The organism is Moraxella sp. CTOTU47915 (assembly GCF_031986685.1).
GTDB lineage: Bacteria > Pseudomonadota > Gammaproteobacteria > Pseudomonadales > Moraxellaceae > Faucicola > Faucicola tetraodonis.
In genome coordinates, this window is sequence record NZ_DAMAAE010000005.1 from 57672 (window position 1) to 115342 (window position 57671).

Genomic DNA, 57671 nt, shown 5'->3' on the forward strand with positions numbered 1-57671 from the left:
TCACCCCAGCCAATTTTTTTGCCCCGCAGCGATTGAGCGAAGACGAAATTCTCACCACACATACACAAACGTACTGGCAGCATCTAAAACACCAAACATTGCCCGCCAAAGACGCGCGTGCCATCGGCTTTGAGATGACGCCAAGGCTCGTTGAGCGGGAACGTGTGATTGCCCACGGCACTTATGAATGTGCCCTATTCGCCAAACAATTCGGTGTCGCGCTCAATATCGCAGGCGGTACCCATCATGCGTTTGCCGATCATGGGGAAGGATTTTGCGTGTTTAACGATGTGGCGGTGGCGAGTAATTTATTGTTGGCACGTGGACAGGCGACCCAGATTCTGACGGTAGATTTGGACGTCCATCAAGGCAACGGTACAGCGCATTTGATGGCAAATGAACCCCGAGTATTTACCTTTAGTATGCATGGCGCAAAAAAACTATCCGTTTCGCAAGCAAGCATCTGATTTGGATATTGATTTGCCAAACGAGACAGGCGATGAGGCGTATTTAGCCATATTAATGGATACGCTGCCTAGACTTATTGCAAAAGTGAAACCCGATATGCTGTTTTACCAGTCCGCTGTGGATGTGCTCGCCACCGATAAGCTCGGTAAACTTGCGCTCACCCGTGACGGCTGTGCCAAGCGTGATGCGTTTGTATTTAGCCAAGCCAAAGCCCATGGAATTCCAGTGGCGGTGGTGATGGGTGGCGGCTACTCAGAAAACATCGACGATGTGGTGGAAGCCCATTGCAATACCTTTCGCATCGCAAAAACGCTATATGAGTAATTTTAAAGCAATAAAAAAGCCCTGTTACAAAGAGCTTTTAAATTGACAGAGCTTTTAAAATAGACCGTTGTTATGCTAGTCAATGCGCTAATGCATACGCTGATAATTAAGCTAATACTTTCTCAAGCGCTTGCTTAAAACGGCTGACTGTGCCGTCGACATCTGTTAATTTATCTAATCCAAATAGCCCTAAACGGAATGTTTTAAAGCTGTCGGGTTCGCCAACTTTCAGTGGCACACCACCTGCAATTTGTAAGCCTTGGGCTGCAAATGCTGCACCTTTGTGCATATCATCACGCTCAGTATAGACCACAATCACACCCGGCGCTTGGTAGCCTTCAGCTGCGACGCTGATAATATGATGTTGATTGAGGACAGAGAGTACTTTTTGACCCAATTCAAATTGGGCGCTTTTGAGTTTATCAAGTCCAATCGCTTCGGCTTCTTTGACGGTATCGCGGAATTTGGTCAGCCCATCGGTTGGCATCGTCGCATGATACGCATGACCGCCATTTTCATAAGCGCGCATGATAGTGAGCCACTGTTTGAGATCCAGTCCAAAACTGGTCGATTCGGTGGCTTCCACTTTGGCAACGGCTTGTTCATTCATCATCACTAGCCCCGCACATGGCGTGCTTGACCAGCCTTTTTGTGGGGCAGAGATGAGTACATCAATGCCCAGCGCTTTCATATCAAGCCATGCACAGCCTGAGGCGATACAGTCAATGACCAGTAAACCACCGACACTATGCACCGCATCGGCAAGTTGTTTGATATAGTCATCAGGGAGCATCAAGCCTGCCGCGGTTTCGACATGCGGGGCAAATACTACCGCAGGTTTTTTAGATTGAATCTCAGCGACAGCCGCCTCGATTGCCACTGGCTCAAACTGCTGTTGTTGCCCAATTGAATCGCTGTTGTCACCGATGTGTGCGGTCAGGACAGTCACATCATCCGTGATACGACCTTTTTCAAGGATTTGCGTCCAGCGAAAACTAAAAAAACCGTTACGGATGATGAGCACTGTTTGGTCAGTGGCAAGCTGGCGCGCAACCGCTTCCATACCGTAAGTCCCTGTACCGGGCACGATTGCCACCGCATCGGCGTTGTACACGTTTTTTAAGCTTGTGGACAAATCATTCATCACGGTTTGGAATTTTTTGGACATGTGATTGAGCGAGCGGTCGGTGTAGACCACAGAGTATTCTAATAAACCGTCTGGATCAATATCTTGGCGTAGCGCTGGCATGGGACTCTCCTTTAATATCGTTGTCTTTATCGCAAAATCGCAAATAAAATTAGTCTAGCAAAAAAGCCCTTTTAAAAAACAAAAAAATTGTAGAGCGGTTGTTAAAGTTTTTGTTATCAATGGCGCAGCGATTAAGCCAAAAACTGTCCGCAGCAGCGTTTGTATTTCTCACCACTACCACAGGGGCAAGGTTGTTTTTGGGTGATAGGCATGACCACTGTCGGATCCAAAAAATACCAACGGCTGGTGCCATGGGTGGGAATATTCACAAAGGTGGATAGCTCATGATGGACGCCTTTGCTGTCTAAACCTTTCTTGTCTAAAGCAGCTAAATCCAAACTCGGGGAATGCACAGCCGATGCATTAGGCAAGTGAAAGTAGGCTTTAAACTCCACTTGTGCATGACGTTTGCCAAGTTTTGCTAGATGGTTGATGACTTCAAGTCCTGCCCAATCGGTCTGCTGCGCCCAGTCGCTAATCGCTTGGGTGTCCAGCAGCGGCTGCTGAAAAGGCGCGGTGGTGGCAACGATATATTTGACATGTTGAAGCACAAATGCCGCGTACCGAGCGCGCATTAGCTGTGCGGCGGTATCGGCGAATTTTTGCCCCGAATGCAGGGGCGCACAGCAATCAGCATAAGACAGTGTAGAGCCGCACGGGCAAGGTGATGTATGTATCATGTTAATGAATGTTCGGTAGGTTGATGGCAGTAGGCAAGATATTTTTCTTTAAAATAAGCCAACTAATCGGGTCTTGTAGCGTCTGCCAAAATAGTTTAAACGGCGGAGCAAATACAATTAGGGCAGCCAACACGGCATATAAGCCCAAATACCAGCCTACTTGATCGAATTTAAACACTTTAAACGCGGTACCAAAAGATTTTTTGACGCTCAGCCCTAACAGGTTGACGCTAAACATCTCATCTAACAGCAGATGAACAATGGCGCCAAACATCAAAAACAGCCCTAAAAACCAACTGATAACAGCGCCTTGCTTAAAGCCATAAAAGCTGGCGTACACGAGGGTCATCGCCATAATCCCTAGATAGGGAATCGAGTGCACGATGCCACGATGCACCGTCAATTTGCTATATAAATTAAACACACCGTAGCGCATCAACAAATAAGATACTAACCACAATACAGCCAATGCAACCAACGAAAACTGCCCGACACACAAGATAACAATAAAAAATGCGCTCAACAGCGATATGACATTAAATCCTACGGTCGCGGGTACCGAGTGATCCAAATCAATATCGGGCAGCAAGCCACCAATGGTACCAGCCACCACACACATCAAATATTCAGGCGCGGTCAGCATCCCTGCCTTATAAATCACCAAGCCAGTGACGCCACTTGCGACAAAAGCCACGCTTATGTGGGTGTTAAAATTTGCCATAGTCTTCGCCCAGTTTCCCAATAGCTTAAAATCAGCGAGTCAATACTCGAGTGGTAAAATCCCGAGTGGTAAAATTTAGTAGCTTAAATCAAGTAGCTTAAATCAAGTAGCTAAAGGCAGATAGCCAAAAAATCATTTATCACATACGCAATTGCGCGCTCAATTATATGCTAATTTTGATGACAAAGCGTCAACTGAGCGCAAGGAAAATTGATTTTGTGGGGTGGGGCATGGAGAAAAGCAAAATGCTGTAACCTATGTAACCTAGGATGTGGCAAGGCAACACTATATACCACAAAAGCCTACGACAAACAGACAGCAAAAACAAAAAAGCCATCGTCCGTCAGACAATGGCTTTTTTAAAATTAGTGGCGTCCCCACGGGGATTCGAACCCCGGTTACCGCCGTGAAAGGGCGATGTCCTAGGCCTCTAGACGATGGGGACGCAATCGCACGAGGTGCTCTAAGCAGACTTAATAGTGGTGGAGCTAAGCGGAGTCGAACCGCTGACCCCTTGCATGCCATGCAAGTGCTCTACCAACTGAGCTATAGCCCCATTTTGGGAATTATTTAGACTGCTTTGCCTAAGAGTGCGCGTATTTTATTGAAAACTGATTTTGCTGTCAAGATGATTTTTGCCTAAAAACACAAAATTTTTACCCATTCTTGCTATAATGATGCGTTCTTTATGTTACCTTCATATAACGACTGTAGATTAGTTATATTTTGTTGTTTTGTCTAAAATTATAAGGATAGCCCATGTGGTTGGTTGATTTTATTTTGCATATCGGTGACCATTTACAAGAATTGGTCAAAAATTATGGCAATTGGATTTATGCGATTTTGTTTGCTATTGTGTTTTGCGAGACGGGTCTGGTGGTGTTGCCATTTTTGCCAGGGGATTCGATGTTGTTTGCCGCAGGCACCATTGCTGCAGTGGGCGATATGAATATCTTTGTGCTGATGGGTTTATTGATTGTGGCGGCAATATTGGGTGATTTTGTCAATTTTGAGATTGGCAAACACTTTGGGCAAAAGTTATTTTCCAATCCCAATTCCAAGATTTTTAAGCAAAGCTATTTGCAAAAAACCCACGATTATTATGAAAAATACGGCGGACGCACCATTATTATTGCCCGTTTTATTCCCATTGTGCGCACTTTCGCGCCGTTTGTAGGCGGGATGGGTAACATGAATTATGCCCAGTTTGCTCGCTATAATATCGTTGGCGCGGTATTATGGGTGGTATCTTTTACCACGCTAGGCTATTTTTTTGGTCAATTACCTTTTGTCAAAGAACATTTTTCGTGGATTATGATTGCCATTATTGTGTTTTCGGTGGTACCAATGATTGTCGAAATCATTCGCCATCGCAAGGATAAATAAATCACTTTGATGAAACGGGATTAGGTCGTTGCGTCATATTTTTTCATTAGTTGTTGAATATGCTTAATTTGAATATCTTTAAGCTTTTCTGAGAGGTGCTGATTTTTCTTTAAAATACTTTGCCCTTTTGGTGTTTTATAAAAGTTGATTAAAAGCTCCAATTCTTGCGAAGTGTAAGTATGCTGATAGACGATTGCCATTTCTTGTTCGACATCGACGGCTTTTAAGTCATTTTTAATGCTATTGATTGTTACTAATTCTTCAGTAGCAGCGTTCTGAGTAGATGTTTTAAAGGTTTCATCAATCAAAGCTAACCATTGACCCTTGATATCATTGAGTTTTACCCATTCTTGGGCTAAATCTCGTTGTTTTTCATAGGCATATATAGATGCTGTATGTTGAGAAGCAGGGATGGTTTGAGCAAAAGCGTCGGTGCTACCTAATAACATTGCCAATAAAATGATTTTTAGCTTCATTATTTCTCCTTTTGTTTTTTCTAGTTAGTTTATCATAACATTTCGATAAAACTCGCTTTGAACATTGATTTATAAATCAATGCCAATCGGCTATAATAACTCCCAATTTTCAAATTTAGCATTAGATAACCCCATGTCACAAGTTAAACTACAAACACAAAAAGTCCGCACCCGCATTGCCCCAAGCCCCACAGGCTTTCCTCACGTTGGCACCGCCTATATCGCGCTATTTAACCTTGCCTTTGCCAAAGCGCATGGCGGCGATTTTATCCTACGCATTGAAGACACCGACCAAACGCGCTCCACAGCGCAATCTGAACAAATGATTTTGGACGCCCTGCGCTGGGTCGGTTTGGACTGGGCAGAAGGTCCAGACGTGGGCGGTCCACATGCACCGTATCGCCAAAGCGAGCGTAAAGACATCTACAAACAATACGCTGAAGAACTGTTGGACAAAGGTCATGCGTTTCGCTGTTTTGCCACCAGTGATGAACTCGACCAAATGCGAGCCGAACAAATGGCGCGGGGTGAAACGCCAAAATATGACGGTCGCTATGCGAACCTTTCCCGTCAACAATCGGATAAGCTCGCCGCCGAAGGCAAGCCATTTGTCATTCGTATGCGTGTGCCAGATGAGGGTGTATGTAAGTTTGACGATATGCTACGTGGGGAGGTCGAGATTCCTTGGTCACAAGTGGATATGCAAGTGCTACTTAAAACCGACGGTCTACCAACCTACCATTTGGCAAACGTAGTCGATGACCATTTGATGCAGATTACCCACGTCATCCGTGGCGAAGAGTGGATTAACTCTGCCCCAAAACATCAACTGTTGTATAAATATTTTGGTTGGGATATGCCCGTACTCTGTCATATGCCGCTGCTCAGAAACCCCGACAAATCCAAACTATCCAAACGCAAAAACCCAACGTCTATCACTTATTACCGTGATGCAGGCGTGTTGCCAGAAGCCTTGCTTAATTATTTGGGACGTATGGGCTACTCCATGCCCAATGAAGCCGAAAAATTCACGTTGGATGAAATGATTGCCAGTTTTGACATCAAACGGGTGTCATTGGGCGGTCCGATTTTTGACGTGGAAAAACTCACTTGGCTCAATGGCGAATGGTTGCGTTCTCTGTCACCCGAAGCCTTAAAAACCAAAATTCTTGATTGGGCCAATGACAGCGACAAACTTACCGCGATTGCCAAAGCCATTCAGCCACGCATTAACTTGTTGTCGGATGCGGTGAATTGGTCGGGCTTTTATTTCCAAAACTTGCCAACCATTAGTGAGGTGGACTTTGAGCATAAAGTGTTATCCACTGAGCAAACCGTGGAGATTCTACAACTTGCGCAATGGCAGTTAGAAACCCTGCCTGTATGGACGGAGGAGAATATCCAAGCGGTATTGTCTGGCTTGGCAGGCGAGATGGGCATTAAGTTGCGTGATTTTATGTCACCATTTTTTATTGCCATCGCAGGTAGCAAGTCCAGCACGCCTGTGATGAATTCAATGTATTTGATTGGGGCGGATATGACATTGCAGCGCCTGCGTCATGCCATTGAGGTATTGGGCGGTGTCAGCAAGAAAAAAGCGAAAGAATTGGAAAAACGTCATAAAGCATTACCAAGCTTTTTCACCCAATAAGCTTAATTGTTTTGTATAAAAGTCCGTCGCTGTGGCGGATTTTTTATTTTAATGGAAGTAACCTAGGGTCATGCTAAATAACATGAATAAACCTAACAAAAATGGTATCATACCTAGCAAAATCAGATTCTAATTTTTACAATTTAAAGGTAATCATCATGGCAAATATTCAAAACGAACTCGCCCAAGTACAGCATATCAGCGGTGAATTACACACCAATGCCCACGCCAAAATCGGTATGGTGGTAGGACGTTTTAACAGCTTTGTGGTAGAAAGTTTGGTCAGCGGCGCGATTGATACCTTACTGCGTCATGGTATCGCAGGTAGCAATATTACTGTCGTGCGTGTGCCGGGTGCTTGGGAAATTCCGCTGGCAGTTGCCCGTATGGCACAAACCGATAAATTTGACGCTATCATCGGTTTAGGCGCGGTGATTCGTGGTAGCACGCCGCACTTTGATTTTGTCGCTGGTGAATCTGCCAAAGGCTTGGGTGCGATTGGTTTGGATTATGACGTGCCTGTTATTAATGCGATTTTGACCACAGACAGCATCGAACAAGCCATTGAGCGCTCTGGCACCAAAGCAGGTAACAAAGGCTCAGAAGCAGCCATGGTCGCGCTTGAGATGATTAACGTGTTGGGTCAAATTGACGCACAAATGGCGGGTGAATAAGGTAGCAATATGACTGACAATTCAACCAACACCACACCAGAACAGGCGAGTCAAGACAACGCCGTCAATTATAAAACCAGCCTGACCGCGATTCGTAAAGCACGCCGTTTTGTGGTACAAGGGTTATATGAGTGGCTGTTGACAGGCAACCCATCGCACGAAATCGAAGCGCATACCCGCAGTGAGAATGCCATGCACACGGTGCATTTGGGCTATTATCACGAGCTACTGAGTAAAATCATTGAGCAAAGCGATGACTTAATCGCCTATATCGACAGCCTACTTGATCGCCCTTGGACACGTCTAGATAAAGTTGAGCAAGCGGTATTGCTTGTCGGTGCCTATGAGATGAAGCAGCACTTAGAAGTGCCTTACAAAGTAGTGATTGATGAAGCCATTCAGCTCAACACCCATTTTGGCTCATCAGATGGTTATAAAATGATTCATGTGGTGATGGATAAAATCGCCAAAGACGCGCGTATGCCTGAAGTAGAAGCAGATGCCAAAAAAGCCAAAACAGAGGATGCGCCGCAGCCGCCATCGCAAGCGACCACTGAAGAAGAAAAATAATACCGTAAAGGGCGTAGCCAATATGCCCTTTTATGCTCGATACGGATGGCTAAGATGTCCGAATTTTCTTTGATTTATCAACATTTTCAACACTGTACACGCAAAAATCCCTTGACCCAAGTGGGTATTGGGGATGATTGCGCAATAAGCAGCATGCCGAGTGATTGCGAACTGGTGAGCTGTATTGACACGCTGGTTGCAGGTCGGCATTTTCCCTTATCAACATCCGCTTATGCCATCGGCTATAAATCGGTCGCGGTCAATTTATCCGATTTGGCAGCGATGGGAGCGATACCCTATGCGATATTGCTGGGTATTAGCTTGCCTGTTAAGCTTGCACATGATGACTGGCTCAAACCATTTACCCAAGGTATCGCGGATATTTGCAACCGATTTGATGTCGAGCTCATCGGTGGCGATACCACCCAATCAAACACTTTAACCATCTCTGTCACTGCACTGGGCTTTGTGCCAGCTGGGCAAGCTATTACCAGAAGGGGCGCGAAAGTCGGTGATATCATCTGTGTGAGCGGTGAAATTGGCTCAGCAAGTTTTGCGTTACAGCAAATTTTAGACGCTGAAGAATCTGAGCAGCACAATACTGCTTTACAATCAATCGCTTTACAGCCGGCACTCGATTTACCTGTTCCGCAAGTTGAGCTCGGGCAAAAATTACGTGGGTTTGCCCATAGCATGATTGATATTTCAGACGGGCTAGGGCAGGATTTGGGTCATATTCTAACCGCATCACAGTTGGGCGCGGTGGTCGATTTGGCCAATATTCCAACGCACCCACGATTACAGGCTTTGCCAAATGCTGATAAGTGGCAACATCAGCTCAATGGCGGTGATGATTATCAGCTGTGTTTTACTATGAGTGAGCAAAGTTTTGTCAAATTTAATCAACAGTTTTCGGATAAAATTTTTGCCATTGGCAAAATTGTCACAGAAAACGGCTTGAGGCTAATTTATAATAACCAACCAATTGAATTTTCGATCACTGGCTATCAGCATTTTTAGCCAAAGAACTTCCTATGACTCAACTGCATAAACCCGACGTCCGTAAAGCCAATGTTTGCCCGCCTTGTCCGCCAACCGCGAACGTTTGGGAAAAACTGATTTATTGGCTCGGTATCGGCTTAGGCTCAGGATTGCCAAAGCGCGCTGCTGGGACGTGGGGCACAGTGGGCGGACTGGTGGTTGCCATTCCGATGTTGTGGCTAGGGTTTTGGGGGTTTTTGGCAGTTACAATAATCGGCTGTCTGGTCGGTAGTTATATCTGTGGCAAAACATCGGATTTGATGGGTGTACATGATGACCCGCATATCGTCTGGGATGAATGGGTCGGGATGTGGATTTCGTTGTTGCCTTTAAAGTATTGTTATCAATTTAATCCATTTGGTGTTATGGATTATTATCAAATGGATACATGGTTAGGCTTATGGCAATGGTTTCATTTATTGATCGCTTTTGTTTTATTTCGTTTTTTTGATATTCTAAAACCCTTTCCGATTAAATGGGTGGATAAAAATGTGAGCGGCGGTTTTGGTATTTTGATTGATGACATTTTGGCGGGGCTGATGGCAGGGGTTGTGCTAATAGTCTTTGTCAGTGTGCTCGTTACTTATGTTTAACCTGTTGTATCATTAAAATTAGTTTAAAAAAGAATAAGGGATTCCCATGACCAACTTAACCACCATCATCATGGCAGCGGGCAAAGGCACTCGCATGAAATCGAGCAAGCCAAAAGTGCTACAACCGCTGGCAGGCAAGCCTTTGCTACATCACGTACTCACCACTGCCAAACAATTGGGTAGCCAAAAAAATATTATTATCTATGGTTTTGAAGGTCAGCAAGTCAAAGATGCCTTTGCCGATGAACAAATTGATTGGGTCGAGCAAGCTGAGCAATTGGGCACGGGTCACGCGGTGCAGATGACTTTGCCAGTGTTGCCTACGGATGGGAAAAGCTTGATTTTATCAGGGGATGTGCCACTCATTGGCGTCGATACCTTAGAGAAATTGGCAAATACAGACAGCCGTTTTGCCATGCTAACCCTAAACTTAGCCAACCCATTTGGCTTGGGTCGTATTGTGCGTGACAACGACCAAGTAATCGCCATTGTCGAAGAAAAAGATGCCAGCGATGAGCAAAGACAAATCACTGAAATCAATAGCGGTGTGTACTGTGTCGCCAATGATATTTTGCATCGATATCTCAATAACTTGACCAATAACAATGCCCAAGGCGAATATTACCTGACCGATATCGTCAAAATGGCGGTAGATGACGGCATCGAAATCGCCACCGTATCGCCGACCCATCAGTTTGAAATAGAAGGCGTGAATGACCGTCTGCAGTTGGCAAATCTAGAGCGTACTTGGCAAACACATCAAGCTAAAGCGCTGATGCAACAAGGGGTACATTTGATTGACCCAAGCCGTTTTGATTTACGCGGTTCGCTCAAAGTTGGCAAAGATGTGCAAATTGATATTAATGTCATCATTGAAGGTGATTGTGAGATAGGTGATAACGTCAAAATCGGCGCAGGTTGTATTATCAAAAACAGCAAAATCGCCAGTGGCACTGTGGTGCAACCTTATAGTCTATTTGACAATGCGGTAGTAGGCGCAGACAACCAAATCGGACCATTTGCCCGTCTGCGCCCCAATGCGGTCACTGACAAAGAGGTGCATATCGGTAACTTTGTGGAGCTTAAAAACACCCAAATGGCAAGCGGCGCCAAAGCCAATCATTTGGCGTATTTGGGTGATGCCACCATTGGACAAAAGACCAATATCGGCGCAGGCACGATCACTGCCAATTATGATGGCGTCAATAAGTTTAAAACCGAAATCGGTGATGAAGTTAGAATTGGCTCAAATGCGGTGCTGATTGCCCCTGTGACCATTGGTGACCGCGCCACCATTGGCGCTGGTAGTGCCATCAGTAAAGCCTGCCCTGCTGAAAAACTGTCCATCGCCCGTGGCAAACAAGTCACGATTGAGGGTTGGCAACGTCCTGAAAAAAAATCTTGATATTTGAATTTTTGCCTAAATTTAACAGATTCTTGCTTGATACCATAAACTTGCTTTATACGATAAAGCTGTTTGGTTAAGCAACAATAAAACAATCTAACGACTGTGTAAACGGGGGGATTGTTTTTCACAGCAGTCAAAGTTGATTGCTCACACCAAAAACTGGATACTAAGGAACAGTTATGTGCGGTATCGTTGGCGCCATTCGTGCGCAAGACAATGTGGTAGATTTTTTAACCGATGGCTTAAAACGCCTAGAATATCGGGGTTATGACTCATCGGGTATTGCAGTGCAAACCGATGAAGGACTCAAACGCGTGCGCCGAGTGGGGCGTGTTGCCTTGATGGAAGCCGCTGCCAAAGAGCGCGGCGTCTACGGTCACACGGGCATCGGTCACACACGCTGGGCCACCCACGGCGGCGTCACTGAGCCAAATGCCCATCCGCATATCTCGGGTGATTTGATTTCGGTGGTACATAACGGCATCATCGAAAACTTTGAAGCCGAGCGCGCTCGCCTTCAGCAAAATGGCTATCATTTTGAGTCACAAACCGACACTGAGGTCATCGCCCATGCGGTGCACCAACACTATGTACAAAACGGCGGTGATTTATTCAATGCAGTACAAGCGGCGACTCAGCAATTTCATGGTGCGTATGCGATTGCTGTGATTGCCAACGATATGCCACAAAACATGGTGGTGGCGCGTATGGGCTGTCCATTACTCATTGGCTTAGGTGAGCATGAAACCTTTATCGCATCGGATGTCTCAGCAGTTGTCGCCTTTACCCGTCAAATCATGTATCTTGAAGATGGTGATATTGCCCAGTTGACCGCAGATGGCGTGGCACAAATGATTGACAAACAAGGCAATCCAGCGACCCGCAAAGCCACTACTTCGCAAGTGTCCTTAGCGTCTCTTGAACTAGGGGCTTATAGCCACTTTATGCAAAAAGAAATCTACGAGCAGCCAAAAGCGGTGTCAGATACCGCCGAAATCTTTTTGGATGCCGGGTTTATTGCTGAAAACTTTGGTGAAAATGCTGAAGCCGTTTTCAATGATATCGACAGCATTAAGATTCTTGCCTGTGGCACGTCGTATTATGCTGCATCGACCGCCAAATATTGGTTGGAAAGTATTGCCAAAATTGCCACCGATGTCGAAATCGCTAGCGAATACCGTTATCGTGAGGTGATTGCCAATCCAAAACGATTGATTATCACCATCTCGCAATCAGGGGAGACGCTAGATACCATGGAGGCGCTAAAATACGCACAAGCCTTGGGTCACAAACATAGTCTATCCATCTGTAATGTGATGGAATCTGCCTTGCCTCGCGCCAGTGAGCTAGTAGTCTACACCCGAGCCGGTGCGGAGATTGGGGTCGCCTCAACCAAAGCCTTTACTACCCAGTTAGTGGCTTTATTTGGTTTGGCGGTGACACTCGGTCGTGTGCGTGGCTATGTGGATGACACTAAACTGGTCGAATACACCAATGCGCTGCGCAGCTTACCCAATGATATTCAATATGCGCTCAATCTTGAGCCACAGATTAGCAGCTGGTCAAGCAAATTTGCTGATAAGCCAAGCGCGCTGTTTTTGGGACGTGGTATTCATTACCCGATTGCATTAGAAGGCGCATTGAAGCTCAAAGAAATCACCTATATCCATGCAGAAGCCTATCCCGCTGGCGAGTTAAAACACGGTCCACTGGCATTGGTTGATGAAAATATGCCTGTGGTGGTGATAGCGCCAAATGACAGCCTACTCGATAAAGTCAAAGCCAATATGCAAGAAGTCTCGGCGCGTGGCGGTGAGTTGTTTGTATTTACCGATCTTGACAGTGATTTTTCCGATAGTGAAGGCGTACACGTGATTCGCACCCCACGTCATATTGGCGTGTTATCGCCCATTGTACACACCATTCCTGTACAGTTGTTGTCTTACCATGTTGCGCTTGCCAAAGGCACAGACGTTGATAAACCCCGTAATTTGGCCAAAAGCGTCACGGTGGAATAAACTAAGCTGACACAAAAAAACTGCTAATCGTTAGCGGTTTTTTTTGGAAAAAGTATTAAGAAGGGTCATCATCGTAGGTATAATAGCTATTTGCGGTTTCATCAAAGCTGTCGATACGTTCAGGATAATTGCCTTCATTAAAGCGCTTTTCGTTATGGTCATGGGCGTGACGCACATCGTGATTGTAAGCAATTAACGCCTCGTTATTTGCCAAAAAACTATCAGGATTTGCCATGACCCACATTTGGTTAAAAACATCTGAGCGCGCCGATAAATTCAGTAACACGCCAGGTTCCGTAAAATAATAAAACTTGGATAATAGCTTAATCTGCCCATTTTCCAGTCGTCTGGCGATATGATACGCTTGTAAATCTTTTGGGTGTTTTAAACCCACCGCACCGACAATCGCTGCCAATGATTTAAGCGTGTTTTTATGAAAATTATAGACTCGCTGTGCCTTATCAGGAATATGTAATGCCCGCTGACGATAGGGGTCTTGGGTGGCAACTCCAGTTGGGCATTTGTTGGTATGGCACGCGCGCGATTGGATACAGCCTACCGCAAACATAAAGCCACGCGCGGAGTTACACCAATCTGCACCCAGCGCTAGCATGCGAGCGATATCAAAGGCAGAGATGATTTTACCACTGACACCGATTTTGATTTTGTTACGCACCCCCGCACCCACCAGTGTATTGTGCACAAGCAAAAAGCCATCGAGTAGGGGCATGCCAACATTATCCATAAACTCAACAGGCGCAGCCCCTGTACCGCCTTCTGCACCATCAACCACGATAAAATCAGGGTAATTATCTGCTTCAATCATGGCTTTGACAATCGCCATAAACTGCCAAGGCTGTCCGACACACAGCTTAAAACCAACCGGCTTGCCCCCTGACAATTCACGCAGCTGTTGCCAAAACTGCACCATCTCACGCGGGGTAGTAAAGGCTGAGTGGCTCGCTGGGGAAATGCAGTCTGCATCCATCGGCACATCACGGGTTTCGGCAATTTCCGGGGTGATTTTTTCTTTGGGCAACACCCCGCCTTTACCAGGCTTTGCCCCTTGCGACAGCTTGATTTCAATCATTTTGACTTGCTCAATGCGCGAGCGTTCAGCGAATTTTTCGGCGCTAAACGTGCCATCGTGATTACGGCATCCAAAATACCCGGTACCCAGCTCCCAAATCAAATCGCCGCCGTGTTCTTTATGGTACGGACTAATCGCACCTTCACCTGTATCATGAGCAAATCCACCGAGTTTTGCGCCCTGATTGAGCGCTTCGATTGCCGCGGCTGAAAGACTGCCAAAACTCATGGCAGAGATATTAAACACCGACATCGAGTAGGGCTGCAGGCATCGTTCACCGCCCACCATAATACGAAAATTGGTTTCTTTGAGGGGGTAGCTAAGGGTGGATTGTAAAAACCATTCTTTGCCAGACTGGTATAGATTTTCTAAGGTACCAAAGGCATTGGTATCACTGACGTTTTTGGCACGTTGATAAGCAAGCGCACGCTGCTGGCGCGAAAACGGCACGGCGGCTTGGTCATCTTCAATCAAATACTGGCGCAGTTCAGGTCGAAACTCTTCCAATAGATAACGAATATGTCCCGAAATTGGGTAGTTACGTAAGACGGCATGGTGGACTTGTATCAAATCATAAATGCCCACCACAAAGCCCACCAGACCAATCACTATCAGCCACCATTTAAGTAGCACAATCCCCAACGCAAGGATAGCAAAGGCAATGACAAACACGCTGTAGCGAAACACAACGCCTTGCAAATAGGGCTCTTTATGGGTAGGGGTTACCGTGATATCAGTGCGCTTGTCAACCATGACAATCTTCCTTATCAGATAGGATCGCGGACAAAATAATCATCGCAAATTTGTGGTTATTTTAAATGTCGGAGAGGGGAATGCGATTACAAAATGGTCAATCACTTGTCAGCCGTGTGCGCCGACAAGTGATTGTGTGATTAAGCTTGAAGGGCAGCGGCGTGGTGAGCAAAATGGTCAGCGATAAAACTACTGATAAAATAGTAGCTATGGTCATAACCGTCGTGCATACGCAGCGTCATCGGATAATTGGCATCCTTGGCAGCTTGCGCAAAAAGCTCAGGTTTGAGCTGCTCAGCCAAAAACTCATCCCCACTACCTTGGTCAATCAATAGCGGTAATTTTTTGCTATGCGCAGACTGTTTCATCCACGCTAAGCTATCGTAGTTTGCCCAGGTGCTTTGGTCATCGCCTAAGTAAGCGCTAAAGGCTTTTTGTCCCCAAGGCACTTGTGACGGTGCGACGATGGGTGAAAAAGCCGACACGCTGGCATAGCGCTGCGGATTGCGTAGGGCAATCATCAGCGCGCCATGTCCACCCATACTATGACCAAAAATACTGCGCTGGTCACTGGCTGGGAAATGCTGTTCAATTAGATTAGGCAACTCATCGACGATATAATCATACATCTGAAAATGCGTTGCCCAAGGCGCTTGGGTGGCATTCACATAAAAGCCTGCCCCTTGCCCCAAATCATAAGCGCTGTCATCAGGCACATCATTACCGCTAATATCAATACCCCTAGGACTGGTATCGGGTGCTACCACAATCACGTTGTGACGACTGGCATACTCAGCAAACCCAGATTTTTGAATAAAGTTTTGCTCAGTACACGTCAGCCCTGATAGCCAATACAGCACCGCACATTTTTGAACTGTTGTTTCAGTGGTTTTGGCTGCTTCATGGGCGATGGCTTTGGGTGGCAAATAGATGGCAAATTTCATCTCCGTGTGTGTGGTAGCACTGGTATGCTGCCACACTTGTAGGTCACCACCGTGCAATTTATGCGATTCAATTTTTTTCATGGTGAATTTCCCATTCTTTATAATGCCAAGTTTGGTAATGGTTTAGTAATGCAACACTGAACGAATGGACTCACCTTTATGCATCAACTCAAATGCGGTATTAACATCTTCAAGACCCATGGTATGGGTGACAAAACGTGCCAGTTGGATATCACCGTGCATGGCTTGCTCCACCATACCTGGCAGTTGTGAGCGACCTTTCACCCCACCGAATGCAGAGCCTAACCAGCGGCGACCTGTCACTAGTTGGAACGGACGAGTGGCAATCTCTTGACCTGCAGCCGCGACACCAATAATCACGCTTTGACCCCAGCCACGATGCGCGCATTCAAGTGCCGAGCGCATGACATTGACGTTACCGATACATTCAAAACTGTGATCCACACCCCAACCTGTCATCTCAACAATCACTTGTTGAATGGGTTGGTCATAATCTTTTGGATTGACAAAATCGGTCGCGCCAAACTCACGGGCTAACTCAAATTTGTCGGGGTTGGTATCAACCGCAATAATGCGGCCTGCTTTGGCAAGTTTGGCGCCTTGAATAACAGCAAGCCCAATACCGCCAAGCCCAAACACCGCGACGCTATCGCCTTCTTGTACTTTAGCGGTATTTTTTACCGCACCTAGTCCTGTGGTCACGCCACAACCTAATAGACAGACTTGCTCAGGATTGGCTTTAGGATTGATTTTGGCAAGCGATACGTCAGCAACGACAGTATATTCACTAAACGTTGAGCAGCCCATGTAATGATAAATTGGCTGACCCTGATAGCTAAAACGGGTAGTACCATCAGGCATCACGCCTTTACCTTGGGTGGCACGCACCGCGACGCATAGATTGGTTTTGTCACTTTTACAAAATAAACATTCACCACATTCAGCCGTATACAGCGGAATGACATGATCACCAGGTTGTACACTGGTTACCCCTTCACCGACTGCCATCACAATACCTGCGCCTTCATGACCTAAAACCGCTGGAAAAACCCCCTCAGGGTCATCGCCACTCAAGGTGAATGCGTCCGTATGGCAAACGCCCGTATGAGTAATTTTGACGAGTACTTCACCTTTACGCGGTGGTTCAACGTCGATTTCGACGATTTGTAATGGTTCTCCCGCAGCAAAAGCTACCGCAGCACGCGATTTGATAGGTTTGCTAAAATCTAATGGCGCTGTGGCCGCAGTCATATCAGTCATCGGTTTATCCTTGTTATATTGGTTTTATTAAAAATGCCTTTGGTCGGCATTATAACATAACCAATTATCGCATGATTAAGCTTGAAATTGTAAGCAATTGGGTTTAATTAAATCATCATTAAAATTAAAAATTTGAATTGGATTTTTAAAAATATTTAACAATTAAAAAACGCCTGTAGCTACAGACGTTTTCTAAATTTGGTAAGCCACTAAGCAGGTTGTTTATCGGCTTTAACCACATTGATAAGGTTATCAACCACCTCTGGTTCTGCCAAGGTTGAAGTATCGCCTAAACCTTCAAATTCATGCGCGGCAAGTTTACGCAGAATACGGCGCATGATTTTACCGGAGCGCGTTTTTGGTAAGGCTTCGACCAAATATAGCGAGTCTAAGTTGGCGATTGGACCAATCTCACCACGGACATGACGGTTGATTTCACCTTTGAGCATCTCGCTTGGCTCTTCGCCTGACTTTAAGATGACATAAGCGGCAACGCCTTGGCCTTTAAGCTCATGCGGCATACCCACAATAGCTGCTTCAGCGACGGAAGGATGCGATACTAACGCACTTTCAATCTCTGCCGTACCTAGGCGGTGACCAGATACGTTTAAGACATCATCCACACGACCTGTGATCCAATAATGACCGTCTTCATCGCGCAGGGCACCATCACCTGTGAAGTAAGCGCCTGGATAGGTGCTAAAGTAAGTTTCTAAGAAGCGTTTATGGTCTCCCCAAATGGTACGCATTTGACCTGGCCAACTGTCTTTGATGATTAAGTTGCCTTCAGCAGCACCCGTTAATTCAGCACCTTCGGCATCGACAATCGCTGGCTTGACGCCATACAGCGGATTCATCGCGGAGCCTGGTTTGAGATCAACCGTATTGGGGATTGGCGTCATCAAAATACCCCCTGTTTCAGTTTGCCACCAAGTATCGACAATCGGACAACGACCTTCGCCCACCACGTTATAGTACCAGTTCCAGGCTTCAGGATTGATAGGTTCACCCACTGAGCCCAACAGACGTAAGCTAGAACGGTTTGATTTACGGACGTAATCATCGCCTTCTTTCATCATCGCGCGAATGGCGGTTGGTGCAGTATACAAGATGGTAACGTCATGCTTATCAACGATATGACCGATACGCGCCCAATCTGGGTACTGCGGCACCCCTTCAAACATCACGGTTGTTGTGCCGTTGGCAAGCGGTCCATACACCACATAGGTGTGACCGGTGACCCAGCCCACATCCGCGGTACACCAAAATACGTCATTGTCTTTGATATCAAACACGTCACGGAAGGTGGATAACGAATAGGTCAAATAACCACCGGTGGTGTGTACCACGCCTTTGGGCTTGCCAGTTGAGCCTGAAGTGTAAAGCAAAAATAACGGGTCTTCGGCATTCATTGGTTCTGGTGGACAGTCTTCCGACGCATTGTCGATTAAGTTGTGATACCAAATGTCGCGGCGACCGCTCATTGGGATGGATTCACCGGTACGGTACACCACAATGACCTTTTCAACACATTCGGTGCCGTCATGGTCTAGCGCACGATCCACATTTTGTTTAAGCGGCGTATGTTTACCGCCACGCACAGATTCATCAGCGGTGATGACAATTTTTGATTGGCTATCGATGATACGGCTGGCTAGACTGTCTGCTGAAAACCCGCCAAATACCAATGAGTGAACCGCACCAATCCGCGCACAAGCCAGCATCGCAACCGCCGCTTCAGGAATCATCGGTAAATAAATGGTGACACGGTCGCCTTTTTTGACGCCTTTACGACGCAGTGCACTACCAAGGCGGCATACTTCTGAATGTAGCTCTTTGTATGAGATGATTTTGTGAAGTGAGGGATGATCGCCTTCCCAAATAATCGCAGGTTTGTAAGGGTTTTCAGCGACATGACGGTCAAGACAGTTGACGGAGAGATTAAGCTCACCATCTTCAAACCATTTAATGCTAAAATTGTTTAGATCATAATTGACGTTTTTGATTTTGGTGGGTTTTTTTATCCAATCAACCCATTCAGCGCGTTTTGCCCAAAACGCTTCGTTGTTTTCGATAGATTCTTGATAGGTCTCGGCGTATTTTTGGGGAGTGGTGTTGGCTTTAGCGGCAAATTCAGCGCTATGAGGGTAGCTCTTCATAAAACATTCCTTGTTATGACAGGTTGGAGGGGTAATACTCTAACTGGCTACGAACTGACAAACGGCTCAAATAGGTAGCGGGCTTAACTTCAAAAACAACATTTTCACGTTGATAAACTAACATTGACAAGTTGGCAGTAACACGGGCTAGCAACAGAGCGATAAAACGAGCCATCAATAAACGTCCGCTCACTATGAAAATGCAATACAATCTAATCCTTGATTCTAGAGTGCCTTTTCCTTAGTTTGGCAAAAAATCACAAATTTTGCAATGTTACTCAGGATATTTTTAAGGATATTTTTTCAGATCTTGGACAAATATCTTTATTGTAAGCGGATTCCACTTTCGTCTTTTACTTGATAAATAGCAGTCATCATGCAGCAACAACATACTTCACCAAATACTTCACCAAAGATTGACACGGCTCAAAATCATGCTGGGTCAACAAACGCACAATCCACGTTTGCGTATGATGTCATCATCATCGGGGCAGGGGCATCAGGGCTATTTTGTGCGATGACGGCGGGCAAGCGCGGACGGCGGGTACTGGTGGTAGATCATGCCAATAAAGCGGGCAAGAAAATTCTTATGAGTGGCGGTGGGCGCTGTAATTTTACCAACTATGACATTGAGCCCAAACATTATTTAAGTAGCAATCCGCACTTTTGCAAATCAGCATTGTCACGCTATTTAAATTGGGATTTTATTGGCATGGTTAGCCAGTATCAGATTCCCTATCATGAGCGTGAGCATGGGCAACTGTTTTGTGATACCTCTGCCAATGATATTTTGCAAATGCTGTTGAATGAATGCCGTGCCAACCAAGTAACTATTCAACTAAAAACCACCATCCAGCAAATCCAAGCGTTACCCGACAATACGGGGTTTGTGTTAACTGTCAATCAACCAGCTAACCAACAGCCTCATCAACCAGCGCATCAAAAAAGTAGCGAGCAAACCTTAACTTGTCACTCGTTGGTAGTCGCCACAGGCGGACTGTCAATTCCGACCATGGGTGCGACAGGATTTGGTTACCAAGTAGCGCAGCAATTTGGGCATACCATTGTGCCAACATCGGCAGGACTAGTACCCTTTACCTTTACCGATAAAATTGGCGATGCGATTAAATCGTTATCGGGGGTTAGTTTTGAGGTCATTGCGTTTAACGAGCGCATCAGTTTTAGGTTGCCCGTGCTATTTACCCATCGAGGTTTATCCGGGCCTGCGATGTTACAGCTATCGAATTATTGGCACGTGGGCGAGCCGATTTTTATCAATTTATTCCCAAGCCTTGATATGGCAGCATTTTTAGCTGAGCAAAAAAAACAGCACCCAAAACAGCTGATCAGAATCGTGCTAAATGACCAGATAGGCGGGGCGGCGCTACCTAAAAAAGTGATGGCTACTTTGCAAAATTTATTGTGGCAAGACATGGCTGAGACTGAGCTTGCCAATATCAAAGACGAGAAGTTAGCGCAGCTTGGTGCGCAGCTCAATGCTTGGCGTTTGACGCCATCAGGCACTGAAGGCTATCGTACGGCTGAGGTCACACGCGGCGGCGTTGCGACCGATAAAGTCTCCTCAAAAACCATGCAAAGTCAGTTACAACCGAATTTGTATTTTATCGGCGAGGTGCTCGATGTTACTGGTTGGCTAGGTGGCTACAATTTCCAGTGGGCTTGGGCAAGTGGGTTTGTAGCTGGCGAAGTGGTTTAAGTATAAAGTGGTTTAGCTATAAAATGGTTTAGGTTTGAAGTGGGTTAGGCATTGATAAACCTAAAAAAATGGTTAAAAAAGGCATCAGCGAAATGCCTTTTTTATTTTAACCGATTTATTTTAACGCATTTACGTTAATCAAGTTTGGTGGGTGTTTAATGTTGGCGCGCAACCGGTTGTTGCAGTGCTTGAGGTAACTCAAGAATGATCAGGTTACTGGCGGCAATATCATCGGGACGCCCGACGACCAAGGCTTCAAAACCTGTGTCAGTGGCAATGCTATTGACCACATCGACACTGCCAATTTTTTCACCTGGGTTAGGTATATCACCGGTACCTGCTACGCGGTGGAGCCAAGCTTTTGGGCTGGCTTTAAAATATAACCGGGCAATGATTTCTTGACCTAAATAACAGCCTTTATCGTAGTCAACCCCGCCGTGTTGGTGTAGACGTAACTCTTGGGGTTGCCATAAGCCTTGGGTGGCTGTGACAATCCAGTAATTACCTGTAGCGATACTCGCTTTTTGCCATGCTTTGCGGTTAGCGTCGGTGTCAGAGCCATTCTCTGATTCACTAAAACTAGGTACCCCATTGTCAACAACCGCAAAAATATCACGTGGGGCTGATAAGGTAAGTTTTGAGAACGCCGCGTATTTTTTGATATGCTTGGCAAACTCATCGGCACAGTCTTGGCTGATGACGATTTGGTAAGCGTCATCCGCTATTTTCCTAATCCAAATACCCAACGCAACGCGCCCTTTGAGATTACTAATTGCGGTCGCTTGGTACTGCTCGCTGAGTTTGGTGACGTTGCAGGTCAGTTGTCCTTGCAAGAATTTTTGGGCATCGGCACCGGTTATATCAAAGACGACGAAATCTGTCATGGTGGCTCTCTTTTTATTTGCTAAAAAAATTATAATCAAAGTTTTGCACAATTGGGCTCGGACTGCAATCATGCTTTATTAGGTTATGCTTGACTAAATGCTGGTTTAAGTCCTGCTTGAATAAGTTCTGATTTAATGCTGTTACTAGGTCATCTGTCAGAGGGTTTGTCTGTACTAGCTGATTACTATTATTGGGGTGACTTATCGCGTACAATACACTATCTTAAGACCATTAAATTTTTCTAAGATAATTGAGCGTGTGCTATGAGTTTACCTGCCTGTCCCCCATGCCCCAAGTGTAAAGAAAATTATACCTACCAAGATGGCGATTTATTGATTTGCCCGATGTGTGGCTTTGAAGCAGCGCAGCAGGCATGGCAAGCGGGCGAAACCGAAGCAGACAGCGAGCAAGTTATTAAAGATGCTGTCGGCAATGTGCTACAAGATGGGGATAGTGTGACGGTTATTAAAGACTTAAAAGTCAAAGGCGCAAGCACGCCCATTAAAGTTGGCACCAAAGTCAAATCCATTCGCCTGCTCCATGATGCTACCGATGATCATGATATTGATTGTAAAATTGACGGTTTTGGCGCGATGAAACTCAAATCCAGCGTCGTCAAAAAAGCCTAGCTTGGGGAGGGTTTGGGCTTTGTTTGGGGCTTTGCGTTTGCAATGGATATTGACACCCAAAGCTTATCTTTTTTTATGATCTCCCAAAAGCTGTCACAATAAATTCAGTAGGTGATTGTAGAAAAATACGTTACAATAAGGCTATTTTTCTACAAATTTAATCATATACTTTTTTGTTAGTAGGTAATTGTGACCGCCTTATCTCATATTCGTAATTTTTCTATTATTGCCCATATCGACCACGGTAAATCCACGCTTGCCGACCGCATTATCCAAATGTGTGGTGGTCTACAAGCACGTGAAATGCAGGCGCAAGTACTTGACTCGATGGATATTGAGCGCGAGCGCGGTATTACCATTAAAGCCCAATCTGTCACACTGTATTATAACCACCCAAACGGTGACAAATACCAATTTAACTTTATTGATACCCCAGGGCACGTTGATTTTTCGTATGAAGTGTCGCGTTCACTGGCGGCTTGTGAAGGCGCTTTGCTGGTGGTTGATGCCGCGCAAGGCGTAGAAGCGCAGTCGGTTGCCAACTGTTATACCGCAATTGAGCAGGGGCTTGAAGTATTACCGGTACTCAACAAGATTGACTTACCGCAAGTGGATCCCGAGCGCGTGATTCAAGAAATCGAAGACATTATCGGGATTGAAGCGATGGATGCACCGCGCGTGTCTGCCAAGACAGGCGTGGGCGTGGATGATTTGCTACAAGCGATTGTTGAGCGTATTCCCGCGCCCGAAGGCGACCGTGATGCCCCTTTGCAAGCGTTAATTATTGACTCATGGTTTGACAATTATCTTGGCGTTGTGTCATTGGTACGTGTGCGTCAAGGCACGCTCAAAAAAGACGATAAAATCCATATCAAATCTACCAAAGGCACGCATATTGTGACATCGATTGGGGTATTTACCCCAAAATCGTTTGAGACCAATATCTTAGAAGCCGGTGAAGTAGGCTTTGTGATTGCCGGTATCAAAGACATTGGCGGGGCGCCTGTGGGTGATACCATTACCCTTGCCAAAACCCCAGATGTAGATAGCATACCAGGGTTTAAAAAGGTCAAGCCGCAAGTCTATGCCGGTATGTTCCCTGTTGATTCGAGTGACTTTGAGGCGTTTCGTGAAGCGCTACAAAAACTGCAAGTCAATGACGCTGCGTTGTTTTTTGAGCCTGATACCTCTGATGCCCTTGGGTTTGGTTTTCGCTGTGGTTTCTTGGGGATGCTCCATATGGAAATCATCCAAGAGCGTCTTGAGCGTGAATACGATTTAGATTTGATTACTACCGCCCCGACCGTTATTTACGAAATCAAAAAACGCAATGGCGAGATTATCCAAATCGATAACCCATCAAAAATGCCTGACCCAGGTCTGATTGATGAGTTTCGTGAGCCGATTGCGCGCTGTCATATTCTGGTGCCACCCGATTATTTGGGTAACGTGATGACATTATGTATCGAGCGTCGTGGTATCCAAGTTGATATGAAGTTTATGGGACAGCAAGTCCAATTGACCTTTGATATTCCGATGGGCGAAGTGGTCATGGACTTTTTTGACCGTCTAAAATCAGTGTCACGTGGCTTTGCGTCACTTGATTACGGTTTTGAGCGCTTTGAAACAGATAAACTGGTACGGGTAGATGTACTCATTAATGGCGAAAAAGTTGATGCATTGGCGATGATTTGCCATGCTGAGCAAGCGCGCTATCGCGGTAATCAGTTGGTTGAAAAAATGAAAGAATTGATTCCGCGTCAAATGTTTGATGTGGCTATTCAAGCGGCAATTGGTAGCCAAATCATCGCCCGTAGTACCGTCAAAGCCATGCGTAAAGACGTACTTGCCAAATGTTATGGTGGTGACGTGTCGCGTAAGAAAAAACTACTGTCAAAGCAAAAAGAAGGTAAAAAACGCATGAAGCAAGTGGGACGTGTTGAGATTCCACAAGAAGCGTTTTTGGCGGTATTAAAAGTGGATAATCAGTCGTAGAGGCAAGTATGGATTTTGATTTTAATTTGATTCTTGTCCCTGCGACCTTGATTTTGGGCGCTATTTGGCTACTGGATAAATTGGTACTAAAGCAAAAGCAAAGCAAAGGATTGGAGAAATCGACTGCGCCGGTGCGATGGGCGTATGATTTTTTCCCGATTTTAGCGATTGTGCTCGTAGTGCGCTCGTTTTTGATTGAGCCGTTTAATATCCCCTCATCGTCGATGGTGCCCACCCTTTATACGGGTGACTTTATTGCGGTCAACAAATACGCGTATGGTATACGCTTGCCACTGGTGAATACCAAGGTGCTTGATTTGGGCGCGCCACAGCATGGTGATGTGGTGGTATTTCGCTATCCTGAAAACCCAAAAATTTATTATATCAAGCGGGTGATTGGCGTGGGTGGGGATACGGTGAGCTTTAACAACGGGCAGTTAAGCGTCAATGGCAAAGCGATTGCGACCACGCCAGCAAACTTTACTCCCGACCCTAAGATGACAGCGCAGCTATATCCGCCAGGTAAAACCGAGACCGGTGAGCTTGTGACAGCTGAGCAAGCAGCACAACTGGGCAATCAAGAAGAATTGTCTGCCAAATACGTGCAAGAATCACCCAGTAGCAATCATCAACATTTGGTGCGCTATTTGGGTGACAAAAATTGGTTTCAATATGCCAGCTTTTTGCAGCAAGCCTCACCTCAATTGATGGCGAGCCAAGGTCAACAATGGCAACTAACAGTGCCTGAAGGACACTATTTTGTGATGGGCGATAACCGTGATCGCAGTGCTGATGGTCGTTTTTGGGGGTTTGTACCTGATGAGAACCTAGCGGGTAAAGCCGTGTATGTGTGGACGCACAAAGCCAGTGGATTAAGTTTACCCACTTTTAATCGCAATGGCGCAATACACTAACCGCTTACTTTAAAAAATTGGATATCAAAGCCTTTGTTGTTGAGAATATTTAATTAACTAAAGCTTACATTAACCTATCTTGAGCGATGATAAAAGGAGAATACGGCATGAACCTACCAAGTCATCAGCGCGGCGCCAGCGTTACGGGTATCGTGATTATGATTGTACTCATCGTCGTGTGTGCCAAAATCGGTTTAGCTATTATCCCTGCCCAAGTCGGTCACTACCAACTCAAAAAATCGTTGGCATTTGAACTCAAAAAGTCCAATGACAATAAAGAAAGTGTCAAAGAGTTTTTAGGTAATGTCAATTCCCAATGGCATATCAATGGTCTCAGCCAAAAGGCAGAGGACGTCGTGGAAGTGGTGGATAATACGCCAGGTGCGATGTCAGTGAAATTGAAATACGATGAAGCAAACAACTTTTTTGGTAACGTCGATATCGTCAATCGCTTTGAAGATACCATTAGCGCAGAAGATGCCAAAGTCGCCAAGCAATAGTTATTAGTTATTAGTTATTGAGCTTGTAGCCCCAATCTTAAGTAAGTGATAGTCATGTGATGATTTCACTGGCTAATACATTTTCTAACAATTTGAAGCAGATGAATTTACCAATCACTATCCCTACCTTTAATCTCAAAAAACTACCGCCACAAGTGCGTCAATTAACCGCGCTGTTTTATCAAATGGGTTATCAGTTTGATAATGTGAATTTACCCATTATGGCACTCATGCATCGCTCATTTGATAGCGAACACAATTACGAGCGATTAGAGTTCTTGGGAGATGCATTGCTCGGTGTTATCATCGCAGAAGCCTTATTTTTGCGCTATCCCGACTATAATGAAGGTCGGCTCAGTCGCTTACGTGCATCGCTTGTGCGCGAAGAAACTTTGGTGATTATTGCAAAGCAGCTCAATCTGTCAGATTATTTGATTTTAGGGGTGGGCGAGCGTAAAGGCGGTGGTCGTCAGCGCGCCTCAATCTTGGCAGATAGCGTTGAAGCCTTGATTGGCGCTATTTATCTTGATAGTCAAAATTTTGATACGGTTAAGGCTTGTGTGCTGGCGTGGTTTGAAGATTTGTTCGAAAAAGTGAAAGAACAAAAAGTGCTAAAAGATGCCAAAAGCCGTTTACAAGAGCTGTTGCAAGCACACCAACTTGCGCTGCCCCGCTATGAAGTGACCGAAACCATTGGCAATGCCCCCAATCAAATTTTTGTGGTCAGCTGCCAAGTCGAAATTATTTTTGACAATAAAACCGCCAAACCCATAGCACCGACCCAAGCTTTAGTCACAGCCCAAGGTGAAAGTCGCCGTATTGCCGAGCAGCGCTGCGCCGAAGCCATGCTGGCTAAAATCAGTGATTTGTTACCCCCGCTGCGCTAATTTGCCGACCTGCCATACCGTCAACACCCAAATTTGCTGAAATGCTTACTGAAATTTGCTCAAAACTATTCTACAATAATTTGTACCCTTTAAACCAATGTTGAGATCCCACTTTATGTCTAACCAAGCAGACGCTACCCAACAAACAACCACTGACCCAGCTGTCGACAATCCATCAGCGGACAACAACCAGGATGTTATCAGTCAATTCTTCAGTGGGCAAAGTGAAGCAGCGCCCGTGCGCGCAGTGGATTTTCGCACGGGTTATGTAGCCATTGTCGGACGTCCAAACGTGGGTAAATCAACGTTAATGAATCATGTGTTGGGTCAAAAATTGTCGATTACCTCGCGAAAACCCCAAACCACCCGCCATCGTATTATGGGAATTTTGACCAACGAGCAACTACAAGCGATTTTTGTTGACACCCCAGGTATCCATAGCCGCGAAGTGCGCGCTATCAATGAGCGTATGAATAAAGCAGCAACTTCGGCTTTGGCAGACGTTGATGCGGTATTGTTTGTGATTGATAGCCTAAAATGGGTGGAAGATGATGAGCTGGTGTTTGCCAAAGTCCAAAATTTGAGTGTCCCTGTGATTGCAGTGATTAATAAGAGCGACACCATTAAGGACGAAGCTCAGCTGTTCGCGCTACTACAAAAACTGCATGACACCCAAGTATTTAGCGATATCGTGCCCGTATCTGCGTTACGTGCGCATAACTTAGATGAGCTAGTACGAGTCATCGGTAAGCATTTACCGATTGCAGCGCCAATCTATGATGCAGAACAAGTTACTGACCGTTCGGAACGTTTTTTAGCCAGTGAAATCATTCGTGAAAAAGTGATGCGCGCATCGGGCGATGAGATTCCTTACGATTTAACCGTACAAATCGACACCTTCAAGGATGAGCCCGCGCATCAAGACCCAAAAACAGGCAAATGGCGTAAAGCTGTGACCTTTATCGATGCCACGATTTTTGTCGAGCGTCAAGGTCAAAAGGTGATTGTCATCGGTGATAAAGGCGAAAAAATCAAACAAATCGGCATCGAAGCGCGCCAAGACATGGAAAAAATGTTTGATAAAAAAGTGATGCTAACGCTGTGGGTCAAAGTCAAAAAAGGCTGGTCAGATGATGAGCGTGCGCTAACGAGCTTGGGCTACTAAGCAATAAGGCAAATAAGCTACTATGCGCAATCAACTGCTAACAGGTTATATTCTGCACCAGAAGCCGTATGGTGAAAGCCGTAGTTTAATTTACCTGTTTAGTGAAGAATGGGGCGTAGTACATGGTATCGGTAAAAAAAACTTACCGCTATTTGTCCCTATACAATTTTTTGGCAATGGTAAAAACAGCCTAAAAACTTTTAGTCAAAGCCAAATTTTGCAAAATCACATTACCCTTACAGGACAAAGCCTGTATGCAGGCATGTATCTCAATGAGATTTTGCAAAAACTATTGCCTGTTGAAGAGCCGTTTGCTGAGATATGGCAAGCATATCAGCAGTGCGTTGCCAACATGGCAACGCTGTTTGTCGACCCAGCGCAATCGCCATATGATATGACCCGTCTAAAGTGGTATTTAAGACGCTTTGAAAATGTATTGTTTGAACAATTAGGCTATGGGTTCGATTTTGCTAAAGATGCGTTAGGGGATTTAATAGTCTCATCGCAGCGTTATCAATACCAACTACAGCAAGGATTTATGCCAGTTTTACCCTTGGATAAACCCGACATATCATTAACAGGTGAGCAGGTGCTAACTTGGTATCAATGTTTGCAAGACGAAACGCGCTTTAACCAAATGATGCAACAAGATTTTGATTTAGCCAAACAATTGGTCAATAGTATCAGTGCCATGCACCGCCATTTGATGGATAATTTACTCAATTATCAAACCCTGCAAAGCCGAGAACTTTGGCAGCAGCTTACCCAATATCAATAAGCTTACCCACTATCAATCATAGACAAAATAGGGCATATCATGACCAGCAATCAACCCTTACTCGGTGTGAATATCGACCATATTGCAACGTTGCGTCAAGCGCGCGGCGTGGCTTATCCCGATCCTGTGGCAGGTGCGTTAATTTGTGAGCAGGCAGGGGCGGATGGTATTACGCTGCATTTGCGTGAAGATCGTCGTCACATTCAAGATGATGATGTTTATCGGCTTGCCAAAGTCATAACCACTCGTATGAACCTTGAAATGGCAGTCACTGACGAGATGGTAGCGATAGCCTGTGATGTTAAGCCAGCTTGGGTGTGCTTTGTCCCTGAAAAACGCCAAGAACTGACCACCGAAGGCGGACTTGATGTGATTGGTAATCAGCACAAAATAGCCAGTGCGATTCAACAGTTACATCAAGTCGGCACTCAAGTGTCACTATTCATTGATCCAGAGTTGGCACAAATTGATAAAAGCATTGCGCTCGGGGCAGATGCCATTGAACTACACACGGGCGCCTATGCTGACTATTGTTTGCAACACGATCAAGTTAAAATTAGCCAGGAAATTACCCGTATCAAAACAGCCGTGACTCATGCCCACCAGGCAAAAGCAAGTTTACTGGTCAATGCGGGGCACGGTCTTACCCGTGACAACGTTGCACCCATTGCTGATATTGGTGGCATCCATGAACTAAACATTGGTCATGCTATTATTGCAGACAGTGTGTTTATGGGGCTTAGCCAAGCGGTGAGCGCAATGAGAAAAGCATTTACGGTAAAAGCCTAGCTGTTAGGGGCAATTAAATTGTTCAACTGAGTAGGGCTTATATTTAATAATGCCTGTTTTGCTAAAACTTATCTTTAGTCGATTATCGACCTTACCATCTAAAGGGCAGTATTGAATATTACCCATATAACCAATGGGTCTAGCATTTTCTGGCTTAAAAATAATATAGTTGTTATTCAGCGAGATATTTGCCGTCAGCACCCCCCAGGACAAATCTAACGTAAGCTGATGATTGAGTTTATCTACCGCTGCCTCATAGCTGTTATTGTTATTTTTATCGATAAAGCTAATCAGCTGATGACCGCCAGTTGTCACGCAAGCCAAGTTATCATTGGCGACACAGGCTATCACAGGGTTTTGATAAATCAACGCCTCTTGTTTTGCACTGCTTAAAAAATTCATTAAGCTTGAAGCGGTGCTTTTTGCTTCCATTTGCTTTAAGCTGTTGGTAATAGTAATCGAAGCCATCGCTACGATGATAGATAAAACAGTCAAAACGACGACTGTTTCAATTAAAGTAAACCCCTGTCTTTTTATTGAGAATACGTTGGCTTTCGAATCATTCATGCTATTAAAGCTACCGGTTAAGTGATGATGGGATAACACAATAAAGGACTTTAGTTCATTATTATATAGAGTTCAAAAGAATTAACAAACAAATATTGAACTATAAGGTAAGGCTGGTGGCTAGAAAGTGAATGAAAGCGACTAAACGACTGATGTTATCAGGTAATGGAATGTCTATTCTAGATAGTAAGGATTTCATAGGCACAGATGGGTTTAAATGTTCAAATACCTATTGTTACTGGTTCTAAAACATTATTGAGAAAAAACTGTTGTGCCTGAAACGTAAATGTCTCATTTATTTAGTAAGTGAATGTCACTAGAATGTATCATTTAGTGACAGTATGAATTTAAGATATGGTAAATTTAAATAGACTGTATTAAAATCCTTTTCGAGAGAAGTGTATAGTTTTGATGTGTAATGTCGAATCATGATGGTTGTTGAATTCTTAGTATCGAGCGTAAGCGATTAGCTTGGCTACTAAAAAATAAAAATATAACATATTGTGATGTTCGTGTAATATTGTGTAGCAATGTAAAAAAAAGAGTTGTAAACACAATTTTTAGGCGTTAAGCTATATTTAACAAGTTCATAAAGTACATGTTTTTTGATGTATTATTTTGTGAATTAACTATCAGGTTATTTTAATTTAAAATAAGCCAATCCTTTGGAGGACTTCTATGAAGCTAAATAAAATCGCTCTAGCAGTTGTTGCTGCAGCTGTTATGCCAGTAGCCGCTAACGCAGGCGTTACTGTTACACCTTTACTACTAGGTTATCATTATGTAGATGGTATCAGCAAAACTGAAGACAAACAAGGCGAACAATTCGCAGGTACTCACCAACGTAACGACTTGTACACTGGTGCAGGTATTGGTATCGAATTGACACCTACTATCGCACTTGAATTAGAGTACGGTGAAACTGATTCTGACGCATTAAATGGCAACGGCGATAAAGTTAACGGACATAAGTTTGAACAAAAATCATACTCAGGTAACTTTACTATCGGTACTGAAACCTTTAGTGGCTATACTAACAGCCCATTCAAGCCATATGTGTTAATCGGTGCAGGTCAATCAAAAACCTCAATGGCATTTGATGATGGCAGCAAAGCAACTTCTAAAGACACTATCGGTAACTTAGGTCTTGGTGCTTACTACCGAATCAATGACGCATTAAGCTTACGTGGTGAAGGTCGTGCGATCTATAACTTCGATAACGATTGGTGGGAAGGTCTAGCGTTAGCAGGTCTTAACGTGGTTCTAGGTGGTCACTTGGCACCAGCAGCACCATTGGTTGAACCTACTCCCGTTGAGCCAATCGTTTTGACTGATGGTGATGATGACCAAGATGGCGTACCAAATAGCGTTGACAAATGCCCAGGCACTCCATTAAATGTTGTTGTAGATGCTGACGGTTGCCCACGTGAAATCCCATTTGATGATTCATTACGTATGGAATTACGTGTATTCTTTGACAATGACAAAACTGTCATCAAAGATCAGTACAAACCAGAAATCCAAAAAGTTGCTGAAAAAATGAATGAATATCCAAATTCAACAGCTTCAATTGAAGGTCACGCTTCAAAAACTGGTCCATCTGCGCGTTACAACCAACGTTTGTCTGAAGCACGTGCAAATGCGGTTAAATCAATGTTAGTTAACCAATTTGGTGTTGCACCACAACGTATTAGCACAGTGGGTTACGGTTATGACCGCCCAATCGCAGACAACAACACTGCTGAAGGCCGTGCAATGAACCGTCGTGTATATGCTATCATCACTGGTAACAACTCTGGCACAACTGTTCAAACTAAAGACATGAACGTACAATAATTAGTTATTAAATAAAAAAAGCTACCCTCGTTGGTAGCTTTTTTTATTTTTATTATCAGCTATAAACTCAACTTAGATAAATTTAATCTATTTTTAACGATAAGATGTTATACTACCGCGTGTTTTAATTTTCCTTCCTAGCCGAATTTTCAAGAGCTATTTTTTTATGTCAGATTCAATCAAAAATCTTCGCAATATTGCGATTATTGCCCACGTTGACCATGGTAAAACTACTCTAGTCGATAAACTGTTACAACAATCAGGTACTTTTGGTGAGCGTGCCGCAGAAGTTGAACGCGTCATGGACTCTAACGCATTAGAGCAAGAGCGTGGTATTACCATTTTAGCCAAAAATACGGCGATCAAATGGACCAATCCTAAAGACGGCGTTGAATACCGTATTAACATCGTCGACACCCCCGGTCACGCTGACTTCGGTGGTGAAGTTGAACGTGTGATGTCGATGGTTGACTGTGTGTTGTTATTAGTTGATGCCGTTGATGGTCCTATGCCACAAACCCGTTTTGTGACCTCAAAAGCATTTGCCCGTGGCTTAAAGCCAATCGTGGTGATTAATAAAATTGATAAACCAAGCGCCCGTCCAGACTGGGTCATGGATCAGGTGTTTGATTTGTTTGATAATTTGGGTGCGACAGATGAGCAGCTAGATTTTCCCATCGTTTATACCTCTGCCATGAATGGTATTGCAGGGTTATCGCCTGACGAGCTTGCAGAAGATATGCAGCCATTGTTTGAAACCATCGTTAATGTCGTTGAGCCACCACAGGTGGATACGGACGGTCCATTCCGTATGCAGATTTCAAGCCTTGATTATGATAACTTCAAAGGTTTGATTGGTATCGGTCGTATTCAGCGTGGGTCAGTTAAAACCAATACGCCTGTAACAATTGTGGATAAAGAAGGTAATAAACGTAACGGCCGTATCCTACAAATTATGGGTTACCATGGTCTTGACCGTATCGAAGTACCTATGGCGCAGGCCGGTGATATCGTCTGTATCACGGGTATCGATGCGTTAAATATTTCTGATACTATCTGTGATCCACAAAACGTAGAAGCCTTACCAGCGCTAAGTGTCGATGAGCCAACCGTATCGATGACTTTCCAAGTGAACAACTCACCATTCGCGGGTAAAGAAGGTAAATTCGTGACGTCACGCAATATTCGTGAGCGCCTAGAACGTGAGTTAATTCATAACGTGGCACTTCGCGTGGAAGATACCGACAGTCCTGATAAATTTAAAGTCTCAGGTCGTGGAGAACTTCACTTGTCTGTATTGATTGAGAATATGCGCCGTGAAGGTTTTGAGCTGGGTGTATCACGTCCAGAAGTAATTGTTCGTGAAATCGAAGGTGAGAAACAAGAGCCGTTTGAAAATGTGATTTTTGATGTTGAAGAACAGCACCAAGGCGCGGTAATGGAGCAAATGGGCTACCGTAAAGGCGAATTGACCAATATGGAAGTTGACGGCAAAGGCCGTATCCGTATTGAAGCGGTGGTGCCGTCACGTGGTTTGATTGGTTTTCGCTCTGAGTTCTTAACCATTACCTCAGGTACTGGTATCATGACTTCAAGTTTCTCACATTATGGTCCTGTCAAAACAGGCGATGTGGCAAAACGCCAAAATGGTGTGTTGATTTCTATGGTGAATGGTACTGTATTGGGCTATGCGCTATTTAATCTTCAAGAACGTGGTCGTATGTTTGTATCACCACAAACTGAAGTCTATGAAGGTATGATTGTCGGTCAAAACTCACGTAGCGATGACATGGTAGTCAATCCAACCAAAGCAAAACAGTTGACGAACGTGCGCGCCAGTGGTACCGATGATGCGATTATTTTAACGCCGCCAATCATTTTTACCCTTGAACAAGCGCTTGAATTTATTGAAGATGATGAGCTGGTTGAGGTGACACCAAAATCAATTCGTCTACGCAAAAAATACTTGACTGAAAATGAGCGTAAACGTAACGGTCGTAAATAATAGCGAATCTACGCGATAAAAATTTTGAAAAAGCCTAACATTTATTTACAAAAAGCTTGTACCTGTTACAAGCTTTTTTAATTTAATCTACACACTGGCAAAGCAAAGATTTAAAATTTTACACAATTCCTTATGATGATAAGGGTTTTTTAGTCAACGATTGTAGCAATTATTTTGAAAGTAGGAGAAGTTATATGAGTATGATGTCAGAATTTAAAGAGTTTGCCCTCAAAGGCAATGTGATGGATTTGGCAGTGGGTGTCATCATCGGCGGCGCATTTGGTAAAATCACCACGTCGTTGGTAGAAGATATTATTATGCCGATTATCTCTGCGATTATGGGCGGCAGAATCGACTTTACCAATATGTTTGTGGTGTTAGGTGATGTACCTGCAGGCACCGCTATGACGTATGATGCGCTCAAAAAAGCGGGTGTGCCTGTATTTGCATATGGTAATTTTGTCACCATCTTAATCAACTTTATTATTTTGGCATTTATCATATTTATGTTGGTGAAAGCCATGAACCGCCTACGCCGCCAAAGCGAAGCGCAAGATGCGGCTGCACCAGAACCTTCAGAAGAAGTACTATTGCTACGTGAAATCAGCAGTAAATTAAGCAAATAACGCTTTGTGCCCACGCTGATAGATTAAAATTTCAGCCCATGTTATTTATAAATGAAAAAAAGCCTCCATGATAACTGGGGGCTTTTTATTGATTGCTAGTCAATCTACATTTTTTATCTATACATATTCATCAGCTAACGACAGTAAGGCAAGTTATGACAAAGCAGGTTATCGTGCTTGGTGCGGGGGTGGTGGGTGTCACTACTGCTTGGCAGCTTCGACAAGCAGGGTTTGAGGTAACGGTAATCGAGCGCGAAAGTAGTGCGGCATTGTCAACATCGTTTGCCAATGGTGGGCAAATATCTGTGTCACATGCCACGCCTTGGGCAAATCCTGATACACCCTATAAAGCGCTAAAATGGTTATTTCGAGAAGATGCCCCATTGTTGTTTCGCTGGCGTCGGTTGTTGGGTTTGCCCGGCAGTACAGCGCAAGATACAGCCCCTGATATGGCACTGTGGCGATGGGGTTGGCAGTTTTTGCAGCAATGCAATGCGAAAAGTGCCGATGCTAATTTGGTGCAGATGGTCAATTTAGGATTATACTCTCGGCAGATACTGGGGGAGGTTAGGGCGCAAACACACATTGATTATGACTGTCTGACACGCGGTATTATGCATTTTTATACCGATCATGCTGAGTTTCAGGCAGCGATAGCACCCACTAAACGGATGCAGCAATTGGGTTGTGATCGGCAAGTGATTAGTGTGGATAAAGCGATAGAATTAGAGCCTGCGTTAACTGGTATTGGCAAAGAATTGGTTGGAGCGACTTATACGGCACTTGATGAATCAGGGGATGCCCAAAAATTCACTCATCGCTTGGCAGCACTTTGTCAACAGCAAGGGGTAACATTTTTATTTAATACTGCTATCAAACGACTTATTTATCATAACCAACACATTGATGGTGTGGAAGTAATCTCCGTTGATAGTAGAGACAATACCGCTTTGCCAGCGCAGTCACAGATACTGTCCGCCGATGCGTATGTACTGGCGTTAGGGAGCTATAGTCCTGCCTTAGTCAAAGCATTGGGTATCAATCTACCCATCTATCCTGCCAAAGGCTATTCAGCCACTTATGCTGTGTTGCGACCCGATGAGACACCTTATGTAAGCTTGATTGATGATGAGTTTAAACTGGTATACTCGCGCTTAGGCGATCGCTTGCGAGTAGCAGGAACGGCTGAATTTAACAGTTTTAACCTTGAGCTAAATCCCATTCGTTGCCAAGCGATTACGCGGCGGGTGAGAGAGGTGTTTGGAGATGCGGTAGATTTGACCGAGCCGAATTATTGGACAGGGCTGCGACCGATGACACCGTCAAATGTGCCGATTATCGGTCGCGCGGTCAATCGCCAAGGACGTATTGATAATTTGTATCTCAACACCGGACATGGCACTTTGGGCTGGACGCACTCGAACGGCTCAGCAAAAGCGATGGCTGATATCATGCAAGGGCGTCAGCCACCAGTAAATTTTAACTTTGTGGGCTTGCAGGATTAAGGGATTGGGTTGGGATACTAGCAGATTTTGGAAAGGTCACAGTAAAGGTCGAGCCTTTGCCAACTGTGGAGGTGATATCCAAGGTGGCATGATGCTGATACAAGACATGCTTAACAATTGCTAGCCCCAAACCAGTACCCCCTGTGTCACGGCTTCGACCCGTGTCCACGCGATAAAAACGCTCGGTTAAGCGCTGAATATGGCGCTGCTCGATACCAATGCCATTGTCGGTCACGCTAAAACATACCCCCGCGTCACACTCATGCCAGCTAATACTAATCTCCCCACCTTTGGGGGTGTATTTCATGGCATTGGTAATCAGGTTACTGAGCGCACTTCGCAGATAATCTTCATAACCCAAAATATGTAACGTGCTGTCGATATGCAAATGAATCATATGGTCGTATGACTTGTTGTACATCTGCGCATCGTCAAACAATTGCATTAGCATTTTGGGAATATCAATATCTTTGGGCTCAGTGGGCTTTTCATCGTTCTCTAGTCGAGATAATAACAGTAAGTCATTAATGATGTTATTCATGCGCTGACTTTGCTGCATCATCTGAGTAAACGCGCGAGCAATACGCGGATCTAAATCAGGCTGTTCACTCAAAGTCTCCACATACCCCATGATGACGGTAAGCGGTGTGCGAAGTTCATGCGAAACATTGGCCACAAAGTCTTTTCGCATCTGTTCTAAATGCTGAAAACGGGTGACATCATAAATCAGCAGTAATTTTTCTTGCCCAAATTTGGTAATCTTGCACTGCACATAGCGCTCGATATTAGACGGGTTATGGATACGCACACCATCTGGATAGTCTTCAATGTGGTGATAATATTGATGAAAAAGCGGGTTGCGAATAATGGTCAACACATTGCGACCTTGGTCGGGCGCTTTAAAATGAAAAAGCCGCTCGGCAGAGTTGTTCCACCATTCGATACAGTCGTTTTTATCAATCAGAATAATCGAGTCTTGCAATGCGCTCAGCGAGTCACGCACTTTTTGCACCAGCGAAACGGTTTGCTGATGCGCCAATTTCTCTTGGCGATTGACTTGGTAGATATTGCTGGCAACGACACTAAGGTTGGGCTCAAATGCAGGCGGCGGCTCATCGGGGTTTTTGTTATACCACGCTTTAAAGCGTTGTATCGACCATAAAAAATATAGCTGATACAAGCAAAGCCCTATCGCCAGTCCCCAACCCCAAAACCCTAATAGCCCGCCAATCAACAGCCCGGCAACCCCAGCTGTCACCACGGGTGAAATGCTCGCCCACATATTAATTTTTCTAGCATCCATTGAGAAAGCTTACTATAGCGAAGTTGGGATAAGTTGGCAAAAATTTCAATGCGATTAATCAGGCTATTTTAGTCGATTTTATTAGAAAAGCGATAGCCTGTGCCACGTACAGTTTGGATATAGTCCGCAAACCCAAATGGCTCAAGCACTTTACGCAGGCGGCGGATATGCACGTCAATGGTACGATCTTCGACATACACATTGCCACCCCACACTTGATCGAGTAGCTGGGTGCGGGTATAAGCCCGCTCGGGATGACTCATAAAGAAAGCAAGTAGCCGATACTCTGTCGGTCCGATATCCACCGCTTTGTTATTGGCACTCACGCGCTGACTGGCAGGGTCTAGCGACAAGCCGCCTACGTCAATGGGTTTTTCGCCTGACAATGCGCTACTACGGCGCAATACCGCTTTGATACGGGAAACCAGTTCACGGGTGGAAAACGGCTTGGTGATATAGTCATCTGCCCCAGCGTCAAGTCCTTGAACTTTGTTATCTTCTTCGCCTTTGGCGGTGAGCATGATGATAGGGATTTCAGAGAGCATTTCATCTTTTTTCAGGCGGCGGCATAAATCAATGCCTGACAGCCCATTGGGTAGCATCCAATCTAATAAGATGAGGTTGGGGCGATGATCGACCGCCAAGTGATGGGCTTGAGAGACTTCCGAGGCTTGCAAACAATCAAATCCTGCCATCTCTAATGTGGTCACGATCATTTCTCGAATGGCAGGCTCATCTTCCACCACCAAAATAGTTTCATTTTTCATAAGTTTCTCAAGCGATAAAAATAGGCAACTGTTTGTCAAAACAATTTTATGACAACAATATTACAATGCCCATATTACAACTTCAGAATATGACAAAAAAATGACAACGATAAGCTTTTAGGACTTTTATTTGTGGTGTTGTAAGAAATTCGGCGTTTCACTCAATTTTTGGTACTTAACACGGGTCGTATCACAGTTCAAAAATAAAATTTATTGGACCATCGTTGCAACTGCTGACTTGCATATCTGCACCAAATTCGCCTGTTTGCACAGCCGCATATTGCGTCTTGGTATACGCTACTATTTCGGCAAACAAAGCTTTGGCAATGTCGGGCGCCATCGCGGGCTTAAAATCAGGACGTCTACCCGATTGGGTATTGGCAAGGAGGGTAAACTGCGACACCAACAGTAAGCCGCCATTAACCTCTTGCACATTTTTATCCATTTTGCCTTGCTCATTTTCAAATACGCGATAGGTGAGGATTTTATCAATCATTTTTTGCCCCATCGCAAGCGTATCATCATGCCCAAGGCCAAGGTAAACAAGTACGCCGTGTGCAATCTCGCCGACGATTTGTTGTTGGTGAGGCGCTTGGTTAACTGCTACTTTGGCAAATTTCACCCGTTGTAGTACTGCTTTCATGATTTTTCTTATCCGTCAGTTTGAGCGTAAGCGTCTTAACTTAACAGCTAGCTTGTCGCTTAACTCGTAGCCCAGTGTTTAATATACCGTGATTCTAAGGGGGATTTTGATTATAATAAGCCAACTTTAAAATGCCAATCTCGAGTAACTTATGACCTTGTTTACGACGTTACAATCGCTTGTCCCACAACAAAAAATCAGTGAAATCGCAGGTCGCCTTGCCCAAAGCCGTCATCCGATGGTGAAAAAAACCTTTATTCGTACCTTTGCTTCGGTGTATGGCATCAAGCTAGAGGAATATGCGCGCGGTAGCTTTTCTCAGTATGACAGTTTTAATGATTTTTTTACTCGTGAGCTCAAAGACGGCGCGCGCAAGATTGATGATGACTCAGATGCGCTGATCTGTCCTGCAGATGGCATGATATCGCAATTGGGGCAAATCGATAAAGACCAAATCCTGCAAGCCAAAGGCAAATCGTATGAAGTCGGGCAATTGCTCGCGGATTATGAACTTGGCAAAGCCATGCAAGAGGGGAGTTTTGTCACCGTGTATTTGGCACCAACCAATTATCACCGCGTGCATATGCCGTTTGACGGTACTTTGGTAGAAACCATCTATGTGCCAGGACAGCTATTCTCGGTGAATAACGAGACCGCTGAAAACATTACCGATTTGTTTGCCCGTAATGAGCGCTGCGTGTGTGTGTTTGATACCGAATTTGGTAAAGCTTGCGTTGTGCTAGTCGGGGCGATGATTGTAGCAGGGATTGAAACAGTGGCCACAGGCAAAATCAAACGTAGCGATCGCGTGCAGCGTCAAACCCATCACATGACGCTGAAAAAAGGCGATGAACTTGGGCGGTTTTATTTGGGCTCAACGGCGATTGTGGTATTACCAAAATCAGCGGGCATGGCTTGGGGTGCAGGTCTTTATAATTCAGTGCCTGTGACAATGGGTCAACGTTTGGGTACTTTTTTGCAGTAAGCTGTCAAGGTATTCGCTAAAAAAGGCAGCAAAGGCTGCCTTTTTTATGCTGTGTTTTAGCCAATCTGCATGGTTGATTGCTCACATAAACTAAACGATAACGAAAAATATTTTAGGAAAATTTGTTTATAATAGCCGACTTATGATTTTTGCCTGCTTTTTTATTTAGACACGCTTTTTTATTTAAATTGATCACTATGAACCTACCGCCAACACCGCACCCTCAACCATCGCACGAGTTAGACTATCCGACAGTTTGGATTATGATTTTGGGGTTGATTATTGCTATCGGTCCGCTGTCGATTGATATGTATTTGCCGGCTTTGCCCAGTATGGCAAAAGATTTTGGCGTAGCAACGGCTTTTATGTCCAATTCGGTACCTGCCTATTTTGTGGGATTGGTGGTCGGGCAGTTGTTTTATGGTCCGATTTCGGATCGGATTGGGCGCATCAAGCCCTTGTATGTGGGCATGGTACTGTATGTGATTGCTTCGGTGATGTGCGCCACCACTACCAATGAATACGTGTTGTTTGTCTCACGAACGCTGCAGGCGTTGGGCGCGTGTGTGGGAACGGTGGTGTCGCGAGCGATGATTCGTGACCGCTTGCATCCCAAGCAAATGGCAAAGGCATTTTCGCTGATGGTCCTAGTGATGGGGATTGCGCCGATTTTGGCACCAAGCCTAGGGTCGTTGCTGTTAAAAGTCGCCAGTTGGCGGGTGATTTTTTGGTTTTTGGCGGGGTTTGGTATTTTAAATATCGTGCTGACCCGGCTGTTTTTGCATGAAACCTTGACCGATGAGTTTCGCAACAACCGTCCGATGAATGACGTGCTCAGTCAATACTGGGATTTGCTCAAAGATACCCAGTTTAATTATCCTGCGATTGGCGCAGGGCTGCTGATGGGTTCGATGTTTGTGTATATCAGCGCGGCACCTGAGCTAATTATGGAAGGATATGGGGTGACGCCGCAGCATTTTAGCTGGATTTTTGGCATGAATGCGGCAGGTTTTATTGGGTTGACACAGGTCAACCAATGGCTGGTGAACCGTTATCGTCTAGTCAGCTTGCTGAGATTTGGGGCGGTGATGCAAGTAATCGCGGCGGCATGTTTGATGCTGCTAGGTTTGGTATTTGGCACGCAAGCTTGGCTGCCGTTGGTGCTCGCCAGCATTTTTTGTTGTATTGCAGGGTTAGGGCTCACCCAGCCCAATTCAGGTGCCATTGCTTTGGCATTTCAAAAACGCCGCGCGGGCATGGCGAGTGCCTTGCAAGGCTCACTCAACTTTGTCGTCGGTATTTTTGGCGGCTTAGTATTAAATATCCTGCCCTTTAATCCCGTTGCCAAGCTAGGTATTACCATGTTTATGCTCATGACTATCGGCGCATTTTTGGTATTTCAAATCGACAAAAATCTCGATGTGGCGGATGTGGACTAAGGGTTAGTCAAACCGATACACATCCATACCCAAACTAAAATGGGCAAAACTTTCATGCACGATGCTCATCTTTGAGCCTGCGCCTGCCGCAAAAAATAACGGCAATAAATGTTCAGGGGTGGGGTGATTGTGATGGGCAAATGGATGTGACCGCCAATCTAAAGCCGTTGGCATATGTTGTTTGAGTTGATGAATCAACCAATATTTAAATTCACGTGCCTCCGCATCCACCTCACCGCTATCAAACTGTACCTGCGCCAAATTATGGGTGACACTGCCAGAGCCGATGAGTAATACTTGCTCTGCCCGCAGCGGTGCCAATAAAGCCCCCAACTGAAAACACGCATAACTATCAAAATGCTGCGGTAGCGAAAGCTGCACAATCGGCACATCTGCCTGCGGATACAAATGCACCAGTGGCGACCATACCCCATGGTCAAACGGACGCAGTCGATTGACCGATGTGCTAACGCCCAAAGCCTGCAATTGCTGTGCCAGATGCTCAGCAATCAGGCTGTCGCCTTTGACAGGATAATCGATGGTATACAGCGCTTTTTGAAAGCCGCTAAAATCATGCCAAGTAGCGGGCGCCGCATTGCCATTGATTTCTAGATGCTGGCTTTGCCAATGCGCAGAGATGATGATAATCAAGCGTGGTTTTGGCAGATTTTGCCCAAATTTATTGAGCGCTTGGGTAGTGCGGTTGTTTTCGATAGCAATCGTCGGCGCCCCATGTGAAATAAACAGACTGGGCAAGGTATAAAGCGGGTACGGTGTTTGGGGTAAAAATGGCTGCAGGCTGATTGGTTGTTTTTCGGTTTTTTCCATCAATTTTCTTAAAGTTGCAGTGATAAATAGAAATGATAACGAATTAATAAGGATTAACTAAAAAGGATTAATAGGTTAAGTAAGGGAAAAATTCGCAAAAACAAGCCATGTCAGCGATTTCATACATAATCAAACATAACAGGTTGACTGGAAAAACTTAAAAATAATCACCGCGATGATACGGATGATGATGGATAATGGTCATAGCGCGGTACAGCTGCTCCATCAGTAGCACACGCACGAGTGGATGCGGCAAGGTGAGATTGGACAGCGACCATTTGAATGTCGCATGGGCTAAAACCTCTTTTGAAATGCCATCAGCACCCCCAATCACAAACGCCATGTCATCACCCAACTGCATGGCTTCGCCAACTTTAGCCGCTAAATCTTCGGTTGATAGATTTTTACCGCGGACGTCTAGGCAAATCAGCTGCTCGCGTTTGCCTGCTGAATTTTTGGCTTGGTGCGCTTGCAGAATTAGTCCGCCTTCGGTGATGGCATATTTTTCAAGTTCGGCAGACGAGGGGTTTTTGGTACGTTTGCAGGCGGGGATTTCAACGATTTCGGTGCTGAGCATGGGCTGAATACGTTTATAATAGTCGTCAAATCCCGTCTGCACCCAAGCTGGCATTTTTTGTCCAACGGCTAAAATTCTTGCTTTCATGGGTTCCCCTTTGTTATCTTTTGACCAATCTATGTCGCTGTCTATGTCACTGTGGTGATTCACCGTTAGCCATTAAACACTCATTATCGAAGCCAACTATATTTTCGCTATCGAAGTCAGCTATATTAAAGCTTACTTAAAACTTAAAATAAACCATTTAAAAACCAACCATTTAAAAACGCTTGCAACGCACCCATATACAATGCAATAAAGCCTAAATCAACCTAAGCTGAGCTAAGGCCTGAACTAAAACTAAGCTGAGCAACAAAATTTTAACATGATTTTATCGCTGTGATGGATAATACTTCCCCTAGCATTTAACGAAGGTGATAAAATAATTTGCATGACAAAGTTTAAATGACAAATTTTAAATGATAAGAAAAGACGACAACAATATGAAAAATTGGCAAGACCCCAATGCCGCTGTTGAAGCAGCCAACTATGACAACCCGATTCCAAGCCGTGTACTGATTTTACAAACCCTACTTGAGCGCGGACAAGCTACCCAACACGAGCTTGCGACGATTTTTGATTTGGATGACGATGAGTACGACGCACTGGGCAACCGCTTAAAAGCTATGCTGCGGGATGGACAATTAAGCCGTGATGCCGACGGCGGCAATCCTTATATTTATCGCCCATTGACTGAGAACGATGCCGTAACTGGCGTGGTCGCTGCCCATGCCAAAGGCTTTGGCTTTGTCGTGCTTGATGATATGCCGGATTTGTTTTTGAATGAAACTGAAATGCGCTGGGTATTTCATGGCGATAAAGTAAAAGCCATCGCTACTAGTACCGACAACCGTGGTCGTATGATGGGTCGTGTGTTGTCAGTGGTATCCCATGCCCAGCTACAATATATTGGTAAACTTGCAAAAGATGACGATGGTTACTTTGTAGAACTGATTAGCCCAAACAATCATCAACCGATTACGGTGACGGAAGAAAACGTCGAAGCGCTACAACTCAAAATGGGTGACCCCGTCAAAGTCGATATCATTGACTATCCCACCCAACATGAATATGCGACGGGGAAAATTACTGAAAGCTTGGTCGATGATAACGAGCGTGAATTGATTATCAAAACTACGCTGCTAAATTACGATATTCCCCATGAGTTTAGCCCAAAAGTCATGCAGCAAGTCGATGCATACAAAGAGCCGACAGAAAAAGACTATCAAGACCGTATCGACTTACGGGCGTTGCCGCTAGTCACCATTGATGGCGAAGACTCGCGCGACTTTGATGATGCCGTCTATGCCGAAAAACGTCGTGGCGGTGGCTACCGCTTGGTCGTCGCGATTGCCGATGTCAGTCATTATGTGACTGCCAACTCAGTACTTGATCAAGAAGCCTATGAGCGGGGTACATCAGTTTACTTCCCGCATTTTGTGGTGCCGATGCTACCTGAAAAACTCTCCAACGGGCTTTGCTCTTTAAACCCAAGTGTTGACCGCTTGTGTATGGTAGCCGACATCATACTATCGCGTAGCGGTAACGTGACCAGCTATGAGTTTTATCCAAGCGTGATGCACTCTCAAGCGCGATTGACTTATAACCAAGTCAATGATTATTTTGCCCAAGTTCAAGGGGAAACGCCCAAAGCCGAAGTGCCAGTCACTATCACCGGTAATAAAGCGGTCAAAAAATCAATTGATGTGCTGTATGATTTGTACAAAGTGCTATTGGTCAAACGCGAACAGCGCCATGCGATGGAATTTGAAACCCAAGAGACTTATATCAAGTTTGATGAAGCCGGCAAAATCAGCGCCATTGTGGCACGGACGCGTGGTGACTCGCATAAGCTCATCGAAGAGATGATGCTACTTGCCAATACCTGCGCGGCTGAATTTTCGCTCAAGCATGAATTGCCAGTCTTGTATCGCAATCATGATACCCCGGAGGCAGAAAAAGCCGCTCGCGTCAGTGACTTTGTGAAGCATTTTGGTTTGTCATTTCCTGAAGAAAATCCGACACAGGCAGATTATCAACGTATCATTGAAGCGACACGCGAGCGCCCTGATGCGATTAGTATCCATAGTGTGCTACTGCGCTCCATGCAGCAAGCCAACTATGCAGCGACCAATATCGGGCACTTTGGGCTGGCGTATGAGGAATACAGCCACTTTACCTCACCGATTCGCCGTTATCCCGACTTGATGCTACACCGTGCCATCAAAGCGAAAGTGACGGGCAAAAAGGCGCCGCTGCCAGATTGGTCACTAGAAGATGCGGGTGAGCAGACCTCAATGACAGAGCGCCGTGCCGATGAAGCCAGCCGTTTTGTTGAGCAGTGGCTCAAAGCCCATTATATGAAAGACCATATCGGTGAAGCATTTGATGCAGTAGTTACCACAGTGACCAATTTTGGCTTGTTCGTGACTCTCACCGATTTATTCATTGATGGCTTGATTCATATCTCGCATTTGGGCGAAGATTACTTTGTATATGATGACAAGGCGCAGCAGTTATTTGGTGAAAAATCAGGACTGGTATTTGGACTGGGTGATAAAATCCGTGTCAAAGTCGCTGCCGTCAATATGGAGACCCAGCAGATTGATTTTGATTTGGTGGCACAGCTGGAAAAATCGTCATTTAATAATCGCGGTAAAGGCAAAAGTCGCGGTCAATCACAAGCGGTATCTAATTCCGTTCAATCCAATCCCAATGCGCCATCTAATCCTAATGCTCAATCTAAGCCAAGTGAGAACGTCAGGAAAGCAAAAAGCGCTAAAAATAAAAGTAACGCGCGCAACAAATCTCGTTAATGAAAAAAAGGGCAATACAATTTGCCCTTTTTTATCGTTGAGACAAATACCTGCTAAAACAAAAAACGTCTTTGACTATTTAATCTTAGCTATTTGATGTTAGCGATTTAATATTAGCCACTTGATGTCCTTTTAACCATTGTTGCTTGGCGGTGCTACAATCACTGATTATTGCGTGGTTTTCTCTGCGCTTGCCAAGTTGTTGGATGAGGTCTGAGCGGCTTGATTCAAATCTGTTGTTGCCTTATCAAGCACTTGTTTAGGCTGCTCCCCAATCGATGACGTATCGTTTGATGCTATGGCTAAGGGTGCCGAGGCGGTACTGCTATTGGCTTGATTGGATGCAATGACTTGCTGGGTACGATGTGATGATATGAGGTTAAAAATAGCGAGTGCGGTGATGCCTAATATCGCAAAAATAATGAGTAATTTTGATTGCATGAGGATTTCCAGTGTAGCGTCAATTTGGCTAACCGACGTGTAAAGCCTGACGTCTAAAGCCTGACGTCTAAAGCCTGTGGCCTAAAACGTCAAATCGGGTTTGGCTAGGACAAAAATTGACAGTCATGTCTATAAAAATTGGTAGGCTACCTTGGTGCAAAAATCATGCAAATTTAATCTTTTAATCTTTAATCTGGCAGCAGACTGACTTCGGCACTAACCGGCAAATGGTCAGAGAGATTTGACCAAGGTTGTCCCTTATGCACCCAAGCACGGTGTACTTGTAGGTTACGCACATAGATACGGTCAAGGCTTAATACCGGAAGCTTGGCAGGGAAGGTAGGCAGTAGTTTGCCATGGTGGGTCAGCACGGCTTCTTGTAAATTAAGGTCACAGCCAAGCTTTTGACAGGATAACTTTTTCCAGTCATTGAAATCGCCTGCCAATATCAGCGGCGTGGATTGGTCGATTTCGTTATTGATATACTGGCTTATCACCTCATATTGTTTTTCACGGTCATTTTCCCTTAAGTTTAGATGCGCGCAAAGCACGATAATGGGCGTATGCCAGCCTTTGGGCTGGATTTCGCAGTGCAATACACCACGCTGCTCAAGGCGGCTCACTGTGATATTGACATTGTGTTTGGGGTCGAGCGGATGGCGACTTAGTACCGCATTGCCATGATGACCGTGGTTATATTCGACGTTTTTGCCATAGCTGTTTTCAAGCTGTAGATACTCGCCAAACCATTCATGTTGGGACTGGTCGGGAAATTCATTGTATTTCACCACCCGTTTGAGATTTTGACCTTGGACTTCCTGCAAACAGATAATATCAGATTGCACTTGGTCAAGTGCAGCAGCGATGCCTTCCATTTTGACAAAACGATTGAGGGGTGACATGCCTTTATGGATGTTATAACTGGTGATGATTAGGCTGTTTTTTGGTTGTTTGGCGCCTGATACTTGGTTAGACACTATTTCGTTAGATGCTACTGGCTTAGGTGTTATTTTTTTAGGTGTTAGTGAGCGCATAATAAAATCACAGTGATAAACATGGCATTATTTTAACGTGAAATTGTACCGCTGGCTTGTTTTGACAAAAAATTGTCACAATATAATGATTGTCGACATTTATGTCGCAAAGCTGTGTAGCAAAATGGGGTAGCTTTGCCAAGCGTTGCGGTTTTTATGCTAAAATTTTGGGCAATGACGACTTTTACTCTCAATCATCAACGAGCGATAAAAAATTGGAAAACAGTATGATCAACGATGTAGAAAATCCGACAGAAAATTTGCACCTTGTTGAATTTAATCAATTAGCGCTTGAGCGACTCAAAACGGCAATCGATGAGGCGTTGGCGAATGGACATGCGTTTTTGACTATGCTTGATGATGAAGCCGACCTCGATAACAAAGCTGGGCAAGCTAATAGTCAAGTTAACGATGCACACCTCAGCAGCCAACAAGCGCTCAATGATATCATCGCCTTTGACCATGTGAATTTGGCATTAGACCGCAGTTGGGGCTTGCTATCGCACTTAAATAGCGTGATCAGTGATGAGCCAATCCGTGAGCTGCATCATGCACTATTGCCCGCACTTTCTGCCTACGGCACGGCGGTTGGTCAACATCTACCGCTGTATCAACGCTATCAGCGTGTGGTGAGCGATCAGTCATTTTTTGCGCGTTTAGAGCCGGCGAGACAACGCTCGTTGACCTTGGCGCTACAAAGTTTTGAATTATCCGGTGTGGGTTTAGCGGAGGCACAAAAACAGCAATTTGCCACCCTTGCCAGCGAGTTATCTACGCTATCGGCTAAATTCTCCGATAACGTGCTCGATGCTACCCAAAGCTACTTTTTACCGTTAAGTGAATCGCAACTAGCAGGACTGCCTGAATCTGCGCTTGCCATGCTTGCAGATGCGGGTAACCGATATACAGAAAAATTCCCGGAGCAAGTATTAGCAACGCCGTATGTGGCGACACTTGATATCCCAGTCTATCTTGCGGTGATGACCTATGCCGATGACCGCGAGTTACGCGAAACCTTGTATCGGGCGTATGTCACCCGTGCCTCTGAATTGTCAGCGCAGCCAGAATTTAACAATGCCGATATCATGACGGATATCTTGGCAAAACGCGCACAAAAAGCCCAGTTATTGGGCTATGACAATTTTGCTGAATTATCACTTGCCACCAAAATGGCGGACAATGTCGACACTGTAGAGCAGTTTTTACGGGATTTGGCAGACAAAGCACGACCCTTTGCCATGCAAGATTTAAAACAGCTGCAGGTTGAAGGTTTGGCGTTTGGCATCGGTGATGATGGCGATGAGGTGCGACCTTGGGACACCGCATATCTGGCAGAAAAAGTTAAACAACGTCAATTTAATCTATCGCAAGAACAAGTGCGTCCGTACTTCCCAGTGCCGACAGTCATCGCAGGCTTATTTGAGATTGTGCAAAAACTGTATGGCATTCAGATTGAAGATAAAACTGCAAGCACGCAGCGCTGGCATGATGACGTGCGTTTTTATCAAGTTTTTGATGAACATCAGCAGCTTATCGGTGGTTTTTATTTTGATTTATATGCCCGTCCTGGCAAACGCGGTGGCGCATGGATGAGTGGCTTTCAAGCGCGTTATCAACACGATGATAGCGGTTATCAGCAGTTACCCGTTTGTTTTATGGTGGCAAACTTTACCCCTGCGCCAACGGGTGCACAGCGCGGCAAACCCAGCTTATTAACCCATGATGAAGTGTTAACCCTCTTTCATGAGTTTGGACATGGGCTGCATCATCTGCTCACTGAAGTGAATGTTGGCGATGTGGCAGGCGTGAATGGCGTCGAATGGGATGCAGTTGAGCTACCCAGTCAGTTTATGGAAAACTGGGCATGGCACCCTGAAGGGATTGCATTAATTAGCCGTCATGTCGATACCGGCGAAACATTGCCAAAGAGCATGCTACAAAGTATGCTCGCTGCCAAAAATTTCCAAAGCGGCATGCAAACCCTGCGCCAGCTAGAGTTTGCGTTATTTGATTTGTTATTGCATGCCAAAACCCCAGCACCCGACTATCCCCAGTTATTGGCGTTACTTGATAGCGTGCGTGCCGATGTGTCGATTATGCCGACCGCCAGTTATAACCGTTTTGCCAATGGCTTTAGCCACATTTTCGCAGGAGGCTATGCGGCAGGGTATTATTCTTACAAATGGGCAGAACTGTTGTCAGCCGATGCGTTTAGCAAGTTTGAAGAGACCAGTATTTTTGATAAAAACGCTGGCAAATCCTTCCGTGATAACATTTTAGCCAAAGGCGGTAGCCAATCTGCAAAAGCCAACTTTGAGGCATTTCGCGGTCGTGAAGCCCGTATTGATGCGCTGTTACGTCACTCGGGATTTTTAACCAGTAGCTATGATGAACTGCTGAGCGATGACACAGATAACGCTAACACCCAAGCTTGGTAACACGGTTGTCAAAATACAAGCTAGTAAAAAGAAGAAACTATGAGATATCAATCCAATCGCCCCAAACGTCAATTTCTAGCAGGGGTGGCATGCCCAAGCTGCAAAGCAATGGATAAAGTTGTTCAAATTCAGCTATATCAGCCCGAGTATGATGAGTATATCGAGTGTACGGCATGTGGTTATAGCGAGCGTCGCCCAACACCCGATGAGATCGTTGACATTCAGCAATCCAATCATCAGGAAACTGTTCATTATGGCGAAGATAGCGCGGGTATTGTTAGGTTTAAATAAGCCAAGTTGAAGCGCCTGTCATACAATTAGGGTGGTCAAAATAGGTTTTTGTGCTAAACGTTGTTATTTTTGACTGGGGTTTGTTATAGTAACAAGCAAACGAATGTACACCATCATTTTAATGTCAGCTTGGCATATACATCGCTAGCATGAAACCGTACGGACATCTGACCCGCCCGACATGGATAGGGATATTGACCCAACATGAAATTATTTAGCCTAAAAAAAGACAATGACTCTACAGCCCCGACTAGCAAAGATGTCAATCCATCATCACCGCTGGCTGAAAATCCAACGACCGGCGTGTCAGATAATCCGTTGCAGCTTGATACAACTCAGGCGCCGATGCAAGCGACTAACTACTCAGACAGATCTCCAAAAACGACAGCAATCACAAATGCGTTTTCGCTAGATAGCATTGATTTAAACCAGTTGGAAGATGAATTACTTCATGGCAAAACGGACTATACAGCAGATAACACAAAAGCGGCTGATACCCTCGCACCCAAAAAGCTGAGTTTTGATGATTTTGATTTGGATGAGCTACCCAGCGATGTTGAACCCAATATCACTGTGAATATCGAAGACGCTGTCAATACAGCGACAGTGTCACAGCCCGTACCGTCACAGACAACCGATAACGCGCTGATATTTGATATTGATAACCTACCGTTAGCAGCTAAGTCAGACCCAGACCTAAACCTAAGTCTACAATCAGACAGTCATAGCGCGCAACCACAGCCCATTGCATCGCAAAGTAGTGATGAAAATAGTGATAAAAAAATTATCGAGACTATTGAGACTATCGAAACTATCGAAACTATCGAGACGACGCCACCCGTTCTATTAACCAAAACAAAACCCGAAAGTAAAGCAGTTATCGACCAGACAGCAAACCCATTTTTAAGACCGCCAAGTCAACCACTAGCGAAACGGACGTTAAAAAACCGCAATCAACTTGGGTTGCTAGTGGGTGCAGGGTTGGCACTGGCTACCTTGGCATGGTTTTTTATGGGGCAGTCAAGCGAGCCCAACAAATCCACCGCGCAGTCACAGAAACAGACACAGACGCAGACCCAAGTAAACGCAACACCCAAAACTGCAGCGCCTATAGTAAAACCACAAGCTAGCGCTAGCTTACCTGCCGCGTCAACCGTCGCAGTGGATGCTAACTCTAGCTCAGCCCATGCGACCGCAGCGCTACCGACAATCACGCCAGAAGAAATTCTTGCGCCGACACTACCTGAAGATTCGGCGATTGCCAAAGAAGAGCTGAGTCGATTGTCAGAGCAGAGCGCGCAGCTAAAAGAGCAAGAAGCCATGATGCAAGACCAGCTGCGTATGATGAATGAGCTGAGTAGTAAAAAAGAAGAGCGTATCCAGCTGCTAGAACAGCAAGTTGCACAGCTTGAATAGCAAAAAGTCGCCAACAAATAACCATCCACAAATAATAATCAATAAATAACTGGAACGCTAAGTAGTGCTGACCCAAGTCGATAAAAAAACCTTGTTTCAAGACCGCTATCAAGCGCTCATTATGCCCGTCCCGGTGTCAGGTATTTTTCGTCAGCGCGCCTTACTTAAGTACCAATCGCTGTATCCTGAGCATTACACCGTTTACAAGCAAGCTTGTGAGCGTTCGCAGCTGTTACTCGGTGATGTGTTACAGTTTACGCCGCAGCGTGATTTGGCGGGTATGGCAGTCGGTGGAGCGTTGTCAAAGCCACAGTTCATCGTGGATATGGCAATCACAGAATTTGCCGAAAATCCGCCGCATGTTGAGTATATCGTATCAGCATTACAAAAGTTAGAGAAAATTATGTTTGATTGGGGACGGTATCAAGGTATTCGCCGTGTGGCGGTGCTTGCCAGTGATGAATTGCTTGTGCCAAATGATATGTCTTTTGATGACGATATTTTGCCATTAATGGAAAAATACCTTCAGCCTGTTAGTAGTTTGAATGTGCTGGTTTATCGTTAGCTCTATTAGTTTAAATAGTTTTCAATGGTTAAGATTTTATCGAGGGCTACTCAGTGATTCATTGTCGTTATCGGCATATTGCAAGTAGTAAAATGTCAACGCGCTCAAAACCTTCTCGTAATCGGGCATTTTTTCTAATTACTGTAATGATGTTTTTATAGCGTTTGCCAAAATTTATCCCAAAAAAAACCGCTTTACCTTACGATAAAGCGGTTTTTAATTTTTGATAGCTACATTTTAATAAAACTATTCAGCCGCTGGCGTTTCAGTATCAGCAGATTCAGTTGACGCGATGGTTTGATCCACACCTTTCATGGTGAGTTTAATACGTCCACGGTTGTCTATGTCTTGAACCAGTACATTCACTATTTGACCTTCTTTTAGCACATCATTCACATTCTCGATACGCGCATCAGAGATTTGTGAGATATGCACCAGACCGTCAGTGTTAGGTAATACATTGACAAACGCACCAAACTCAACAATACGAGCCACTTTACCTGTATAAGTCTTGCCGACTTCTACTTCTGCCGTAATCGCCTCGATTTTAGCAATCGCGGCTTTGGTCGCTGCTTTGTTTTCACCAAAGATACGAATGGTACCATTATCATCAATATCAATCACTGCGCCTGTTTCTTCAGTTAATTGGCGAATGGTTGCACCACCTTTACCAATCACGTCACGGATTTTTTCAGGGTCGATATCAATCACCGCATAGTTTGGTGCATGGGCGTTGATTTCTTTACGGCTGGTTGAAATCACTTCATTCATCGCATTTAAAATATGGATACGACCCGCATGCGCTTGGTGTAGGGCTTTTTCCATAATCTCTGGCGTGATGCCTTCAATTTTGATATCCATTTGTAACGCAGTCACGCCATTGGCAGAACCCGCGACTTTAAAGTCCATATCACCTAGGTGGTCTTCATCACCCAAGATGTCAGACAGCACGGCAAAACGCTCGCCTTCTTTAACCAAACCCATTGCGATACCCGCAACCGGCGCTTTTAGTGGTACGCCGGCATCCATTAACGCCAGTGATGCGCCACAGACAGATGCCATTGATGATGAACCATTGGATTCGGTGATGTCAGATACGATACGAATCACGTATGGGAAACGGTCACTATCTGGCAGCATGGCTTGTACACCGCGGCGTGCTAGGCGACCATGACCGATTTCACGGCGTTTTGGACCGCTGTCACGACCCGTTTCGCCCACTGAGTAACTTGGGAAGTTATAATGCAGCATGAAGTGGTCTTGTTTGGTGCCCGCAAGGGTGTCAATCATGTTCACATCACGGCTGTTGCCAAGCGTGGTGGTAACGAGCGCTTGTGTTTCACCGCGGGTAAATAGCGCTGAACCATGCGTGTAAGGCAGTACGCCAACTTGGATGTCTAAGGCACGGACAGTTTGCAAGTCACGACCATCGATACGGGGTTTGCCAGACAAAATATTGTCACGGACCGTACGGTATTTTAGGGTTTCAAATAGCTCTTTGATTTGTGCCACGTTGTCGGCATAGCCTTCGGCTTCTGCGTCACCGGCTAAGGCTTCAAGCGCTTGGTTTTTGATTTCATCAAGGCGAGTATAACGGCTGGCTTTTTCGCTGATGGTATACGCTTCTGAAATCGCTGCAGCAAATTGATTTTGTAGGGCAGTTTCTAAGGCTTCATTGACGGCAGGAGCAACGAATTGGGTTTTTTGTACGCCAACTTCTTTGGCAAATTCATTGATGGCATCAATCACGACTTGTTGCTGGGCGTGACCGTATAGTACCGCGCCAAGCATTTGGTCTTCTGATAGTTCTTTGGCTTCAGATTCGACCATCAATACCGCAGATGACGTACCCGCGACCACCAAATCGAGCGAGCTTTGTTTTAGCGCTTCATGGTTTGGGTTTAGCACATATTCATCATTGATAAAACCGACACGTGCCGCACCAATCGGACCATTAAATGGCGCTGATGAAATTGCCAATGCCGCTGAAGTACCAATCATCGCTGCGATATCAGCATCTTGTTTTTTGTCTGACGAAATCACCGTGGCGGTCACTTGGATTTCGTTAAAGTAGCCTTCTGGGAACAATGGACGAATCGGGCGGTCAATGAGGCGTGAAGTCAAGGTTTCCATCTCAGATGGGCGACCTTCGCGTTTGCCATAGCCACCTGGGATTTTACCAGCAGCGTACATTTTTTCTTGGTAGTTGACGGTCAATGGAAAAAAGTTTTGACCCGCTTGCGCCTCGTCTTTTACCACAACAGCGACTAGCACAGAGACGCCGCCCATGTGCACGACCACTGAATTAGCTTGGCGTGCGATACGACCCGTTTCTAACGTAACTTGTTGATTACCATATTGGAATTCTTTAGTAATGATATTAAACATAATGCGGTTTTATCCTTAGTGTGATGAAATAGGGCGATTTAAGTTTTAGTAATAGCCCCTAACGTTTGTGTTCTTTTCAAAAAATACAAACGTTAGAAGCAATCTACCAATTCGCCTGATAGCAGCCTTAAATCAGCCTAAGTTAAAAAATACTTTGAAAAAAGTAAGTGTAAACTGCAATTGTGCAGGCACAATGCGTTGTCTATTTTACCTAGTTTTGCGGTGAATCACCACCTTTTCACTGCGCTTTAACCACTAATAGCAAACGATGGGGAATGACTAAGCTAACAGCGAGGGTAAAAGTGAAAACAAAATTGGCTAAAAATATTGAACCCATAAAAAAGCGGCTACCCAAAAGCAGCCGCTGATTGAATAAAGCGAATAACGTGCTGATAAATTAGCGACGTAAGCCTAATTCATTGATCAATGCAGTATAACGGTCTGCATCTTTACGTTTTAAGTAATCAAGTAACGTACGGCGTGAGTTAACCATACGAATCAAACCACGACGGCTGTGATGGTCAGCTTTGTGTGCTTTAAAGTGTGCTTGTAAGTCATTGATACGTGCGGTTAATAACGCCACTTGAACTTCTGGAGAACCTGTATCATTTTCAGAGCGTTGAAATTTTGCGATTACATCTGCGCGGTCTTGGTTAGTCAACATAATGTTTTCCTAGCTTTTTTAGCATAAAATGAGAAGCCTAATCAGCTAACAATCGAGTCGATTAGTGTAAAAAAATCAGGATAACCACGCTTCTCAGTAGTTAACCTTCAAAAAGGAGCATTATTTTAGCAAATATTGACCAATAAAAAAACCCTAATTTGCATTAGGGTGTTGAATTTATTAAGGCTTTTAATAAATTCAAGCTTTCAACTTACTGATTGCCCGTAGGCTGTTTGGGTGTTTCGCTATGCAGACGGTCAAGCTGCTCTTGTGGCGCGGTGGTGAGTTTATCAGAAGTCACTTCATCCGCATCATTAGGCGTAGTATCGGCAACAAATGTCGCGTCAGACGCTTTCTTGTCCATTTTTTCAATATCTGTCATGGTAGTTGGTTGCATGGCAATCTCCTTTTCTTATGCTTATTTAAGCTGATTTAGTCAATGCTTGGTCAATCGCTTCAGCAAAATCTGGAATATCTTCAGGTTGACGACTGGTAATCAAATTACCATCTATCACCACTGATTTGTCTTCAAACTGCGCACCGGCATTTTTTAGGTCAGTGGCAATGGTTTTATAAGCAGTTAATTTTTTACCACGGGCAATTTCGGTATCTGCAAAAATCCACGGGGCATGACAAATCGCTGCAACAGGTTTACCGACATTCATGAATGCTTTTACCATCGCTTGTGCATCGGTATTTGCCCGCAACACATCGGCATTGGCACCACCACCTGGTAATACAATAGCATCATAATCGGCTGCGTTGGCTTCACCAATTAATAAATCAGCGGTAAAGGTGTCAGCAGGGTCAGTATGATTGAGCCCGCGCACTTGTTTTTGTGGTTGTGTGGTAATTAAAGTGGTTTGGTGACCTTTAGCTTTAAGGAGGTCATTGGTTTGGGTATATTCAACTTGTTCAAAGTCGGTATCAAGTAAAATAGCAATCTTAGCCATGGTAATTATCCTATTATTTCATTATTTAAGTTAAAGATAGTTAAAGAAAAAAATTGTTGTTCTTATTGATTCATCTGTAAGGTTGGCGCTTTATTTTGAGATTATTATTTGATTTTTCTATTTGATTTTTAATTTATTAATTATATAAAGCTCTCTAAATAAACCGCTGTTTGCTCTTTATTAGCAAAGCTTGCTAAGAAATAAGCAAGTGAATCAACACCACTAAGAATAAATCACTGGACGGGTGAAAACTGCTAGCAAAGCGTCACGTTTTGTATCAATGCATAAAAAACGTACTCGCTTTGTGACATCACATCGCCCATTGAGTAAATTATGTGAATACAGCAAAAAATTAGCAAGATGGATAGATTTTTTGACTTACTGTGGCTGGTTTAAATTGACCAGCTTCATTGGTTGTAAACGACCATTGGGTTCAAGTAGTCCTGTACCCAAAAATTGATGCTGGGGGTCAAACAAGCGAAACATTTGATTGGCGGTTAAGATGAGATGCTGATTTAACATGGTTGTCTTGACGTTTAAGCGTTGACCCTGTCGAATGCGCTTTGATTGGCTAGCGTCTAATACTAAGCTTGGTAGTGAGTGAACGCACGCATCCACTGCTAATAGCTTATCAAACCGGGCTGCAATATCGAGCGCTGCAAAATCGGCTAAGGTGATGGCATTAGCAATCTCAAAATCACCCGTGCGTATCCGTCTAAGTGCTGTCAGGTGTCCTAGCGTACCTAGTGCTTTGGCAATATCTTCAGCGAGCACGCGCACATAAGTGCCTTTGGAGCAAGTGACGGTTAATTGCAATTGTTGATCGGATAGGGGAGTAAGTGACAGCTCATAAATAGTGAGAGGACGTGCTGCTCGCTCCACTTCAATACCTTCACGAGCTAGTTCATACAGTTTTTTGCCGTCTTTTTTGAGCGCGGAGTACATGGGCGGAACCTGCATTATCTCACCCAAAAATTGCTCAGTGACGCTTTGTAGCATCGCTTGTGTCACATTTGGCACAGGAATAGTGGCAATTATCTCACCCTCAGCATCCCCGGTATCGGTTTGCTCGCCGAGTTTAATAATGGCTTGGTAAGACTTGACCGCATCGAGTTGGTAATGGCTAAACTTGGTCGCTTCTCCCAGACAAATCGGTAGCAACCCTGTTGCCATTGGGTCAAGCGTACCGGTATGACCCGCTTTTTTACTGTCGTGCACATCAGATTTGAGCAAGTATTTAACTTTTGATACCACTTGCTGGGAGGTCATCCCTTGCGGTTTATCAATCAGTAAAACACCAGAGACGATGGATTTGGCTATTTTTGGTTGGGTCATCATGTTGTGGATTTATCAATTCATTAAAAGTCGGTTCGAATCAGCTGCGAGTAATCTGCTGCGCTAATAGGATGGTTGACAGAATATGGCTTTGACTTAGGGTTAATATGTGCGCGTTGTTGCCACTGCTGCAAGCTATAGCGGTTATCAATCAATTGCTGGTCATACAGATAACTGGGAATATAGCCTGATAACAGGATACGATAATCAAATGGCAAAGGTTGGATATCGTCAATCAGCTCATAAATTGCCGTGGTACAGTTATTTACCAATGAATTATACCATGCCGGCTGCGTTTTTAAGGACTTGGCTTTCGCTAGATACGCAAGCAGCAACGCTTGAATATGGTCTTTTGGCATATTGATGGGATAAATATAAACATCTTCATGACGGATATTACTACGGGTGTAAATAATATCTTTTTCATCGGCAGCGATAATCACCAATTCAAACTTGCGAAAAAAT

At 44.8% G+C, this 57671-nt stretch carries 51 protein-coding genes, 2 tRNA genes and 1 pseudogene (2 of these 54 cut by a window edge); 29 read left to right on the forward strand and 25 right to left on the reverse strand.

Annotation, left to right across the window (positions count from 1 at the left end):
* Positions 1-792, forward strand: a pseudogene (locus RTL34_RS05515) (histone deacetylase family protein) (it extends 112 nt beyond the left edge of the window).
* 106 nt (positions 793-898) lie between these two features.
* Here the strand turns inward: RTL34_RS05515 and RTL34_RS05520 are convergent.
* From RTL34_RS05520 to RTL34_RS05540, 5 genes are all read right to left on the reverse strand, one after another.
* Positions 899-2041 carry an aminotransferase class V-fold PLP-dependent enzyme gene (locus tag RTL34_RS05520; RefSeq protein WP_312115271.1) on the reverse strand — a complete coding sequence of 381 codons (1143 nt, stop codon included), beginning with the start codon at positions 2039-2041 and terminating at the stop codon, positions 899-901.
* 131 nt (positions 2042-2172) lie between these two features.
* On the reverse strand, positions 2173-2721 hold the full coding sequence (locus RTL34_RS05525) for a YchJ family protein (RefSeq protein ID WP_312115273.1): 549 nt from the start codon (positions 2719-2721) through the stop codon (positions 2173-2175).
* 1 nt (position 2722) lies between these two features.
* Positions 2723-3442 (reverse strand): metal-dependent hydrolase, encoded by a 720-nt coding sequence (locus RTL34_RS05530; protein ID WP_312115276.1) that lies wholly within the window; start codon positions 3440-3442, stop codon positions 2723-2725.
* A gap of 369 nt (positions 3443-3811) precedes the next feature.
* Positions 3812-3887: transfer RNA gene (locus RTL34_RS05535), tRNA-Glu, on the reverse strand.
* Positions 3888-3922: 35 nt separating this feature from the next.
* Positions 3923-3998, reverse strand: a tRNA-Ala gene (locus RTL34_RS05540).
* Between the two features lie 203 nt (positions 3999-4201).
* On the opposite strand from RTL34_RS05540, the gene RTL34_RS05545 reads away from it, so the two are divergent.
* Entirely contained in the window at positions 4202-4828 is a 627-nt protein-coding gene (locus RTL34_RS05545; protein WP_312115278.1) for a DedA family protein, read from the forward strand.
* A gap of 20 nt (positions 4829-4848) precedes the next feature.
* On the opposite strand, the gene RTL34_RS05550 is transcribed toward RTL34_RS05545, so the two are convergent.
* Positions 4849-5304: a DUF2059 domain-containing protein gene (locus RTL34_RS05550; protein ID WP_312115280.1), complete on the reverse strand. Its 456-nt coding sequence runs from the start codon at positions 5302-5304 to the stop codon at positions 4849-4851.
* Positions 5305-5437: 133 nt separating this feature from the next.
* On the opposite strand from RTL34_RS05550, the gene gltX reads away from it, so the two are divergent.
* The 7 genes from gltX (at position 5438) to glmS (ending at position 13259) form a co-directional block, all read left to right on the forward strand.
* Entirely contained in the window at positions 5438-6955 is a 1518-nt protein-coding gene (gltX, locus tag RTL34_RS05555; protein WP_312115282.1) for a glutamate--tRNA ligase, read from the forward strand.
* A 158-nt stretch (positions 6956-7113) separates the two neighbouring features.
* Positions 7114-7629 carry a 6,7-dimethyl-8-ribityllumazine synthase gene (ribH, locus tag RTL34_RS05560; protein WP_312115285.1) on the forward strand — a complete coding sequence of 172 codons (516 nt, stop codon included), beginning with the start codon at positions 7114-7116 and terminating at the stop codon, positions 7627-7629.
* A 9-nt stretch (positions 7630-7638) separates the two neighbouring features.
* The gene (nusB, locus tag RTL34_RS05565) at positions 7639-8199 is read left to right on the forward strand and encodes a transcription antitermination factor NusB (RefSeq protein WP_100285232.1); all 561 of its coding nucleotides are present in this window, start codon (positions 7639-7641) and stop codon (positions 8197-8199) included.
* 54 nt (positions 8200-8253) lie between these two features.
* Positions 8254-9219, forward strand: coding sequence for a thiamine-phosphate kinase (gene thiL / locus RTL34_RS05570; protein ID WP_312115289.1), 966 nt, complete (start codon positions 8254-8256; stop codon positions 9217-9219).
* A 14-nt stretch (positions 9220-9233) separates the two neighbouring features.
* Positions 9234-9833, forward strand: a complete 600-nt coding sequence (locus RTL34_RS05575) for a phosphatidylglycerophosphatase A family protein (protein WP_312115292.1) — start codon at positions 9234-9236, stop codon at positions 9831-9833.
* Between the two features lie 46 nt (positions 9834-9879).
* The gene (glmU, locus tag RTL34_RS05580) at positions 9880-11238 is read left to right on the forward strand and encodes a bifunctional UDP-N-acetylglucosamine diphosphorylase/glucosamine-1-phosphate N-acetyltransferase GlmU (protein WP_312115294.1); all 1359 of its coding nucleotides are present in this window, start codon (positions 9880-9882) and stop codon (positions 11236-11238) included.
* A 182-nt stretch (positions 11239-11420) separates the two neighbouring features.
* Complete coding sequence (gene glmS / locus RTL34_RS05585) at positions 11421-13259, forward strand: glutamine--fructose-6-phosphate transaminase (isomerizing) (RefSeq protein WP_312115296.1); 1839 nt, start codon at positions 11421-11423, stop codon at positions 13257-13259.
* 55 nt (positions 13260-13314) lie between these two features.
* On the opposite strand, the gene RTL34_RS05590 is transcribed toward glmS, so the two are convergent.
* From RTL34_RS05590 to acs, 4 genes are all read right to left on the reverse strand, one after another.
* Positions 13315-15102 carry an FMN-binding glutamate synthase family protein gene (locus RTL34_RS05590; protein ID WP_312115299.1) on the reverse strand — a complete coding sequence of 596 codons (1788 nt, stop codon included), beginning with the start codon at positions 15100-15102 and terminating at the stop codon, positions 13315-13317.
* A 140-nt stretch (positions 15103-15242) separates the two neighbouring features.
* Positions 15243-16127 carry an S-formylglutathione hydrolase gene (fghA, locus tag RTL34_RS05595; RefSeq protein ID WP_096489461.1) on the reverse strand — a complete coding sequence of 295 codons (885 nt, stop codon included), beginning with the start codon at positions 16125-16127 and terminating at the stop codon, positions 15243-15245.
* 42 nt (positions 16128-16169) lie between these two features.
* Positions 16170-17279 carry an S-(hydroxymethyl)glutathione dehydrogenase/class III alcohol dehydrogenase gene (locus RTL34_RS05600; RefSeq protein ID WP_312115466.1) on the reverse strand — a complete coding sequence of 370 codons (1110 nt, stop codon included), beginning with the start codon at positions 17277-17279 and terminating at the stop codon, positions 16170-16172.
* A gap of 257 nt (positions 17280-17536) precedes the next feature.
* The gene (gene acs / locus RTL34_RS05605; RefSeq protein ID WP_312115304.1) at positions 17537-19486 is read right to left on the reverse strand and encodes an acetate--CoA ligase; all 1950 of its coding nucleotides are present in this window, start codon (positions 19484-19486) and stop codon (positions 17537-17539) included.
* A gap of 517 nt (positions 19487-20003) precedes the next feature.
* Between acs and RTL34_RS05610 the strand changes: the two genes are divergently transcribed.
* Positions 20004-21203, forward strand: coding sequence for a BaiN/RdsA family NAD(P)/FAD-dependent oxidoreductase (locus RTL34_RS05610; protein WP_409455444.1), 1200 nt, complete (start codon positions 20004-20006; stop codon positions 21201-21203).
* Positions 21204-21358: 155 nt separating this feature from the next.
* Here the strand turns inward: RTL34_RS05610 and ygfZ are convergent, their stop codons facing one another.
* Entirely contained in the window at positions 21359-22087 is a 729-nt protein-coding gene (gene ygfZ, locus RTL34_RS05615; RefSeq protein ID WP_312115310.1) for a CAF17-like 4Fe-4S cluster assembly/insertion protein YgfZ, read from the reverse strand.
* 264 nt (positions 22088-22351) lie between these two features.
* Here ygfZ and RTL34_RS05620 point away from each other — a divergent pair, with 264 nt between their 5' ends.
* The 8 genes from RTL34_RS05620 to pdxJ all read left to right on the forward strand — a co-directional run bounded on the left by RTL34_RS05620 (position 22352) and on the right by pdxJ (position 29745).
* Positions 22352-22717, forward strand: coding sequence for a zinc ribbon domain-containing protein YjdM (locus tag RTL34_RS05620; RefSeq protein ID WP_159375429.1), 366 nt, complete (start codon positions 22352-22354; stop codon positions 22715-22717).
* A 189-nt stretch (positions 22718-22906) separates the two neighbouring features.
* Positions 22907-24712 carry a translation elongation factor 4 gene (gene lepA / locus RTL34_RS05625; RefSeq protein ID WP_065253830.1) on the forward strand — a complete coding sequence of 602 codons (1806 nt, stop codon included), beginning with the start codon at positions 22907-22909 and terminating at the stop codon, positions 24710-24712.
* An 8-nt stretch (positions 24713-24720) separates the two neighbouring features.
* Positions 24721-25626 carry a signal peptidase I gene (gene lepB, locus RTL34_RS05630; protein WP_239743448.1) on the forward strand — a complete coding sequence of 302 codons (906 nt, stop codon included), beginning with the start codon at positions 24721-24723 and terminating at the stop codon, positions 25624-25626.
* A gap of 107 nt (positions 25627-25733) precedes the next feature.
* A complete protein-coding gene (locus RTL34_RS05635; protein WP_312115318.1) occupies positions 25734-26126 on the forward strand; it encodes a DUF4845 domain-containing protein in 393 nt (130 codons plus the stop codon).
* A gap of 101 nt (positions 26127-26227) precedes the next feature.
* Positions 26228-27013: a ribonuclease III gene (rnc, locus tag RTL34_RS05640; protein ID WP_040403111.1), complete on the forward strand. Its 786-nt coding sequence runs from the start codon at positions 26228-26230 to the stop codon at positions 27011-27013.
* A 115-nt stretch (positions 27014-27128) separates the two neighbouring features.
* On the forward strand, positions 27129-28178 hold the full coding sequence (gene era, locus RTL34_RS05645) for a GTPase Era (protein ID WP_312115322.1): 1050 nt from the start codon (positions 27129-27131) through the stop codon (positions 28176-28178).
* 22 nt (positions 28179-28200) lie between these two features.
* The gene (recO, locus tag RTL34_RS05650) at positions 28201-28956 is read left to right on the forward strand and encodes a DNA repair protein RecO (protein ID WP_312115325.1); all 756 of its coding nucleotides are present in this window, start codon (positions 28201-28203) and stop codon (positions 28954-28956) included.
* A 39-nt stretch (positions 28957-28995) separates the two neighbouring features.
* Entirely contained in the window at positions 28996-29745 is a 750-nt protein-coding gene (gene pdxJ / locus RTL34_RS05655) for a pyridoxine 5'-phosphate synthase (RefSeq protein WP_312115328.1), read from the forward strand.
* Between the two features lie 3 nt (positions 29746-29748).
* On the opposite strand, the gene RTL34_RS05660 is transcribed toward pdxJ, so the two are convergent.
* Positions 29749-30312: a GspH/FimT family pseudopilin gene (locus RTL34_RS05660; protein ID WP_312115331.1), complete on the reverse strand. Its 564-nt coding sequence runs from the start codon at positions 30310-30312 to the stop codon at positions 29749-29751.
* A 678-nt stretch (positions 30313-30990) separates the two neighbouring features.
* On the opposite strand from RTL34_RS05660, the gene RTL34_RS05665 reads away from it, so the two are divergent.
* The 4 genes from RTL34_RS05665 to RTL34_RS05680 all read left to right on the forward strand — a co-directional run bounded on the left by RTL34_RS05665 (position 30991) and on the right by RTL34_RS05680 (position 36284).
* Positions 30991-32148: an OmpA family protein gene (locus RTL34_RS05665; protein ID WP_312115334.1), complete on the forward strand. Its 1158-nt coding sequence runs from the start codon at positions 30991-30993 to the stop codon at positions 32146-32148.
* Positions 32149-32314: 166 nt separating this feature from the next.
* Entirely contained in the window at positions 32315-34153 is a 1839-nt protein-coding gene (typA, locus tag RTL34_RS05670) for a translational GTPase TypA (RefSeq protein WP_160000965.1), read from the forward strand.
* A gap of 194 nt (positions 34154-34347) precedes the next feature.
* On the forward strand, positions 34348-34779 hold the full coding sequence (gene mscL, locus RTL34_RS05675; RefSeq protein ID WP_312115340.1) for a large conductance mechanosensitive channel protein MscL: 432 nt from the start codon (positions 34348-34350) through the stop codon (positions 34777-34779).
* Between the two features lie 92 nt (positions 34780-34871).
* On the forward strand, positions 34872-36284 hold the full coding sequence (locus RTL34_RS05680; protein WP_312115343.1) for a D-amino acid dehydrogenase: 1413 nt from the start codon (positions 34872-34874) through the stop codon (positions 36282-36284).
* Here the strand turns inward: RTL34_RS05680 and phoR are convergent.
* The 3 genes from phoR to dtd form a co-directional block, all read right to left on the reverse strand.
* Complete coding sequence (gene phoR, locus RTL34_RS05685) at positions 36259-37587, reverse strand: phosphate regulon sensor histidine kinase PhoR (RefSeq protein WP_312115345.1); 1329 nt, start codon at positions 37585-37587, stop codon at positions 36259-36261. The two genes, RTL34_RS05680 and phoR, sit on opposite strands and share 26 nt — an antisense overlap.
* Positions 37588-37655: 68 nt before the next feature.
* On the reverse strand, positions 37656-38354 hold the full coding sequence (gene phoB, locus RTL34_RS05690; RefSeq protein ID WP_036595303.1) for a phosphate regulon transcriptional regulator PhoB: 699 nt from the start codon (positions 38352-38354) through the stop codon (positions 37656-37658).
* 190 nt (positions 38355-38544) lie between these two features.
* Positions 38545-38997, reverse strand: a complete 453-nt coding sequence (gene dtd, locus RTL34_RS05695) for a D-aminoacyl-tRNA deacylase (protein ID WP_312115350.1) — start codon at positions 38995-38997, stop codon at positions 38545-38547.
* A gap of 151 nt (positions 38998-39148) precedes the next feature.
* Here dtd and asd point away from each other — a divergent pair, with 151 nt between their 5' ends.
* Both asd and RTL34_RS05705 read left to right on the forward strand, forming a co-directional pair.
* Complete coding sequence (asd, locus tag RTL34_RS05700) at positions 39149-39982, forward strand: archaetidylserine decarboxylase (protein WP_239743431.1); 834 nt, start codon at positions 39149-39151, stop codon at positions 39980-39982.
* Positions 39983-40179: 197 nt separating this feature from the next.
* Positions 40180-41421: a multidrug effflux MFS transporter gene (locus RTL34_RS05705; protein WP_312115355.1), complete on the forward strand. Its 1242-nt coding sequence runs from the start codon at positions 40180-40182 to the stop codon at positions 41419-41421.
* A gap of 3 nt (positions 41422-41424) precedes the next feature.
* On the opposite strand, the gene RTL34_RS05710 is transcribed toward RTL34_RS05705, so the two are convergent.
* Both RTL34_RS05710 and rlmH read right to left on the reverse strand, forming a co-directional pair.
* Positions 41425-42249 carry a DODA-type extradiol aromatic ring-opening family dioxygenase gene (locus RTL34_RS05710; protein WP_312115358.1) on the reverse strand — a complete coding sequence of 275 codons (825 nt, stop codon included), beginning with the start codon at positions 42247-42249 and terminating at the stop codon, positions 41425-41427.
* Between the two features lie 157 nt (positions 42250-42406).
* On the reverse strand, positions 42407-42913 hold the full coding sequence (rlmH, locus tag RTL34_RS05715) for a 23S rRNA (pseudouridine(1915)-N(3))-methyltransferase RlmH (RefSeq protein ID WP_312115360.1): 507 nt from the start codon (positions 42911-42913) through the stop codon (positions 42407-42409).
* A 371-nt stretch (positions 42914-43284) separates the two neighbouring features.
* Between rlmH and rnr the strand changes: the two genes are divergently transcribed.
* Positions 43285-45681, forward strand: a complete 2397-nt coding sequence (gene rnr, locus RTL34_RS05720; RefSeq protein WP_312115362.1) for a ribonuclease R — start codon at positions 43285-43287, stop codon at positions 45679-45681.
* A gap of 168 nt (positions 45682-45849) precedes the next feature.
* Here rnr and RTL34_RS05725 read toward each other — a convergent pair whose 3' ends face one another.
* Positions 45850-46122, reverse strand: a complete 273-nt coding sequence (locus RTL34_RS05725) for a hypothetical protein (protein ID WP_065253815.1) — start codon at positions 46120-46122, stop codon at positions 45850-45852.
* A gap of 188 nt (positions 46123-46310) precedes the next feature.
* Positions 46311-47099: an endonuclease/exonuclease/phosphatase family protein gene (locus RTL34_RS05730; protein WP_284035078.1), complete on the reverse strand. Its 789-nt coding sequence runs from the start codon at positions 47097-47099 to the stop codon at positions 46311-46313.
* A 284-nt stretch (positions 47100-47383) separates the two neighbouring features.
* Between RTL34_RS05730 and RTL34_RS05735 the strand changes: the two genes are divergently transcribed.
* From RTL34_RS05735 to RTL34_RS05750, 4 genes are all read left to right on the forward strand, one after another.
* Positions 47384-49594: a M3 family metallopeptidase gene (locus RTL34_RS05735; RefSeq protein WP_312115365.1), complete on the forward strand. Its 2211-nt coding sequence runs from the start codon at positions 47384-47386 to the stop codon at positions 49592-49594.
* 39 nt (positions 49595-49633) lie between these two features.
* Positions 49634-49885, forward strand: coding sequence for a YheV family putative metal-binding protein (locus RTL34_RS05740; protein WP_076775884.1), 252 nt, complete (start codon positions 49634-49636; stop codon positions 49883-49885).
* A 204-nt stretch (positions 49886-50089) separates the two neighbouring features.
* Complete coding sequence (locus RTL34_RS05745) at positions 50090-51301, forward strand: hypothetical protein (RefSeq protein ID WP_312115369.1); 1212 nt, start codon at positions 50090-50092, stop codon at positions 51299-51301.
* A gap of 64 nt (positions 51302-51365) precedes the next feature.
* Positions 51366-51866 carry a hypothetical protein gene (locus tag RTL34_RS05750; RefSeq protein WP_076775880.1) on the forward strand — a complete coding sequence of 167 codons (501 nt, stop codon included), beginning with the start codon at positions 51366-51368 and terminating at the stop codon, positions 51864-51866.
* Positions 51867-52112: 246 nt separating this feature from the next.
* Here RTL34_RS05750 and pnp read toward each other — a convergent pair whose 3' ends face one another.
* The 6 genes from pnp to RTL34_RS05780 form a co-directional block, all read right to left on the reverse strand.
* The gene (pnp, locus tag RTL34_RS05755; RefSeq protein WP_312115371.1) at positions 52113-54254 is read right to left on the reverse strand and encodes a polyribonucleotide nucleotidyltransferase; all 2142 of its coding nucleotides are present in this window, start codon (positions 54252-54254) and stop codon (positions 52113-52115) included.
* Positions 54255-54651: 397 nt separating this feature from the next.
* Positions 54652-54921, reverse strand: coding sequence for a 30S ribosomal protein S15 (gene rpsO, locus RTL34_RS05760; RefSeq protein ID WP_040403110.1), 270 nt, complete (start codon positions 54919-54921; stop codon positions 54652-54654).
* 208 nt (positions 54922-55129) lie between these two features.
* On the reverse strand, positions 55130-55315 hold the full coding sequence (locus RTL34_RS05765) for a hypothetical protein (RefSeq protein WP_096489435.1): 186 nt from the start codon (positions 55313-55315) through the stop codon (positions 55130-55132).
* Between the two features lie 25 nt (positions 55316-55340).
* The gene (locus tag RTL34_RS05770) at positions 55341-55871 is read right to left on the reverse strand and encodes a type 1 glutamine amidotransferase domain-containing protein (RefSeq protein ID WP_007115088.1); all 531 of its coding nucleotides are present in this window, start codon (positions 55869-55871) and stop codon (positions 55341-55343) included.
* 378 nt (positions 55872-56249) lie between these two features.
* Positions 56250-57209: a tRNA pseudouridine(55) synthase TruB gene (gene truB / locus RTL34_RS05775; protein WP_312115376.1), complete on the reverse strand. Its 960-nt coding sequence runs from the start codon at positions 57207-57209 to the stop codon at positions 56250-56252.
* Positions 57210-57229: 20 nt separating this feature from the next.
* Positions 57230-57671, reverse strand: the end of a protein-coding gene (locus RTL34_RS05780) for an Lnb N-terminal periplasmic domain-containing protein (RefSeq protein WP_312115378.1). The gene runs 575 nt beyond the window's last position; the window shows 442 of its 1017 coding nt (coding positions 576-1017); the start codon falls outside the window, past its right edge; its stop codon occupies positions 57230-57232.

Bases quoted from the DNA above. Each gene is read 5' to 3' on its own strand.
- RTL34_RS05520 (WP_312115271.1), bottom strand. From the start codon at position 2,041: ATGCCAGCGCTACGCCAAGATATTGATCCAGACGGTTTATTAGAATAC.
- RTL34_RS05525 (WP_312115273.1), bottom strand. From the start codon at position 2,721: ATGATACATACATCACCTTGCCCGTGCGGCTCTACACTGTCTTATGCT.
- RTL34_RS05530 (WP_312115276.1), bottom strand. From the start codon at position 3,442: ATGGCAAATTTTAACACCCACATAAGCGTGGCTTTTGTCGCAAGTGGC.
- RTL34_RS05545 (WP_312115278.1), top strand. From the start codon at position 4,202: ATGTGGTTGGTTGATTTTATTTTGCATATCGGTGACCATTTACAAGAA.
- RTL34_RS05550 (WP_312115280.1), bottom strand. From the start codon at position 5,304: ATGAAGCTAAAAATCATTTTATTGGCAATGTTATTAGGTAGCACCGAC.
- gltX (WP_312115282.1), top strand. From the start codon at position 5,438: ATGTCACAAGTTAAACTACAAACACAAAAAGTCCGCACCCGCATTGCC.
- ribH (WP_312115285.1), top strand. From the start codon at position 7,114: ATGGCAAATATTCAAAACGAACTCGCCCAAGTACAGCATATCAGCGGT.
- nusB (WP_100285232.1), top strand. From the start codon at position 7,639: ATGACTGACAATTCAACCAACACCACACCAGAACAGGCGAGTCAAGAC.
- thiL (WP_312115289.1), top strand. From the start codon at position 8,254: ATGTCCGAATTTTCTTTGATTTATCAACATTTTCAACACTGTACACGC.
- RTL34_RS05575 (WP_312115292.1), top strand. From the start codon at position 9,234: ATGACTCAACTGCATAAACCCGACGTCCGTAAAGCCAATGTTTGCCCG.
- glmU (WP_312115294.1), top strand. From the start codon at position 9,880: ATGACCAACTTAACCACCATCATCATGGCAGCGGGCAAAGGCACTCGC.
- glmS (WP_312115296.1), top strand. From the start codon at position 11,421: ATGTGCGGTATCGTTGGCGCCATTCGTGCGCAAGACAATGTGGTAGAT.
- RTL34_RS05590 (WP_312115299.1), bottom strand. From the start codon at position 15,102: ATGGTTGACAAGCGCACTGATATCACGGTAACCCCTACCCATAAAGAG.
- fghA (WP_096489461.1), bottom strand. From the start codon at position 16,127: ATGAAAAAAATTGAATCGCATAAATTGCACGGTGGTGACCTACAAGTG.
- acs (WP_312115304.1), bottom strand. From the start codon at position 19,486: ATGAAGAGCTACCCTCATAGCGCTGAATTTGCCGCTAAAGCCAACACC.
- RTL34_RS05610 (WP_409455444.1), top strand. From the start codon at position 20,004: ATGACGGCGGGCAAGCGCGGACGGCGGGTACTGGTGGTAGATCATGCC.
- ygfZ (WP_312115310.1), bottom strand. From the start codon at position 22,087: ATGACAGATTTCGTCGTCTTTGATATAACCGGTGCCGATGCCCAAAAA.
- RTL34_RS05620 (WP_159375429.1), top strand. From the start codon at position 22,352: ATGAGTTTACCTGCCTGTCCCCCATGCCCCAAGTGTAAAGAAAATTAT.
- lepB (WP_239743448.1), top strand. From the start codon at position 24,721: ATGGATTTTGATTTTAATTTGATTCTTGTCCCTGCGACCTTGATTTTG.
- RTL34_RS05635 (WP_312115318.1), top strand. From the start codon at position 25,734: ATGAACCTACCAAGTCATCAGCGCGGCGCCAGCGTTACGGGTATCGTG.
- rnc (WP_040403111.1), top strand. From the start codon at position 26,228: ATGAATTTACCAATCACTATCCCTACCTTTAATCTCAAAAAACTACCG.
- era (WP_312115322.1), top strand. From the start codon at position 27,129: ATGTCTAACCAAGCAGACGCTACCCAACAAACAACCACTGACCCAGCT.
- recO (WP_312115325.1), top strand. From the start codon at position 28,201: ATGCGCAATCAACTGCTAACAGGTTATATTCTGCACCAGAAGCCGTAT.
- pdxJ (WP_312115328.1), top strand. From the start codon at position 28,996: ATGACCAGCAATCAACCCTTACTCGGTGTGAATATCGACCATATTGCA.
- RTL34_RS05660 (WP_312115331.1), bottom strand. From the start codon at position 30,312: ATGAATGATTCGAAAGCCAACGTATTCTCAATAAAAAGACAGGGGTTT.
- RTL34_RS05665 (WP_312115334.1), top strand. From the start codon at position 30,991: ATGAAGCTAAATAAAATCGCTCTAGCAGTTGTTGCTGCAGCTGTTATG.
- typA (WP_160000965.1), top strand. From the start codon at position 32,315: ATGTCAGATTCAATCAAAAATCTTCGCAATATTGCGATTATTGCCCAC.
- mscL (WP_312115340.1), top strand. From the start codon at position 34,348: ATGAGTATGATGTCAGAATTTAAAGAGTTTGCCCTCAAAGGCAATGTG.
- phoR (WP_312115345.1), bottom strand. From the start codon at position 37,587: ATGGATGCTAGAAAAATTAATATGTGGGCGAGCATTTCACCCGTGGTG.
- phoB (WP_036595303.1), bottom strand. From the start codon at position 38,354: ATGAAAAATGAAACTATTTTGGTGGTGGAAGATGAGCCTGCCATTCGA.
- dtd (WP_312115350.1), bottom strand. From the start codon at position 38,997: ATGAAAGCAGTACTACAACGGGTGAAATTTGCCAAAGTAGCAGTTAAC.
- asd (WP_239743431.1), top strand. From the start codon at position 39,149: ATGACCTTGTTTACGACGTTACAATCGCTTGTCCCACAACAAAAAATC.
- RTL34_RS05705 (WP_312115355.1), top strand. From the start codon at position 40,180: ATGAACCTACCGCCAACACCGCACCCTCAACCATCGCACGAGTTAGAC.
- RTL34_RS05710 (WP_312115358.1), bottom strand. From the start codon at position 42,249: ATGGAAAAAACCGAAAAACAACCAATCAGCCTGCAGCCATTTTTACCC.
- rlmH (WP_312115360.1), bottom strand. From the start codon at position 42,913: ATGAAAGCAAGAATTTTAGCCGTTGGACAAAAAATGCCAGCTTGGGTG.
- rnr (WP_312115362.1), top strand. From the start codon at position 43,285: ATGATAAGAAAAGACGACAACAATATGAAAAATTGGCAAGACCCCAAT.
- RTL34_RS05725 (WP_065253815.1), bottom strand. From the start codon at position 46,122: ATGCAATCAAAATTACTCATTATTTTTGCGATATTAGGCATCACCGCA.
- RTL34_RS05735 (WP_312115365.1), top strand. From the start codon at position 47,384: ATGATCAACGATGTAGAAAATCCGACAGAAAATTTGCACCTTGTTGAA.
- RTL34_RS05740 (WP_076775884.1), top strand. From the start codon at position 49,634: ATGAGATATCAATCCAATCGCCCCAAACGTCAATTTCTAGCAGGGGTG.
- RTL34_RS05745 (WP_312115369.1), top strand. From the start codon at position 50,090: ATGAAATTATTTAGCCTAAAAAAAGACAATGACTCTACAGCCCCGACT.
- pnp (WP_312115371.1), bottom strand. From the start codon at position 54,254: ATGTTTAATATCATTACTAAAGAATTCCAATATGGTAATCAACAAGTT.
- RTL34_RS05765 (WP_096489435.1), bottom strand. From the start codon at position 55,315: ATGCAACCAACTACCATGACAGATATTGAAAAAATGGACAAGAAAGCG.
- RTL34_RS05770 (WP_007115088.1), bottom strand. From the start codon at position 55,871: ATGGCTAAGATTGCTATTTTACTTGATACCGACTTTGAACAAGTTGAA.
- truB (WP_312115376.1), bottom strand. From the start codon at position 57,209: ATGATGACCCAACCAAAAATAGCCAAATCCATCGTCTCTGGTGTTTTA.